This window comes from Streptomyces sp. LUP30 (genome assembly GCF_001746365.1).
Taxonomy (GTDB): domain Bacteria; phylum Actinomycetota; class Actinomycetes; order Streptomycetales; family Streptomycetaceae; genus Streptomyces.
Genome location: NZ_MJAJ01000063.1, coordinates 1 through 50,091, shown reverse-complemented (window position 1 = coordinate 50,091; position 50,091 = coordinate 1). Strand labels below are relative to the sequence as shown.

The following is a 50,091-nucleotide window of genomic DNA, read 5'->3' as shown; positions in this document are numbered from 1 at the left end:
CTGCGGCACGAGGCCGCCGTCGCGGAAGCCGTGGCCGCCGGCGCCCGGCAGCTGCTCGCCCACGTCGAGGTGTCCGTCGGGCGCGCCGAGGAGGAGCGCGTCGCCGCCGACGCCGCGAAGGCGCGCCGCGAGCAGGAGCTGGCCGCCGCGCGCACCGCGGGGCGTGATCTGAAGGCGGAACTCGACAAGTTGACGGATTCGGTTCACCGGGGCGAGGTACTCGGAGCGGAGAAGCGGCTGCGGATCGAGCAGCTGGAGACCAAGGCTCTGGAGGAGCTCGGTGTCGAACCGGCGGGGCTCGTCTCGGAGTACGGTCCGCATCAGCCGGTGCCGCCCTCGCCCCCCGCCGAGGGCGAGGAGCTGCCGGAGGATCCGGAGCACCCGCGCAACCGGCCGAGGGCGTTCGTCCGGGCGGAGCAGGAGAAGCGGCTCAGGGCCGCCGAGCGCGCGTACCAGCAGCTCGGCAAGGTCAACCCGCTCGCCCTGGAGGAGTTCTCCGCGCTGGAGGAGCGTCACCAGTTCCTCAGCGAGCAGCTGGAGGACCTCAAGAAGACCCGCACGGACCTGCTGCAGGTGGTCAGGGAGGTCGACGAGCGCGTCGAGCAGGTCTTCACCGAGGCCTTCCGGGACACCGCGCGCGAGTTCGAGGGCGTGTTCGGCCGGCTCTTCCCGGGCGGGGAGGGACGGTTGATCCTGACCGACCCCGACAACATGCTCACCACGGGCGTCGACGTCGAGGCGCGGCCTCCCGGCAAGAGGGTCAAGCGGCTGAGCCTGCTGTCCGGCGGCGAGCGCTCGCTGACCGCCGTCGCCATGCTGGTGTCGATCTTCAAGGCCCGGCCCAGTCCGTTCTACGTCATGGACGAGGTCGAGGCGGCCCTCGACGACACCAACCTGCAGCGGTTGATCCGGATCATGCAGGAGCTGCAGGAGGCCTCCCAGCTCATCGTGATCACCCACCAGAAGCGCACGATGGAGGTCGCCGACGCGCTGTACGGCGTGTCCATGCAGGGTGACGGCGTGTCGAAGGTGATCAGTCAGCGGTTGCGCTGACGACCGGTCGCTCGGCCTTCGAGCCCACGTCGCGACCTGCGCTGTCTTCAAGAAGTGAACGTATGTGACGTGATCTTGTCTGAGTTCTCACAATTTCCCGCGTTTGAATTTGAAACTTGAAGGCATAAGGTCAGGAACGTTGGATTTACCTTCAGGTACCACCTACCTGGAAGGCTGACCGCGCCGGCAGCGTTGCCGGTGGCCCGAGGAGTTCACGTGACCAGCACAGCGCAGGCATCCAAGTCAGGAGCCGGGACGGCTCACCCCGATCATCTCGGGCATGTCATCTTCATCGCTGCGGCGGCCGCGATGGGCGGCTTCCTCTTCGGCTACGACAGCTCCGTCATCAACGGCGCCGTCGAGGCCATCCGGGACCGCTACGACGTGGGCTCCGCCGCCCTCGCCCAGGTGATCGCCATCGCCCTGATCGGCTGCGCCATCGGCGCCGCGACCGCCGGCCGCATGGCGGACCGCATCGGCCGCATCAGGGTCATGCAGATCGCGGCCGTGCTGTTCACGGTCAGCGCCGTCGGCTCGGCCCTGCCCTTCGCGCTCTGGGACTTCGCCCTGTGGCGGGTCGTCGGCGGCTTCGCCATCGGCATGGCCTCGGTGATCGGCCCCGCCTACATCGCCGAGGTCGCCCCGCCCGCCTACCGCGGCCGGCTCGGCTCCTTCCAGCAGGCCGCGATCGTCATCGGCATCGCGATCTCGCAGCTGGTCAACTGGGGTCTGCTCAACTCCGCCGGCGGCGACCAGCGCGGCAAGCTCATGGGCCTGGAGGCCTGGCAGGTCATGCTCGGCGTGATGGTCGTCCCGGCCGTCCTGTACGGCCTGCTCTCCTTCGCCATCCCCGAGTCCCCGCGTTTCCTGATCTCCGTCGGCAAGCGCGAGCGGGCCCGCGACATCCTGGAAGAGGTCGAGGGCGACAAGATCGACCTGGACGCCCGGGTCGCCGAGATCGAGCACGCGATGAAGAGCGAGCACAAGTCCACCTTCAAGGACCTGCTCGGCGGCTCCTTCTTCTTCAAGCCGATCGTCTGGATCGGCATCGGCCTGTCGGTCTTCCAGCAGTTCGTCGGCATCAACGTCGCCTTCTACTACTCCTCGACGCTGTGGCAGTCGGTCGGCGTCGACCCGACGGACTCGTTCTTCTACTCCTTCACGACGTCGATCATCAACATCATCGGCACCGTGATCGCCATGATCTTCGTGGACCGGGTCGGCCGCAGGCCGCTCGCCCTCATCGGCTCCGTCGGCATGGTCGTCGGCCTCGCGCTGGAGGCCTGGGCGTTCTCCTACGACCTCGTCGACGGCAAGCTCCCGGCCGCCCAGGGCTGGATCGCCCTGATCGCCGCCCACGTGTTCGTCCTCTTCTTCGCCCTGTCCTGGGGCGTCGTCGTCTGGGTCTTCCTCGGCGAGATGTTCCCCAACCGGATCCGTGCCGCCGCCCTCGGCGTGGCCGCCTCCGCCCAGTGGATCGCCAACTGGGCCATCACCGCGAGCTTCCCGTCGCTGGCCGACTGGAACCTCTCCGCGACCTACGTGATCTACACGGTCTTCGCCGCGCTCTCCATCCCGTTCGTCCTCAAGTACGTCAAGGAGACGAAGGGCAAGGCACTGGAGGAGATGGGCTGAGCCCCAAGACCGGGCCGAGCCTCACGACGAGGCCTTCGAGCCCCCTGGACTCGAGGAGCCGGGCCAAGTCCCCGCTGCCCGCTCCTCGACACCCGTAGCGCGTGCTGCCCCGGCTCACTCCCCGAGCCGGGGCAGCACGCGTTCGCAGAACAGCCGCAGACTCCGCCAGCCCTCCTCCACCGGCATCCCGCCCGCCAGCGGATGCAGGACCAGGTTGTCGAGCCCCTGCGCCACGCACTCGTCCGGCGTGAGGATCCGGTACACGCCCTCGTCCCGGAGCTCGTCGACCGTGAGCGCGCCCGACCGCACCGCCGAGCGGATGTCCCCGGACTGCCACGAGGCGTACGTCCGGGCCTCGTGCAGGAAGTGGCCGCCGTACCGTGACCAGGCCCGGTCCGGATCCTCGGCGAGGTGCAGCAGCGGGGTCTCGGCGCCGGGCATCATCGTCCAGCCCTCGGTCCCGTACTCGACCAGCCGCTCCTTGTAGTACGCCTCCAGCTCCGGCAGGTGCGCGCTGGGGAAGAAGGGCAGACCGAGCCGGGCGGCCCGGCGGGCGGCGGCCCGCGAGGAGCCGCCGACCAGCAGCAGGGGGTGCGGCGCGGTCCCCGGGCGCGGGGTGACCCGTACCGTACGGCCGCGGTACTCGAACTCCTCGCCGGTCCAGGCCCGCAGCACGGTCTCCAGCAACTCGTCCTGGAGCCGGCCCCGGCGCTTCCAGTCCACGCCCGCCCGGGCGTACTCCTCGGGCCGGTACCCGATCCCGGCGACCGTCACCAGCCGGCCGCCGCTCAGCAGATCGAGCACCGCGATGTCCTCGGCCAGCCGCAGCGGGTCGTGCAACGGGCCGATGACGGCGGAGACGGTCACCGCCAGCCGCCGGGTCGCCCCGAGCACCGCGCCCGCGAAGGCGAACGGGGACGGCAGCCAGTTGTTCTCGACGCCGTGGTGCTCCTCGGTCTGCAGGGTCGTGACCCCGTGCCCGTCCGCGTACGCGGCCATCTCCAGCGCGGCCCGGTAGCGGACGCCCAGCTCTGCGGGGGTCGCACCGGGCGCGACGAGATTGAAACGGACGACGGTGACGGGCATGGGGACCCCCTTCGGCGACGTGGGGGGACGGTAACTGACGCAACGTCAGATGGCCATGCCCGGGAGCCCGCAGGTCGCCTGCCCGCTCGCGCACCCCCCGCCGGCCGTTCGCCGGCGACGGGTGCGCGAGGATCGTCGCGCACGCCCCTTCGAAGATCCGCTGTCGTCGCCCACACGCCGGACGACCTCACGCCAGGAGACGCCCGGTGACGTATGTGGACCCCGAGACCCGGGCCCGGGCCGCCGCGTACGGTCACCCGTTCGCTTCGGAGGAGGTCATCGCGGCCGGGCACGACCTGGCAGCCCGCGTCTGCCGAGAGCTCCGGCGGGCCGGCCTTCCCGCTCATGTCCCGGGTCCGCAGGAGCCGAGCCGACCCGGCGCGGCGGTGGAGGTCGAGCTCCAGGGCGATCACGCCGGAGGCCTCTACGTCCGATGGGGCGCCCCGGAACTGGGCCTGGCCGGGCTGCGGGCGGCGGCGGAACGGCAGGACCCGGCGGCGCCGGAGTGGAAGCGCTACGGCGAGGTCGTCGTGCTCATGCAGACGGCGCTGATCGGAATCCTGCGGCCGGCCGGCTTCTCCGTCGTGCCGGCCGAGGAGGTCGACGACCTCGCCGAGGGTGATGTGTACGTCCACGCCGACCCGCCCTCGTGAGGCCGGGGCCGCCGATGACGAGGGTGCGGGCCCGGCGGGCGGGACGCGCCCCGGGAGCCGGTGCCGGGTGCGGACGGGGGCGAGGACCGAGGCCGGCGACGGTCGCGCCGGGCGCCGTCACGCCGACCAGGACCCGGGGGCCGGCCGGGAGCGGTGATCGGGGCACGGGTGACCGGGTCGCCGTCCGTCCCGGCGTGGAGGGGTCGCGCATACTGGGTGCGTTATGGAAACCGTCATCCTTGCTGTAGTCATCGCCGTGGTCGTGCTCGCGGTGCTCGGCGGGCTCGTCGTCGGCAGTCGACGGCAGAAGTCGCTGCCCCCGCCGCCCCCCACCGCGCCCGACATCACCGCCCCGCCGACCGAGCCGCACGTCGGCGACGAGGCCGAGACGCCGCGCGACGAACCGCGCCGCACGATCGAGGAGGTGGACCTCCCCGGTGGCGGCGCGACCGGCACCGCCGTCGAGGAGCCGCCCGCCGGTCCCGTCGTCGAGGTCCCCGAGCTCGAGATCCCGGAGCCCACCGAGGGACGGCTCATCCGTCTCCGCGCGCGGCTCTCCCGTTCGCAGAACGCCCTCGGCAAGGGGCTGCTCACGCTGCTCTCGCGCGAGCACCTCGACGAGGACACCTGGGAGGAGATCGAGGACACGCTGCTCACCGCCGACGTCGGCGTGCAGCCCACCCAGGAACTGGTCGAGCGGCTGCGCGAGCGCGTGAAGGTGCTCGGCACCCGCACCCCGGAGGAACTGCGCGCGCTCCTGCGCGACGAGCTCCTCAAGCTGGTCGGCACGGACGTCGACCGCACGGTGAAGACCGAGCCGGCGGACCGCAAGCCGGGCATCGTGATGGTCGTCGGAGTCAACGGCACCGGCAAGACCACCACCACCGGCAAGCTCGCGCGCGTGCTCGTGGCCGACGGGCGCACCGTCGTGCTGGGCGCCGCCGACACCTTCCGCGCCGCCGCCGCCGACCAGCTCCAGACCTGGGGCGAGCGCGTCGGCGCCCACACCGTGCGCGGCCCCGAGGCCGGCGACCCCGCCTCCGTCGCGTTCGACGCGGTGAAGGAGGGCAAGGAGATGGGGGTCGACGTCGTCCTCATCGACACCGCCGGCCGGCTGCACACCAAGACCGGACTCATGGACGAGCTCGGCAAGGTCAAGCGGGTCGTCGAGAAGCACGCCCCGCTGGACGAGGTGCTGCTCGTCCTCGACGCCACCACGGGGCAGAACGGGCTCGTCCAGGCCCGGGTCTTCGCCGAGGTCGTGGCCATCACCGGCATCGTGCTGACGAAGCTGGACGGCACGGCCAAGGGCGGCATCGTGGTCGCGGTCCAGCGCGAGCTGGGCGTCCCGGTCAAGCTGGTGGGACTCGGCGAGGGCGCGGACGACCTGGCGCCGTTCGAGCCGGAGGCGTTCGTCGACGCCCTCATCGGCGACTGAGAAGCCCAGCCGCGAGAAGCGCCCGCCCCCAGGTGCAGTGGGAGCGGGCGCTTCGCTGTGTACGCCGCCGCACTCGTCGCACCCGTGGCGCGCGCACGCACGCGGCGTACCGCTGGTGCGGCCGGCCCCGGCCCCGGCCCCCACTCGGGCTCAGGCGCGTGAGCGGTGGGCCAGGTAGGCCAGGGTGCCCAGCAGCAGTCGCGCCTCCGGGGGGCGGGTGGCCGAGTCCAGCGCGGGCGGGCGCAGCCAGCGTGCCGGGCCGAGACCGCCGCGGTCGGAGGGTGGGGCCGTGATGTGCGTGCCGGGGCCGAGACCGCGCAGGTCGAGGGCGGTCGGGTCGTCCCAGCCCATGCGGTAGAGCAGGCCGGGCAGTTCCGCGGCGGCGCCGGGGGCGACGAAGAACTGGGTGCGCCCCTGCGGGGTGGCGACGACCGGGCCGAGGGGCAGGCCCATGCGCTCCAGGCGGACCAGGGCGCGACGTCCGGCGGCCTCGGCGACGTCGATGACGTCGAACGCGCGCCCGACGGGCAGCATGATCGCGGCGCCAGGGAACTCCGACCAGGTCCTGATCACGTCGTCGAGGGTGGCTCCGCCGGGGACCCGGGGGGCGAAGTCCAGAGGGTGCGCGCCCGGAGCCCGGCAGTCGGGGCGTCCGCACGAGCAGACGCCCGCCGCGGCCCGCGCGCCCGGCACGGCGTCCCAGCCCCACAGTCCCGTGAACTCGGCGACGGCGGTGCACTCGGACGAGCGACCCCGCCTGCGCGCGCCGGAACGGATCTCGCGAATGCCGCCGATCGTGAAGCCCATGCCCCCTCCAACGGGTCCGACTGCCCCCTCCAACGGGTCCCGCGCAGCTATGGTTACGCAGCGGTCCCGCACTGTGACTCTGTGTGTTGTCGCTTCCCGCGGAGCGTCCGTTCCAGGCAGCGCATGGAGGCGTTCTCGGTGGTGTGCTCGACCGTGCGCGCCCCTGAGTGCTTCGCTCCGCTCACTCTCGGCTGTCCTATGTCAAGTGAATCGCGTACGAGGCGCCGAGAGTTCATTCGAAGGGGTGGCGAATGGTGGCGTTTCCGGGATCGCCGTGGCTGGGAGCGTGATCGTAGGACTACTTTGAGTATGCGGGTCATGGAGGCACATGCGCTTGCGGGTATGCCGGAGGCAAGTCGCCTTTCCGTTCGAAGGGTGACAAGTGCCGTACGGCGGGCCGTATTTACCGGCATTCTGATAGGGCTTGGCGCACTCGGTGACAAGTGGTCTCAGGAATGGGGGCGTTCCAGTGAGCGGCAACGGCGGAAGCGGAACCAACGCTGCGGGCGCGGACAAGCGCCCGAACGAGCTGCTCACTTCGTGGTTCGTGCGCAGCGGCTGGTCGAAGGGCGAACTGGCCCGCCAAGTCAACCGTCGAGCCCGGCAGTTGGGCGCCAACCACATCTCCACGGACACCTCCCGGGTGCGCCGCTGGCTGGACGGCGAGAACCCCCGCGAGCCCATCCCCAGGATCCTGTCCGAGCTGTTCTCCGAGCGGTTCGGCTGCGTCGTCTCCGTCGAGGACCTCGGGCTGCGCGCCGCGCGCCAGTCGCCCTCCGCGACCGGCGTCGACCTGCCGTGGACGGCCCCGCAGACGGTGGCCCAGCTCAGCGAGTTCTCGCGCAGCGACCTGATGCTGGCCCGGCGCGGCTTCCTCGGGACGTCGCTCGCCCTGTGCGCGGGGCCGTCCCTCATCGAGCCCATGCAGCGCTGGCTGGTCCCCTCGCCGCCCGCCCAGCTCGCGGAACCGGACTCGATGCCGACCAGCCGGGCCCGCGGCCGGCTCTCCCGGCCCGAACTGGAGCTGCTGGAGTCCACCACCGTGATGTTCCGGCAGTGGGACGCGCAGTGCGGAGGCGGTCTGCGCCGCAAGGCGGTCGTCGGGCAGCTGCACGAGGTGACCGACCTGCTCCAGGAGCCGCAGCCCGAGGCCACCTCGAAGAAGCTGTTCAAGGTCGCCGCCGAACTGGCGGAGCTGGCCGGCTGGATGTCGTACGACGTGGGCCTGCAGCCGACCGCGCAGAAGTACTTCGTCCTCGCCCTGCACGCCGCCAAGGAGGCCGGCGACCGGCCGCTGGGCAGTTACGTGCTGTCCAGCATGAGCCGTCAGATGATCCACCTCGGCCGGCCCGAGGACGCTCTGGAGCTGATCCACCTCGCGCAGTACGGCAGCCGTGACTGCGCCAGTCCGCGCACCCAGTCCATGCTGTATGCGATGGAGGCCCGCGCCTACGCCAACATGGGGCAGCCCGGCCGGTGCAAGCGGGCGGTGCGGATGGCCGAGGACACCTTCGCCGAGGCCGACGAGTGGGACGAGCCCGACCCGGACTGGATCCGATTCTTCTCCGAGGCCGAGCTGTACGGCGAGAACAGCCACTCCTTCCGCGACCTCGCCTATGTCGCCGGCCGCAGCCCCACGTACGCCTCGCTGGCCGAGCCCCTGATGCGCAGGGCCGTCGAGCTGTTCGCGGGCGACTGCGACCACCAGCGGTCCTATGTGCTGAACCTGATCGGCATGGCCACCGTCCATCTGCTGCAGCGTGAGCCCGAGCAGAGCGCCACCCTCGCCACCCAGGCCATGAAGGAGGCGAAGAAGGTGCGCTCCGAACGGGTGAACACGCGTATCCGAAAGACCGTCGACAGCGCTGTACGCGATTTCGGGGAGCTCTCCGAGGTCGTGGACCTCACCGAACGGCTCACCATCGAGCTCCCGGAGACGGCCGAGGCGGTCTGACCCGCCCCGCGCAACCCCGGTACCCCGGCCGCGGCCGGCCCTCCCGAACAGCCCGACTCGGCTCCCCCGTGCCAGGTCATCGGAAGGCCGACCGCGGCCGGTTTCACTTCCTCCGGTGAAGGTTGCGCCACGATAACGATCCACTCGCCGGACATCAGGCAGTTCATCGAGGCGTAACGCAGGAGACGTCTTCGTCACGGCGGCGAAACAACGAGGGGCTTCCACCGAAACGGCACTGCGCGAATCTCATGGCGCATAACCGGCCCACCCCTCACGAACCCGCTCTGGCTTCGCCCGCACGGGGCCGTACTACGACGAGGAGACGCCGATGGCAGCAGCCATCACGCTTGCCGCGGAGGCACCCAAGCTTTCCTCCGCGAACACAGGCTTCATGCTCATCTGTTCCGCCCTGGTGCTGATCATGACCCCGGGCCTCGCCTTCTTCTACGGCGGCATGGTCCGCGTCAAGAGCACGCTGAACATGCTGATGATGAGCTTCATCAGCATAGGGATCGTCACCATCCTGTGGGTGCTGTACGGCTTCTCGCTCGCGTTCGGGACCGACTCGGGCAGCCTCATCGGCTGGAACTCCGACTGGGTCGGCCTCAGCAACATCGGCCTGACGCAGCTGTGGGACGGCTACACCATCCCGATCTTCGTGTTCATGGTCTTCCAGATGATGTTCGCCATCATCACGCCCGCCCTGATCAGCGGCGCGCTCGCCGACCGCGTGAAGTTCTCCGCCTGGGCGCTGTTCGTCGCGCTGTGGGCCACGGTCGTCTACTTCCCGGTCGCGCACTGGGTCTGGGGCGCCGGCGGCTGGGCCTTCGAACTGGGCGTCATCGACTTCGCGGGCGGTACGGCGGTCCACATCAACGCCGGCGCCGCGGCCCTCGGTGTGATCCTCGTCATCGGCAAGCGCGTCGGGTTCAAGAAGGACCCGATGCGCCCGCACAGCCTGCCGCTGGTGATGCTCGGCGCCGGTCTGCTGTGGTTCGGCTGGTTCGGCTTCAACGCCGGCTCGTGGCTCGGCAACGACGACGGCGTCGGCGCGCTGATGTTCGTCAACACGCAGGTCGCCACCGCCGCCGCCATGCTGGCCTGGCTCGCCTACGAGAAGATCCGCCACGGTGCGTTCACCACGCTGGGCGCCGCCTCCGGCGCGGTCGCCGGTCTGGTCGCCATCACCCCCTCGGGCGGTGCGGTCTCCCCGCTCGGCGCGATCGCCGTCGGCGCCATCGCCGGTGTGCTGTGCGCCATGGCCGTCGGCCTGAAGTACAGGTTCGGTTACGACGACTCGCTCGACGTCGTCGGCGTCCACCTCGTCGGCGGTATCGCCGGCTCCCTGCTGATCGGCTTCTTCGCCACCGGCAAGGGCCAGTCCGACGCGACCGGCGTCTTCTACGGCGACCACTCCTTCGACCAGCTGTGGAAGCAGTGCGCCGGCGTCTTCGCGATCCTCGCCTACTCGCTGGTGGTCTCCGCGATCCTCGCCTTCCTCCTCGACAAGACCATCGGCATGCGGGTCTCCGAGGACGACGAGATCGCCGGCATCGACCAGGCGGAGCACGCCGAGACCGCATACGACTTCAGCGGTGCCGGCGGCGGCGCCGCCCGCACGACCGCCCTCCCGACCGCGGTCGCCGACGCGAGCAAGAAGGTGGACGCATGAAGCTCATCACCGCCGTCGTGAAGCCCCACCGGCTCGACGAGATCAAGGAAGCCCTGCAGGCCTTCGGCGTGCACGGCCTGACGGTCACCGAGGCCAGCGGCTACGGTCGTCAGCGGGGCCACACCGAGGTCTACCGTGGTGCCGAGTACACCGTCGACCTGGTGCCCAAGATCCGCATCGAGGTGCTGGCCGAGGACGACGACGCCGAGCAGCTGATCGACGTCATCGTCAAGGCGGCCCGCACCGGCAAGATCGGTGACGGCAAGGTCTGGTCCCTCCCGGTCGAGACGGCCGTACGGGTCCGCACCGGCGAGCGCGGCCCGGACGCGCTCTGACGGCAGAACAGAACAGGAGTCGCTGGGTGACGAGTACGGACTGGCGCAAGGATGCAGAGGACTCGGGACCCAGCGGCTACGCGGCGGCCCGGCTGCGCCTCCTCACCGAGGGGGCGCGGTCCGGGCCGCCGCGCCGTGCGGCCCTCGCCGAACTGACCGACGAATGGCTGGCCGGGCTGTTCGCCGCCGGCGCCGAGGACCTGAAGGGCGTGTCCCTGGTCGCCGTCGGCGGCTACGGCCGCGGCGAGCTGTCCCCGCGCAGCGACCTCGACCTCCTCCTGCTGCACGACGGCGCCGACGGCAAGGCCGTCGCGGCCCTCGCCGACCGCCTCTGGTACCCCGTCTGGGATCTGGGCCTGGCCCTCGACCACTCCGTGCGCACCCCGGCGGAGGCCCGCAGGACCGCCGGGGAGGACCTCAAGGTCCAGCTCGGCCTGCTGGACGCCCGCCACCTCGCCGGCGACCTCGGTCTGACCGCCGGGCTGCGGACGTCGGTCCTCGCCGACTGGCGCAACCAGGCGCCCAAGCGGCTGCCCGAGCTCCAGGAACTCTGCGCCGAGCGCGCCGAACGCCAGGGCGAACTGCAGTACCTGCTGGAACCCGACCTCAAGGAGGCGCGCGGCGGGCTGCGGGACGCCACCGCGCTGCGCGCCGTCGCCGCCTCCTGGCTGGCGGACGCGCCCCGCGAGGGCCTCGACGACGCCCGCCGCCGGCTCCTCGACGTACGGGACGCCCTGCACCTGGCCACGGGCCGCGCGACGGACCGGCTCGCCCTCCAGGAACAGGACCAGGTCGCCGCCGAGCTGGGCCTGCTGGACGCGGACACCCTGCTGCGGCAGGTGTACGAGGCGGCACGGGTCATCTCGTACGCGAGCGACGTCACCTGGCGTGAGGTGGGGCGCGTGCTGCGGTCGCGCGCCGTGCGGCCCCGGCTGCGCGCCATGCTGGGCGGCGGCAAGCCCGCGCCCGAGCGGTCGCCGCTGGCCGAGGGCGTCGTCGAGCAGGACGGCGAAGTGGTGCTCGCCCGTGCCGCCCGCCCCGAACGCGACCCCGTGCTCCCGCTGCGCGCCGCGGCCGCCGCCGCACAGGCCGGTCTCCCGCTCTCCCTGCACGCCGTGCGGCGCCTCGCCGCGACCGTGCGCCCCCTGCCCACGCCCTGGCCCGCCGAGGCCCGTGAGCAGCTGGTCACCCTGCTCGGCTCCGGCCGGCCCACCGTCGAGGTCTGGGAGGCGCTGGAGGCCGAGGGCCTGATCACACAGCTGCTGCCCGACTGGGAGCGGGTGCGCTGCCGGCCGCAGCGCAACGCCGTGCACATCTGGACCGTCGACCGGCACCTCATCGAGACGGCCGTGCGCGCCTCCGAGTTCACCCGCCGCGTCAGCCGCCCCGACCTCCTCCTGGTCGCCGCCCTGCTGCACGACATCGGCAAGGGCTGGCCCGGCGACCACTCCGTCGCGGGCGAGATCATCGCCAAGGACGTCGCCGCCCGCATCGGCTTCGACCGTGCGGACGTGGCGGTGCTGTCCTCCCTCGTCCGGCACCACCTGCTGCTCGTCGAGACGGCCACCCGGCGCGATCTGGAGGACCCCGCCACGGTCCGCTCGGTCGCCGACGCGGTCGGCTCGCAGAGCACCCTGGAGCTGCTGCACGCGCTCACCGAGGCGGACGCGCTCGCCACCGGGCCCGCCGCCTGGTCCTCCTGGCGGGGTTCGCTCGTGGCGGACCTGGTCAAGCGGGTCGCGGCGGTGCTCGCCGGGGCCGAGCCCGAGGAGCCCGACACGGCCGCGCCCACCGCCGAGCAGGAGCGGCTCGCCATCGAGGCGATCGCCACCGGCAGCCCGGTCCTGTCGTTGCACGCCCAGACGGAGCCACCCGCGGAGGACCGGCCCGCCGACGACCCCGAGCCGCTGGGGGTGGAGCTGCTCATCGCGGTGCCCGACCAGGCCGGGGTGCTGCCCGCGGTGGCCGGCGTGCTCGCCGTGCACCGGCTGACCGTCCGCACGGCCGAGCTGCGCGCCCTGGACCTGCCGACCGGGGTCGAGGGCTCGGTCCTGCTGCTGAACTGGCGGGTGGCCGCCGAGTACGGCTCGCTGCCCCAGGCAGCCCGGCTCCGCGCCGACCTCGTACGCGCCCTCGACGGCTCGCTGGACATCGGCGGCCGCCTCGCGGAACGGGACGCCGCCTACCCCCGCCGCCGGGGCGTGGTGGCGCCCCCGTCGCGGGTGACGGTGGCCTCCGCGGCCTCCCGGCACGCCACGGTCATCGAGGTGCGCGCCCAGGACGCGCCGGGCCTGCTGTTCCGGATCGGCCAGGCCCTGGAGGACGCGGGACTGCACGTGCGCAGCATGCACGTCTCGACCCTCGGCGCGAACGCCGTGGACGCCTTCTACGTCACCGGAGCCGACGGCGCGCCCCTGCCCGCGGACGAGGCCGCCTCCGTCACCCGCAAGCTGGAGGAGACGCTGCGGGCGTGATCACGGGCCGCGCGAGTCGTCCCCGTCCGCTGAATACAGCAGGCGGGGACGAATGCCTTGCGCGGCCGGATACCCTGGAAGACGCTCAGACTGCCCCCGACTCCGAGGACCGACGCCGCCGTGTTCGATACTCTCTCCGATCGCCTTTCAGCGACCTTCAAGAACTTGCGCGGCAAGGGGCGCCTGAGCGAAGCGGACATCGACGCCACGGCGCGCGAGATCCGCATCGCGCTCCTCGAGGCCGACGTCGCCCTGCCGGTCGTCCGCACGTTCATCAAGAACGTCAAGGAGCGGGCCCTCGGCTCCGAGGTCTCCAAGGCGCTGAACCCCGCCCAGCAGGTCCTGAAGATCGTCAACGACGAACTCGTGACGATCCTCGGCGGCGAGACCCGCCGGCTGCGCTTCGCCAAGCAGCCGCCCACCGTGATCATGCTCGCGGGCCTGCAGGGCGCCGGTAAGACCACCCTCGCGGGCAAGCTGGGCCGCTGGCTGAAGGAGCAGGGCCACTCGCCGCTGCTCGTCGCCTGCGACCTCCAGCGCCCCAACGCCGTCAACCAGCTCAGCGTCGTCGCCGAGCGCGCCGGTGTGGCCGTCTACGCCCCGCAGCCGGGCAACGGCGTGGGCGACCCGGTGCAGGTCGCCAAGGACTCCATCGAGTTCGCGAAGGCCAAGGTCCACGACATCGTGATCGTGGACACCGCCGGCCGGCTCGGCATCGACGCCGAGCTGATGCGGCAGGCCGCGGACATCCGCGACGCCGTCTCGCCCGACGAGATCCTCTTCGTCGTCGACGCGATGATCGGTCAGGACGCGGTCAACACCGCCGAGGCCTTCCGTGACGGCGTCGGATTCGACGGCGTGGTGCTGTCCAAGCTCGACGGCGACGCCCGCGGCGGCGCCGCCCTGTCGATCGCCTCGGTGACCGGCAAGCCGATCATGTTCGCGTCGAACGGCGAGAAGCTCGACGAGTTCGACGCCTTCCACCCTGACCGGATGGCCTCCCGCATCCTCGACATGGGTGACCTGCTCACCCTGATCGAGCAGGCGGAGAAGACGTTCAGCCAGGAAGAGGCCCAGAAGATGGCCTCCAAGCTGGCGTCCAAGAAGGGCCAGGACTTCACCCTGGACGACTTCCTGGCCCAGATGGAGCAGGTCAGGAAGATGGGCAGCATCTCCAAGCTGCTCGGCATGCTGCCCGGCATGGGCCAGATCAAGGACCAGATCGCCAACCTCGACGAGCGGGACGTCGACCGCACGGCCGCGATCATCAAGTCGATGACCCCGGCCGAGCGCCAGGAACCGACGATCATCAACGGCTCGCGCCGCGCCCGTATCGCCAAGGGCTCCGGCGTCGAGGTCAGCGCCGTGAAGGGCCTGGTCGAGCGGTTCTTCGAGGCCCGCAAGATGATGTCCCGCATGGCCCAGGGCGGCGGCATGCCCGGGATGCCGGGGATGCCGGGCATGGGCGGCGGCGCCGGCCGGACGAAGAAGCAGCCCAAGCAGGCCAAGGGCAAGCAGCGCTCCGGCAACCCGATGAAGCGCAAGCAGCAGGAGCTGGAGGCGGCCCAGCGCCGCGAGGCCCAGGCCCAGGGCGGCAACGCGCTCGGGCTGCCGCAGCAGGGCGCTCAGGACTTCGAGCTGCCGGACGAGTTCAAGAAGTTCATGGGCTGAGTCCCCGACACCGCCGAGGGCGCCCTCCGCAGCCGGAGGGCGCCCTCAGCGCGTGCCGTGCCCCGGGCTCTGTCGTAACGTCCAGATATGAGCAATGCCGCTCCGGCGCGCAAGACTCCGGAACAGCCATGGCGCACCGAGGGCACCCCCGACGACGGATCGCGCCCTCCGGACGGCAGGAGGGCGCGCGGCCGCTGGTGGGGGCTGGCCGTCACCGCGGTGGTCGTCTTCCTGCTGGTGTACATCGGGCTGAACTACCTCGGCGGGGGAGACGAGCCGACGATCTCCTACACGGAGTTCAGCAGACAGGTCGACTCGGGCAACGTCGACAAGATCTACTCCAAGGGCGACGCGATCCAGGGACAGCTCAAGAAGGCCCGCGAGGACCCTGACGGCGGCGGCGAGTACACCACGTTCAAGACCCAGCGCCCGGCCTTCGCGGACGACGATCTCTGGCAGAGCCTGGACCGCCGGCACGTCACGGTGACCGCGCGTCCGGTCGTGCAGCAGCGCAGCCTGCTGTCCAACGTGCTGCTCTCGCTGGCGCCGATCGTGCTGCTCGCGGCCTTGTGGATCTTCTTCGCCCGGCGCTTCGGCGGCGGCCCGGGGGGCGCGGGCGGCATGCTCGGGCGCAAGGCGCCGCCCAGACCGGTGGGGCTGCGGCCCGGCGCCCGGCGCACCACGTTCGCCGACGTGGCCGGCATCGACGAGGTCAAGGGCGAGCTGGACGACGTCGTCGACTTCCTGGAACACCCCGAGCTGTACCGCCGGATGGGCGCGAAGATGCCCCGTGGCGTCCTGCTCGCCGGCTCGCCGGGCACCGGAAAGACCCTGCTGGCGCGTGCGGTGGCGGGCGAGGCCGGCGTGCCGTTCTTCTCCGCCTCGGCGTCGGAGTTCATCGAGATGATCGTCGGCGTCGGCGCGTCCCGGGTCCGCGAGCTGTTCGCCGAGGCTCGCAAGGTGGCGCCGTCGATCATCTTCATCGACGAGATCGACACCATCGGCCGGGCCCGCGGCGGCGGCGCCTCGGTGAGCGGTCACGACGAGCGCGAGCAGACGCTGAACCAGATCCTCACCGAGATGGACGGCTTCACGGGCTCCGAGGGCGTCATCGTCATCGCGGCGACCAACCGCGCCGACATCCTCGACCCGGCGCTGACCCGCCCCGGCCGCTTCGACCGGGTAGTGAGCGTCTCCCCGCCGGACCGCGCCGGACGCGAGGCGATCCTCGGCATCCACACCCGCGAGATCCCGCTCGCCCCCGATGTGGACCTGTCCCGGGTGGCCCGGACCACCCCGGGCATGACGGGAGCGGATCTGGCCAATCTCGCCAACGAGGCCGCGCTGCTCGCCGTGAAGCGCAAACAGGACCAGGTGACGCAGTCCGACCTGTCCGAGGCGCTGGAGAAGGTGCAGCTCGGGGCCGAACGCACACTGATCATGCCCGAGGAGGACCGCCGGCGCACCGCCTTCCACGAGAGCGGCCACGCTCTCCTGGGCATGCTGCAGCCCGGCGCCGACCCGGTCCGCAAGGTCACCATCGTGCCGCGCGGCCGGGCCCTCGGGGTGACCATGTCGACCCCCGAGGTGGAGCGGTACGCGCTCTCCGAGGAGTACCTGCGCGGCCGGATCATCGGCGCCCTCGGCGGCATGGCCGCCGAGCAGGTCGTCTACGGCGTCGTCACGACCGGCGCCGAGAACGACCTGGAGCAGGTCACCAACATCGCGCGCGGGATGGTCGCGCGCTGGGGCATGAGCGAACGGGTGGGCCGCCTCTCCGCCCTCCCCAACGACGCCCAGCAGGCCTACGGTCTCGCCGCCGCCCCGGCGACCCTCGACGCCATCGACCACGAGATGCGGCGCATCGTCGACGACTGCTACGAGGAGGCCTGCCGCAAACTCCGCGATCACCGGGGGCAGTTGGACGCCCTGGCCCTGGCGCTGCTGGAACACGAGACGCTGGAGGAGGCGGACGCGTACCGGATCGCCGGCATCACCCGGCAGACCAGGACCGACGAGGGGCCAGGGACCTGACGGGCGCGGCCCGCGGCGGACGCGTGCACCGGAGCGTCAGCGAGCCGTGTGCACGGCAGCGTCAGGGAGTGCGGGCGATCAGGTACCGGAACACGTTCGGCATCCACACCGTGCCGTCCGAGCGCCGGTAGGGGTGCAGCGCCTCCGTGACCTCCTTGTCGACCTGCGCCTGGTCCGTCGCCGCGACCGCCGCGTCGAACAGGCCCGTGGACAGCAGCCCCTTGAGGGCGCTGTCCAGGTCGGCGTACCCGAAGGGGCAGGCGACCCGGCCCGATCCGTCCGGCCGCAGTCCGGCCCGCCGGGCGGCGTCCTCCAGGTCGTCGCGGAGCGCCGGACGTAACCGGACCGTGCCGCGGTCCTGGTCCGCCAGCTTGGCCGCGACCCGGAGCACCGCCGTGGTGGCGCAGCGCTCGGGCGGTCCCCAGCCCACCAGCACCACGGGCGCGCCGCGCCGGGCGAGCGGCGTCGCGGCCGCCAGCACCTCGGTCAGTTCCTCCGTCTCGCCCGCCACCTGTCCGATCGGCTCGAACGCCGTCACCACGGTGTACGCGGAGGCCGGCCCGGACGGCCGGTCCGTGGGCAGCCGGTCGGTGAGCCGGACGTCCGCACGCGCGCGTGCCTCCCGGTTCTCCCCGAGCAGCCGCTCGCGGGCGAGGGCCAGCCGTGCGGGGGAGGAGGACTCGACGCCGGTGAGCACAGCGCCTCTGGAGGCCGCCATCACCAGGGCGAGCCCGGAGCCGCAGCCGAGGGACAGAAGCCGGGTGCCCGGCCCCACGTCCAGTCGCTCGTGGACGGCCTCGTAGAGCGGAACCAGCATCCGCTCCTGGATCTCGGACCAGTCACGCGCGCGTGCACCCAGATCCGCGCGGGACGTCGGCCCCGCGTGTGGCAGATGCTGTCGCACGAGCACAGGTGTCATGGAAAAGCGCCCCAATCCGCCGGGAGTCTGCCGCTCGACTCGCTCAGGTGGGCCCCCGTGCAGTGCCCTCGCACCGCTCCCGTATGCCAGGTAACTCCCCGTCTGCGGCCGCGTCCAGGGGTTGCGGTGTCCTGGTTGGGGACGGCATGTGCCTGTGGCGAGAATTCACATTCCCGCAACTCGGAGCCGTACCATCGCGCCATGGCCAAGGCACCCGTTCTCACCCCGCGGGCGGACGACTTCCCCCGGTGGTACCAGGATGTGATCAACAAGGCGGAACTGGCCGACAACGGCCCGGTGCGCGGCACGATGGTGATCCGACCGTACGGCTACGGTCTCTGGGAGCGGATGCAGTCGGAGATGGACGCCCGCATCAAGGAGACCGGCGCCCAGAACGCGTACTTCCCCCTGTTGATCCCGCAGTCGTACCTGACGCGCGAGGCGGACCATGTCGAGGGTTTCGCGCCGGAGCTGGCCGTGGTCACGCACGGCGGCGGCAAGGAACTGGAGGAACCGGCGGTGGTGCGGCCCACCTCCGAGACCATCGTCAACGAGTACTTCTCCAAGTGGGTGCAGAGTTACCGCGACCTGCCGCTGCTGATCAACCAGTGGGCCAACGTGGTCCGTTGGGAACTGCGGCCCCGACTCTTCCTGCGTACGTCGGAGTTCCTCTGGCAGGAGGGCCACACCGCGCACGCCACCTGCGAGGAGGCCCGCGACTTCGCCGCCCGCATCCATCGCGAGGTCTACGGCGACTTCCTGGAGAACGTCCTCGCGATCGACTCGGTCGCCGGCCGCAAGACGGTCCGCGAACGCTTCGCGGGCGCCGTCAACACGCTCACCCTGGAAAGCATGATGGGCGACGGCAAGGCCCTGCAGATGGTCACCAGCCATGAGCTGGGCCAGAACTTCGCCAAGGCTTTCGGCACCCGCTACCTGTCGAAGGACGGCACTCAGGAACTGGTCTGGCAGACCTCCTGGGGCTCGACGACCCGCATGATCGGCGCGCTGGTGATGACCCACGGCGACGACGACGGGCTGCGGGTGCCGCCGCGGCTGGCGCAGGTGCAGGCCGTCGTCCTGGCGATCAAGGACGACGAGGCGGTTCTGGCCGAGGTCCACGAGCTGGGCGAGCGGCTGAAGGCGGCGGGCGTCCGCGTCCACGTGGACGACCGCACCGACGTCCCCTTCGGGCGGCGCGCCGTCGACTGGGAGCTCAAGGGCGTGCCCGTCCGGATCGAGATCGGGCCCCGTGACCTGGACGGCGGCACGGCGGTGCTGGTCCGCCGGATCGCCGGGCGCAAGGAAGCGGTGCCGATCGACCGGCTGGTGGGCCTGGTGCCCGACGTCCTGGAGGAGGACCAGGCGCTGCTCCTGAGCCAGTCCCGTGAGCGCCGCGAGTCCCGCACGACGGACGTGTCCACGATCGAGGAGGCGGCCGAGGCGGCCCTCGCCGGGGGCTGGGCGCGCATCCCGTGGGCGGTCCTCGGCGAGGAGGGGGAGGCCGCACTGGCCGAGCGGTCGCTGACCGTACGGTGTCTGGTCGCCGAGGACGGGTCGGTGCCGGACGCCGGGGACGCTCCCGGTAACGTCGCGGTCGTCGCACGCGCTTACTGAAGCAGCGCCTTCCGTGGGCGAGAGCGACCGAAACGCCTCTTGCGCCCCGGCGGGACATCCGCACCCCGGCGCGCGGACCTGGTCTACGCGCCGGGTCGTAGCGAGGACTACGCACCAGCTTGGTATGAGCTGTGAGGCTTCTCCGCAGATCAGCGCACCCGCCCTCGTCCGGACGCATCAGTGCCAACTGACGGGTACGTGCAAATTATTTGGGATGCCCCGGAATAGGAACACAGGGGCACCCCCGCTCGTTGTCATTACGTGAGCACGACACAGACACCACCAGTTCTCGCCGCAGAGCTGGCAGAGGCGTGGGCCGACATTCAGCGGTACCACCCCGAACTGCCGGATCTCGCCGCGCCAGAGTCCCTGATCGGGGAGTCGTCGTCCGCCTGCGGTCACGAGCTCTCCTTCGAGCGACTGCTCCATGAGGCAGTCCATGGCATCGCCGCCGCCCGCGGCGTCCGCGACACCTCCCGTGCCGGCCGCTACCACAACCGCAGATTCCTCGCGATCGCCGAGGAACTGGGGCTGGACCACCCCGAGGAGCCCCACCCCAGCAGCGGGTTCTCCCTGGTGACGCTCAACCCGGAGGCGAAGCGTCGCTACCGGCCCACCATCGAGCGCCTCCAGCGGGCCCTCAAGGCCCACACGGCGGCCACCTCCGCCGACACCGCCCGCACCTTCCGCGGTCCGGCGGCCCGGCACGGCTCCTCGGGCGGAGGCGTCCGGGTCAAGGCCGTCTGCGACTGCGGGCGCAACGTGCGGGTCGTGCCCTCGGTCCTGGCCCAGGCGCCGATCGTGTGCGGGGGCTGCGGCAAACCGTTCCGGATCCCGGAGATCGCCGGGGCGGCGTAACTCCGGACGGTCCTGCACCGGCATCTCGTGGCTGCCGGTCGACGACGGGAAGGCAGGGGTGCGTGCGGCCGGGGCATACGGCACCGGCTCCGGCCGCGCACCCGAAGAGCGTCCGTGACGCCGGGCGCCGATGGGGTGTGCCCCGGCGGCCAGGCCCCCTCGGCCCGAGGCGACCCGCGGGGTGTGGCACAATGGCTAGCTGTACTCGACAGTCGCACAGGACCCCTCTCTCCTCCGGCTGACGCGTCCATCGGGCACTCGGGTACCGCAACCCCACGCGGCAACTTCGCCGTGCCCAATCACGTCAAAACCAGGAGAACCCACTCCAGTGGCAGTCAAGATCAAGCTGAAGCGTCTGGGCAAGATCCGTTCGCCTCACTACCGCATCGTCATCGCCGACTCCCGTACCCGTCGTGACGGCCGTGCGATCGAGGAGATCGGCAAGTACCAGCCGACGTACCACCCCTCGATCATCGAGGTGGACGCCGACCGTGTGGCGTACTGGCTGAGTGTCGGCGCGCAGCCGACCGAGCCCGTGCTCGCCATCCTGAAGAAGACCGGCGACTGGCAGAAGTTCAAGGGCGAGCCCGCCCCGGCGCCGCTGCTCGTCGCCGAGCCGAAGAAGGCTCGCCCGTCGTTCGAGGCCCTCGGCGGCGACGACTCGGGCAAGGGTGAGGCGATCACCCAGAAGAAGAAGGCCGAGAAGAAGGACGAGGCTGCCGCCGAGTCCTCCGAGTCGACCGAGGCCTGAGCAGCATGCTCGAAGAGGCGCTTGAGCACCTCGTGAAGGGCATCGTCGACAACCCCGACGATGTGCAGGTCGCCTCGCGTGACCTGCGCCGCGGGCGCGTGCTCGAGGTCCGGGTCCACCCGGACGACCTCGGCAAGGTGATCGGCCGCAACGGCCGCACCGCACGCGCTCTGCGCACCGTCGTGGGCGCCATCGGCGGCCGGGGCGTCCGCGTCGACCTCGTCGACGTGGATCACGTCCGCTGACGCGTTTCGCAGCACCGGCTCGGGCCGGGGAGGGCCACTGGGCCGTCCCCGGCCCGTAGTCGTTCCGGCACTCGTGACCCCGGGCATGACGTACTCGTGACCAGGCGTGAAGGGTCACGACAGGGCATGACAGGCACGGCAGGCATGACAGGCACGACAGGAGATCTTGAGAAGTGCAGCTCGTAGTCGGACGGATCGGCCGCGCCCACGGCATCAAGGGCGAGGTCACCGTCGAGGTACGCACCGACGAGCCGGAGCTGCGGCTCGCGCCCGGCGCCGTCCTGTCCACGGACCCGGCCTCGACCGGCCCGCTGACCATCGAGACCGGCCGGGTGCACAGCGGCCGTCTCCTCCTGCGCTTCGAGGGAGTGCGCGACCGCAATGCCGCCGAAGCCCTGCGCAACACGCTCCTGATCGCCGAGGTCGATCCCGAGGAGCTGCCCGAGGAGGAGGACGAGTACTACGACCACCAGCTGATGGACCTGGACGTGGTCACCAAGGACGGCGAGGAGATCGGCCGGATCACCGAGATCTCCCACCTCCCCTCCCAGGACCTCTTCATCGTCGAGCGGCCCGACGGCAGCGAGGTGATGATCCCGTTCGTCGAGTCGATCGTCACCGAGATCGACCTGGAGGAGCAGCGGGCGGTCATCGACCCGCCGCCCGGTCTGATCGACGACCGCGCCGAGATCGCCTCCGCCCGCGACTCGGCCGGGGACGAGTCCTGATGCGCCTCGACGTCGTCACGATCTTCCCCGAGTACCTCGACCCGCTGAACGTCTCCCTCGTCGGCAAGGCACGCGCGCGTGGCCGGCTGGACGTGCGCGTGCACGATCTGCGGGAGTGGACCTACGACCGGCACAACACGGTCGACGACACCCCCTACGGCGGCGGTCCGGGCATGGTCATGAAGACCGACCCCTGGGGCGACGCCCTCGACACCGTCCTCGCCGACGGCTACGAGACGGGCGCGCACTCCCCGGCGATCGTCGTGCCGACGCCGAGCGGGCGCCCCTTCACGCAGGAACTGGCCGTCGAACTCTCCGAGCGGCCCTGGCTGATCTTCACGCCCGCCCGCTACGAGGGCATCGACCGGCGCGTCGTCGACGAGTACGCCGCCCGGGTCCCCGTCTACGAGGTCTCCATCGGCGACTACGTGCTGGCCGGCGGGGAGGCCGCCGTGCTGGTCGTCACCGAGGCGGTGGCCCGTCTGCTGCCCGGCGTGCTCGGCAACGCCGAGTCCCACCGGGACGACTCCTTCGCCCCCGGCGCCATGGCCAACCTCCTGGAAGGCCCCGTGTACACGAAGCCGCCCGCGTGGCGAGGCCGGGAGATCCCGGAGGTGCTGCTCAGCGGACACCACGGCAGGATCGCCCGCTGGCGACGCGACGAGGCACTGCGCCGCACGACCGCCAACCGGCCCGACCTGATAGAGCGCTGCGCGCCGAAGGCCTTCGACAAGAAGGACCGCGAGATGCTCTCCATCCTCGGCTGGGCGCCCGACCCCGAGGGTGAGCCCTACGGTCGATTTTGGCGCAGGACCGAGGGCGTGGAAGAATAGGCCGCTGTTGTGCGCCGTCCGGTGTGCGCCCCTGCCGCAGGGGGACACGACGCCCGCCTCGACGGGCACACGGCACTCAATCCTCGAACATCTAGTTCCGTTGATGACCTGTGGCATCAGCGAAGAAAGCAGACGAAATGTCTCACCTGCTCGACTCCGTCGACGCCGCGTCGCTGCGCAGCGACGTCCCGGCCTTCCGCCCGGGTGACACCGTCAACGTCCACGTCCGCGTCATCGAGGGCAACCGCTCCCGTGTGCAGCAGTTCAAGGGCGTCGTCATCCGCCGTCAGGGCGCCGGTGTCCGCGAGACCTTCACGGTCCGCAAGGTCTCCTTCTCCGTCGGCGTGGAGCGCACCTTCCCGGTGCACACCCCGATCGTCGAGAAGATCGAGCTCGTGACCCGCGGCGACGTGCGTCGCGCCAAGCTCTACTACCTCCGTGAGCTCCGCGGCAAGGCCGCGAAGATCAAGGAGAAGCGCGACAACTGAGCGCCTTCCGGAGTTCACAGAGGGGCCGGATAGCATCTGGCCCCGATGGACACCGAAGCTCAGCCGACGGAGCGCGACCGCTCCTCCCGCCCTTCCGCACCCGAGGACGTCTCCCAGGAGACCCCGGGCCCGGAGGGACCGGAGGGGCGGTCGCGTTTCGCGTTCGCGGGGCGGATCTCCGGGTGGCTGCCTGGCGGCCGGGTCAGTCTCACTTTGCTGATCTGCCTGGTGTTTTTGCTGGTCCTCAACGCTTTCGTGGCACAACCGTTCCAGATTCCCAGCGGATCCATGGAAAACGGATTGAGGATCGGCGACCGCGTTCTCGTAAATAAGTTGGCGTACCGTTTCGGTGCCGAGCCGCGGCGCGGCGACGTCGTCGTGTTCGACGGCACCGGCTACTTCGGGAACTCCGACTACGTCAAGCGCGTCGTGGGGGTAGGGGGAGACCGAGTGGTCTGCTGCGACAAGGAGGGGAGGATCCAGGTGAACGGCCGGTCGGTCGACGAGTCGACGTTCCTGTATCCCGGCGACAGCCCGTCCACGGTCGGCTTCGACGTGGTCGTGCCCGACGGCACCCTCTTCGTCCTCGGCGACCATCGCGGCCGCTCCAGCGACTCGCGGGACCACCTCGGCTCACCGGGCGGCGGCATGATCCCCGTCGACGACGTGATCGGCCGCGCCGACTGGATCGTCTGGCCCTTCGCGCACCTGACCCGGCTGTCCCGCCCGAGCGCCTACGCGCGTGTGCCCGGCGCGGAGGGCGCCCATGGGTAACCGCGGCAGACCGCGCGGCGTACCCGCGTCACCGGCGGACAACCTGCTGCCCACGGGCTCGCGGCGGACCGCCGTTCCGAGCGGCGGGCGCTCGCGCGCGGAGCGGCGCAAACTGCAGCGCAAGGTCAAGCGCAAGCGCAGGCGGTCGGCCGTCCGGGAGATTCCCCTGCTGGTCGGCGTCGCCGTTCTGATCGCCCTCGTCCTGAAGACGTTCCTCGTCCAGGCCTTCGTGATCCCGTCCGGCTCCATGGAGCAGACGATCCAGATCGGCGACCGCGTCCTGGTCGACAAGTTCACCCCGTGGTTCGGCTCCAAGCCCGAGCGCGGGGACGTCGTCGTGTTCAAGGACCCGGGCGGCTGGCTCAACGACGAGCAGACCACCGCGAAGAAGAAGGACCCGGTCGTCGTCAAGCAGGTCAAGGAGGGGCTCACCTTCATCGGCCTGCTGCCGTCCGACAACGAGAAGGACCTCATCAAGCGCGTCGTCGGGGTGGGTGGCGACCGGGTGGTGTGCTGCGACACCCAGGGGCGGGTGACCGTCAACGGCGCTCCGCTGGAGGAGGGGCCGTATCTGTATCCCGGCAACGCGCCCTCCAGCACCCCGTTCGACATCACCGTCCCCCCGGGCCGGCTGTGGGTGATGGGCGATCACCGGGCCAATTCGGCCGACTCCCGCTTCCACCAGAACACCGACTACGGCGGCACCGTCTCGGAGGACGAGGTGGTGGGCCGGGCCATGGTCATCGCCTGGCCGCTGGGCCACTGGGTGCGCCTCAAGGAACCGCAAACTTTCTCCTCCGTGACCGGCTCGGCCGCCGGGGCGACCGCGTCCGCCCGGCTGTCGCATAGTGTTGCTCCCGGCGATCCGAACGGATCGATTCGACAACTCCCGAGCCCTGCGGAACTCCCGCTCGTTATGGGAGTGGTGGGCCTGCGTCGTACATGGGGCAGGCAGCGGCACAGAGTGAGGAGTTGGCGTGGGGGATGTGGCGGTTGGCGCACGGTCCGGGCACGACGGCGAGGATCACCGCGGGCACCCCGTGGAAGCCGCCGACCGGGCGCCGGACGACGGCGTGACCTCCGGGAGTGACCCTGCGGCGGGCGGCGACGGCCCGCCGTCGAGCGAGCCGCCCGGGACCGGCGGCGAGGGTTCGGGCGGTCCGGCGCCGAAGGCGAAGAAGCCCCGCTCCTTCTGGAAGGAGCTGCCGATCCTGATCGGCATCGCGCTCGTCCTGGCGCTGTTGATCAAGACGTTCCTGGTGCAGGCCTTCTCCATCCCGTCGGCGTCGATGGAGAACACCCTGAAGATCGGCGACCGGGTCCTCGTGGACAAACTGACCCCGTGGTTCGGCTCCGAGCCCGAGCGTGGCGAGGTCGTCGTCTTCCACGACCCCGACGACTGGCTGGCAGGCGAGAACACGGCCGAACCGAACGCCTTCCAGACCGTCCTCAGCTGGATCGGCCTGATGCCGTCCGCGGAGGAGAAGGACCTGATCAAGCGGGTCATCGGCGTCGGTGGTGACACCGTCTCCTGCAAGGGCACCGGCCCGCTCACGGTCAACGGCAAGGCGCTGAACGAGCCCTACGTCTACCCCGGCAACACCCCGTGCAGCCAGGACGACCAGGGCGGCCAGTTCACCGTGAAGGTCCCCAAGGGCTTCGTCTGGGTCATGGGCGACCACCGGCAGAACTCGCGCGACTCGCGCTACAACCAGTCGGACAAGAACCACGGCATGGTCCCCGTCGACCAGGTCGTCGGACGCGCCATCGTCAAGGCCTGGCCGATCAGTCACTGGGGCACGCTGCCGGTGCCGGACACCTTCGACCAGACCGGCCTGAACGACCAGTCCGCGGCCTCCGCGGCGCTGACGGTCGCTCCGGGAGGCCTCGCCCTGGTGGGCGCCGTGCCGGTCGTCCTGTGGCGTCGCCGGCGGGTCGGGGACGCCGACACCCGCTGACCTCTCCCTCTCCGCCGTGCAAACCCTTTCCCAAGCTTGTGACCGAGGCCGGGGAACTCCGGGGGCGAAGGGCTGACCCGGTTCGGTACCGCCGGGTAGGGTGCGGATCCATGGGTGGCGAGAGCACTACGCGTACGGCCCCGCACAGCGGCGGCGGCACCAGCAGTGGCCCGGTGGGCAGCCGGACCGGACAACGCCTGTCCGGTCTGGCCGTCGCACTGGGCCTCGTGCTGTTCCTCGGCGGTTTCGGCTGGGGAGCCCTGGTCTACCGGCCGTACACCGTGCCCACCAGCTCCATGAGCCCGACGATCGCCGCCGGCGACCGGGTGCTGGCCGAGCGGGTCGACGGCGGTGAGGTGCGGCGCGGGGACGTCGTCGTCTTCACCGATAAGACCTGGGTGAGCAACGCGCCCGTGGTCAAACGGGTGGTCGCGGTCGGCGGCGACACGGTCTCCTGCTGCACCGACGGCAAGCTGACCGTCAACGGCAAGCAGATCGAAGAACCGTATCTCCCCGCGGGCAGCCTGGCCGAGAACAAGAACATCCCGACCGTGAAGGTCCCGGACGGCCGGCTGTTCCTGCTCGGCGACGAGCGGGAGGGCTCCCTGGACTCCACCGCCCACCTCACCGACGCCGCCCAGGGCACGGTCGCGCGCAGCGCCGTCAAGGCCCGCGTCGACGCCGTCGTCTGGCCCATGAACGGCATGCTGAAGCGGCCCACGGGCTTCGAGACGCTCGGCGGCCTCTCCCAGCCGGGCCCGCTGGGCACGATCGGCTGGCTGATCGTCGGCGGAGCGGTGCTGGTCCTCGGCGGCGGGGCCTACGGCCCGATCGCCAAGCGGACGTCGGGCCGCCGGGCCCGGCCGGAGCCCGCCGGTGCCCGCTGAGACGGCGGACGAGCCGACGGGGACGGGCGTCGACTCCCACGGAGGCGGGCTGCGCAAGGTCGCCCGCGTCGTCCTCCTCGACCCCCGGGACCGCATCCTGCTGCTGCACGGCCACGAGCCGGACGACCCCGCCGACGACTGGTGGTTCACGCCCGGCGGCGGCGTGGAGGGCGACGAGACCCGTGAGGAGGCCGCCCTGCGGGAACTCGCCGAGGAGACCGGCATCACCGAGGTCGAGCTGGGCCCGGTGCTGTGGCGGCGGGTGTGCTCGTTCCCCTTCGCGGGCCGGCGCTGGGACCAGGACGAGTGGTACTACCTGGCCCGTACGACGCAGACGGTGATCCGGGCGACGGCCCTGACCGAGCTGGAGCGGCGCAGTGTCGCCGGATCGCGTTGGTGGACGTGTCGGGAACTGACCCAGGCACATGAGACGGTGTATCCGACCAGACTCGCCGAGCTGCTGAGCACGCTGCTCGACGAAGGTCTCCCGGCCGGACCGGTGACCCTAGACACGGAAATCGTCTAGGGGCGCACGGGACTGGCGCACAATGGGGAGATCGCACGGCTGAAGGGGAACATGCCATGAGCGCCGAGGACCTCGAGAAGTACGAGACCGAGATGGAGCTGAAGCTCTACCGGGAGTACCGCGATGTCGTCGGTCTGTTCAAATACGTGATCGAGACCGAGCGGCGTTTCTACCTCACCAATGACTACGAGATGCAGGTGCACTCGGTCCAGGGCGAGGTGTTCTTCGAGGTGTCGATGGCGGACGCCTGGGTGTGGGACATGTACCGGCCGGCCCGGTTCGTGAAGCAGGTGCGGGTGCTCACGTTCAAGGACGTGAACATCGAGGAGCTGAACAAGAGCGATCTGGAGCTCCCGAGCAGCTGAGTCCTGCGCGGTCTCCCCTTGCGTCGCCCATGTGGGTGGCGGAGTTTTCCACAGCCGCCGGATCGTCCACCAAGATCCTTTCCTAGGCGGCGGATGCGTGAGCGTGGGTGCCGGAGGTGGTGCCCACATGAGCACGAACACGGACCTGGCCCGGGGAGCACTCGGCAGGTACGGCGAGGATCTCGCCGCGCGACGGCTCGCCGAGGCCGGGATGACGGTCCTGGAGCGCAACTGGCGCTGCGGCAGGACCGGTGAGATCGACATCGTCGCCCGGGACGGCGACGTTCTGGTCGTCTGCGAGGTGAAGACCCGCAGGGGCGGCGGATTCCAGCACCCGATGGCCGCGGTGACGCCGGAGAAGGCCGAACGGCTGCGCGCTCTCGCCGCGCGATGGATCCAGGCGCACGGGGGAGCCCCACCGGGCGGCGTCCGCATCGACCTCGTCGGCGTGGTCCTGCCCCACCGCGGGGCGCCCGTCGTCGAGCACGCGCGGGGGGTGGCCTGAGATGGGGTTCGCGCGTACGTGCTCGGTGGCGCTGGTCGGCGTCGAGGGGGTCGTCGTCGAGGTCCAGGCCGACCTGGAACCGGGGGTGGCCGCCTTCACGCTGGTGGGACTGCCGGACAAGAGCCTGAGCGAGAGCCGGGACCGGGTGCGGGCGGCGGTGGTGAACTCCGGCGCCGAGTGGCCGCAGAAGAAGCTCACGGTGGGCCTCAGCCCGGCCTCCGTGCCCAAGGGCGGGTCGGGCTTCGATCTCGCCGTCGCCTGCGCCGTGCTCGGCGCGGCCGAACGCATCGACCCCAGGGTGCTCGCCGACATCGTGATGATCGGGGAAGTGGGCCTGGACGGACGGGTCCGCCCGGTGCGGGGCATCCTCCCCGCGGTGCTCGCCGCCGCCGACGCCGGATACGAGCAGGTGGTCGTGCCCGAGTGCGCCGCCGCCGAGGCCTCGCTGGTGCCGGGCGTCTCCGTGCTCGGCGTGCGCAGCCTGCGCCAGCTGATCGCCGTCCTCGCGGACGAGCCGGTGCCCGAGGAGGAGCCGGACGAGGCGGGCCGCCCCGATCCGCTCCTGGCCGGGCTGCGGATGCCCGGCACCGGCGCGGCCACCGGCATGCACAGCATGGGCGCCGCCCAGCAGGACCAGGAGCACGACCTCGCGGACGTGGTCGGACAGCGCTCGGCGCGCACCGCCGTGGAGGTGGCCGCGGCCGGCGGACACCACCTCTTCCTGGAGGGGCCCCCGGGCGCGGGCAAGACCATGCTCGCGGAGCGGCTGCCCGCGGTGCTGCCCCGGTTGAGCAGGCAGGAGTCGCTGGAGGTCACCGCGGTGCACTCGGTGGCCGGGCTGCTGCCGCCGGGCAAGCCCCTCATCGACGTGCCCCCCTATTGCGCGCCGCACCACTCGGCCACGATGCAGTCGCTGGTCGGGGGCGGCCCCGGCGTCGCCCGCCCCGGCGCCGTCTCACTGGCCCACCGCGGGGTGCTCTTCCTCGACGAGACCCCGGAATTCGGCAGCCACGCCCTCGACGCCCTGCGGCAGCCGCTGGAGGCGGGCCATGTGGTGATCGCGCGCAGCGCGGGCGTGGTGCGGTTCCCGGCTCGGTTCCTGATGGTGCTCGCCGCCAACCCGTGCCCGTGCGGCCGTTTCTCGCAGCGCGACTCCCTGTGCGAGTGCCCGCCCTCCGCGATCCGCCGCTACCAGGCACGGCTGTCCGGCCCGCTGCTCGACCGGGTCGACCTGCGCGTCGAGGTCGACCCGGTCAGCCGGGCCGAGCTCGCCCACCGCGGACCCGGCGGCGAGTCCACCCGGACCGTCGCCGACCGGGTCCGGGCCGCCCGCGAGCGCGCCGCGGTCCGGCTGGCGGGCACCCCGTGGCGGACCAACAGCGAAGTGCCCGGCCGTGAGCTGCGCAACCGCTGGCACGCCGCTGCCGGGGCCATGGACGAGGCGGAGCGCAACCTGGAGCGCGGGGTGCTGACCGCGCGAGGCCTCGACCGTGTTCTGCGCGTCGCCTGGACCGTCGCCGACCTCGTCGGTCACGACCGGCCGGACGCGATGGACGTGGCCCTGGCCCTGCAGTTGCGCACAGGGGTGCCGCGCGGAGTCCCGATGGCCCTCGGGGCGCTGACGTGAACGCCGGCGGCGCCCCGGCCGACGACCGGCTCGCCCGGATCTTCCTCGGGCGGGTCGTCGAGCCCGGGGACGAGGTGAGCGGCCAGTGGGTGCGGGAACGCGGCGTGCCGGAGGTGGTGCGCCGGTTGCGCGGTGACGGGGAGCCGCTGCCCGGGGTGACCGCCCGACGCTGGGCCGGGCTGCTGGCTAGGGCCGCGCAGGCCGACCCGGAACGCGATCTCGCCGTCGCGCGGGAAGCCGGGGTCCGCTACGTCTGTCCCGGCGACGCCGAGTGGCCGGGCACGCTGGACGAGCTCGGAGACGCCCGGCCGCTGGGGCTGTGGGTGCGAGGGCGGCCCAGCCTGCGCATGTGGGCGTTGCGGTCGGTCGCCGTGGTCGGCGCCCGCGCCTGCACCGAGTACGGCGCCCACATGGCCGCCACCCTGGCCTGCGGCCTCGCCGAACGAGGGTGGGTGGTCGTGTCCGGCGGGGCCTACGGAGTCGACGGCGCGGCCCACCGGGGCGCCCTCGGCGCGGGCGGCGCCACCGTCGCCGTCCTCGCCTGCGGGGTCGACCGGCCCTACCCGAGCGGCCACACGGAGTTGATCGGCCGGATCGCGGAACAGGGTCTGGTGGTGGGGGAGTTGCCGCCCGGCGACCACCCCACGCCGAGCCGGTTCATCCTGCGCAACCGGGTGATCGCCGCGCTCACCCGGGGCACGGTCGTCGTCGAGGCCGCCCACCGCAGCGGCTCGCTGGTCACCGCGAGGGCGGCGCAACGGCTGGGCAGGCACACCATGGGCGTCCCCGGCCCGGCCACCAGCGGACTGTCCGCCGGGGTCCACGAACTGCTGCGGGGAGAGGCGGTGCTGGTCACCGACGCCGCGGAGGTCGTCGAACTGGTCGGCGACATGGGGGAGCTGGCCCCGGACCGGCGCGGGCCGGAGCTGCCGCGCGATCTGCTGGAGCCGGACGCGCGGCGGGTCCTGGCCGCCCTCCCCGCCCGGCGGCCCGCCGCGCCGCGCGAGATCGCCCGCGAGGCCGGCACCACACCGGACGACGCGATCGCCCGGCTGTACGAACTCAGAGCTCTCGGCTACGTCGAACGACACGGCGACGGCTGGAAGTTGACACGCCAGGCGATGGTCTCCGTTCGAGGGGGTCGGCCCCGATGTTGACCGGAGGTGTTCGGCCGTCCGGGGGAACGCCGAAAGCCTTGATAATTCAGGTAGTTGACCCGCTCGACCGTCACCCGCAGCGACCGCCGTGCCCCTGGAGTGCGCTCAGCGGAACGTATCTGCGTACCGGTCCGGGCACGTTCTTCGCTCACCGCGACACCCCAGTCACGCTACGCTCACGTGAATTCCGGCACAGACCGGACCACTGCACCATGCGGTACCGACCACACGCACTTCACGGCAGAACGGCACAAGGCGACGAATGCCCCAGCACACCTCCGGGTCCGACCGGGCGGCGATCCCCCCAGCCGCCCGTGACGGTGGCAGCGTGCGGCCGCCCGCTCCCTCGACGCTCGATGAGCTGTGGCGGTCGTACAAGGCGACAGGGGACGAGCGGCTGCGCGAGCAGCTGATCCTGCACTACTCGCCACTGGTGAAGTACGTGGCGGGACGGGTGAGCGTCGGTCTGCCGCCCAATGTGGAGCAGGCGGACTTCGTCTCCTCGGGGGTCTTCGGACTGATCGACGCGATCGAGAAGTTCGACGTCGAACGGGAGATCAAGTTCGAGACGTACGCGATCACCCGGATCCGGGGCGCGATGATCGACGAACTGCGGGCGCTGGACTGGATCCCGAGGTCGGTGCGGCAGAAGGCGCGCAACGTGGAGCGGGCCTACGCCACGCTGGAGGCGCGGCTGCGGCGGACGCCCACCGAGTGCGAGGTGGCCGCCGAGCTGGGCATCGCGGTCGAAGAACTGCACGCCGTGTTCAGCCAGTTGTCGCTGGCCAACGTGGTGGCACTGGAGGAACTGCTGCACGTCGGGGGTGAGGACGGCGACGGCCTCAGCTTCATGGACACGCTGGAGGACACCGCCGCCGACAACCCGGTGGAGGTGGCCGAGGACCGGGAGCTGCGGCGGTTTCTGGCCCGGGCGATCAACACGCTGCCCGACCGCGAGAAGACGGTCGTCACGCTGTACTACTACGAAGGGCTGACGCTCGCGGAGATCGGGAACGTGCTGGGGGTGACCGAGAGCAGGGTCAGCCAGATCCACACCAAGTCCGTGCTCCAGCTGCGCGCGAAACTGGCGAGCTTCGGTCGCTGACCCGGACGGACGACACGAACGCGGTCGGCGTCGCTCCCGTCGGGGGCGGCGCGTCCGTAAAGTGGTCGACGTGCCAAGGATTCGAGCGGCCTCCGTGGCCGAGCACCGGTCGATGCAGCGTGCCGCCCTCCTGGACGCGGCGCGCACCCTGCTGTCCGAGGGCGGGACGGACGCGCTGACCTTCCCGGCCCTCGCCGAGCGGACGGGTCTCGCGCGTTCGTCCGTGTACGAGTACTTCCGGTCGCGGGCCGCCGTGGTCGAGGAGTTGTGCGAGGTCGACTTCCCCGTGTGGACGGCGGAGGTCGAGGCGGCGATGGCCGCGGCCGACGGGGCGGAGGCCAAGGTCGAGGCCTATGTGCGCCGGCAGCTCGCGCTGGTCGGGGACCGGCGCCACCGGGCCGTCGTGGCGATCTCGGCGAGCGAGCTGGACGCGGGCGCCCGGGAGAAGATCCGCGCGGCGCACGGCGCGCTCGTGACGATGATCGGCGAGGCGCTGGCCGACCTGGGGCACGCGGAACCCCGCCTGACCGCCATGCTCCTGCAGGGCGTCGTCGACGCGGCGGTGCGGCGCATCGAACTCGGGGCCGCCGAGGAACCCACGGCGATCACGGATGCGGCGGTGGCGATGGCCCTGCGCGGGGTCCGCGGCTGAGGGACCGGACGGGCGGGGCCGACGCACCGCTCACGGCAGGGGCCCGCGGTCCGGGAGCGGCTGGCCCGGCTCACGGCGGGGGCACGCCGAGGACCGGTAGGAGTCGGGCCGGGAGCCTTCGCCTCAGCCAGGGCGGCAGCAGTGACAGCGGGTCCAGGTAGGTCTCGCCTCTGAGCAGTCCCCAGTGCACGCAGCCGCCGTCGCAGTGCGAGCCCGCGGGTTCGACCGTGCCGACGACCTGGCCCGCGACCACCATGTCGCCCTGGCGCACAGACGCCCGTACCGGCTCGTACGTCGTCCGCAGCGGGGGCTCGCCGGTGGCCGAGAGTTCCAGCGCGACGACACCTCTCCCCCCGACCGGTCCGGCGAAGGACACCCTCCCGGCGGCCACCGCCCGTACCGGGGCGCCCGGCGCCGCCGCCAGATCGACCCCGCGGTGGCCGCGGGCGTACGGCGTCGCCGGTGGCTCCCAGCCCCGGACCACCGGCGGGCGCGAGCCCACCGGCCAGACCCGGGCCACCGCCGGGACCGCCGGGACCGCCGGGGCGCCCGGGACCGCCGGGGCGCCCGGGACAGCGCGGGCGGCCGGGTTGACTGTGGCCGGTGACGCCGGTGACGCCGGTGACGCCGGTGACGCCGGTGACGCCGGTGGGCCGGGAGAGGGTACGGGGGCTCGGGGCGGGGGCAGCGGGGCCGCCCAGCCCGTGGACGCCAGGATCATGATCGTCAGCAGCGGCGCGAGGCCGCCGAGGAGTCGTTTCGCGTGCATGCGAGAACCGTTCCGCATTCCGTCCGTCACGGTCCGGACCTGTGGACCGCCCGGCGGTTGTGGACAGCGGCGTCACCCGACGCCGGTTGTGGACAGCGGCGTCACCCGACGCCGGTTGTGGACAGCGGCGTCACCCGACGCCCCCCGGGTCCCGTACACTTCTTCTGGCGATCCGGGTCACCGGGTCGACTTCGCACGCCCCGGTAACGGGGACCGGCTCCGGTCGGTTCTCCGATACCCGCGCCCCTCGGTCCTCAGTGGCTCGGCGCATCGCGGGCGTCAGGCGCGGGAGCCGTCCGGCCCCCGCGGCACAACCGAGAAAAACAAGGAGAACGGCCATGGCCGTCGTCACGATGCGGGAGCTGCTGGAAAGCGGCGTCCACTTCGGTCACCAGACCCGTCGCTGGAACCCGAAGATGAAGCGCTTCATCTTCACCGAGCGCAACGGCATCTACATCATCGACCTGCTCCAGTCGCTGTCGTACATCGACCGCGCCTACGAGTTCGTCAAGGAGACCGTCGCCCACGGCGGCACGGTCATGTTCGTCGGCACGAAGAAGCAGGCGCAGGAGGCCATCGCCGAGCAGGCCACCCGCGTCGGCATGCCTTACGTCAACCAGCGCTGGCTGGGCGGCATGCTCACCAACTTCTCGACCGTCTACAAGCGCCTCCAGCGCCTCAAGGAGCTCGAGCTCATCGACTTCGAGGACGTCGCCGCCTCGGGTCTGACGAAGAAGGAGCTCCTGGTCCTCTCGCGTGAGAAGGCCAAGCTCGAGAAGACCCTCGGTGGTATCCGCGAGATGTCCAAGGTGCCCAGCGCCGTCTGGATCGTGGACACCAAGAAGGAGCACATCGCGGTCGGCGAGGCCCGGAAGCTCAACATCCCGGTCGTCGCCATCCTCGACACCAACTGCGACCCCGACGAGGTCGACTACAAGATCCCGGGCAACGACGACGCGATCCGCTCCGTCACCCTGCTCACCCGCGTGATCGCCGACGCCGTCGCCGAGGGCCTCATCTCCCGTTCCGGCGTCGCCACCGGTGACAAGGGCGAGAAGGCCGCGACCGAGCCGCTGGCCGAGTGGGAGCGCGACCTCCTCGAGGGCGAGAAGAAGGCCGACGCCGAGACCGCGGACGAGGCCGAGAAGCCCGCCGAGGCCGCTGCCGAGGCCCCCGCCGCCGAGGCTCCGGCCGCCGCCGAGGCCGAGGCCGAGGCTCCGGCCGCCGAGGCTCCCGCCGCCGAGGCCGCTCCGGCCGCCGAGGGCGAGCAGGCCTGATTCAGGCCGTGAGCCGTGCGGTCGCCGTCGCGTCCGCACGGCCTCAGGGATGAAGTGACGGCGGGGGGCGCCGAGTGCGCCGCCCGCCGTTCACCCACAGCCCCCAGATCTTCGTAGATCTTCGAGACTTCGAACTCCGAGAGAGATTCACAGATCATGGCGAACTACACCGCCGCTGACGTCAAGAAGCTCCGTGAGCTCACCGGCGCCGGCATGATGGACTGCAAGAAGGCGCTGGACGAGGCCGAGGGCAACGTCGACAAGGCCGTCGAGGCGCTCCGCATCAAGGGCCAGAAGGGCGTCGCCAAGCGCGAGGGCCGCTCCGCCGAGAACGGCGCCGTGGTCTCGATCATCGCCGACGACAACTCCTCCGGCGTCCTCGTCGAGCTGAAGTGCGAGACGGACTTCGTCGCCAAGGGCGACAAGTTCCAGGCCGTCGCCACCGCGATCGCCGAGCACGTCACCAAGACCTCCCCGGCCGACCTCGAGGCGCTGCTCGCGTCCGAGATCGAGGCCGGCAAGACCGTCCAGGCGTTCGTGGACGAGGCCAACGCCAACCTCGGCGAGAAGATCGTGCTGGACCGCTTCGCGCAGTTCACCGACGGCTACGTCAGCGCCTACATGCACCGCACGATGCCCGACCTGCCCCCGCAGATCGGTGTCCTCGTCGAGCTGGACAAGCCGAACGCGGAGATCGCCAAGGGCGTCGCCCAGCACATCGCCGCCTTCGCGCCGAAGTACCTCTCCAAGGACGACGTGCCGGCCGAGGTCGTCGAGTCCGAGCGCCGCGTCGCCGAGGAGACCACCCGCGCCGAGGGCAAGCCCGAGGCCGCCCTGCCGAAGATCGTCGAGGGTCGCCTCAACGGCTTCTTCAAGGACGCCACGCTGCTCGGTCAGCCGTACGCGCTGGACAACAAGAAGTCCGTCCAGAAGGTCCTGGACGAGGCCGGTGTCACCCTGAAGCGCTTCACGCGCATCAAGGTCGGCATCTGAGTCCGTACCGCGATCGACGCGTCGGCCCGATAGGGTCGGGTGCAGTCGTCCGGTACGCCGTCACGCGCACGCGTGGCGGACGACAGCAGATCTGACGAGGAGGCCATTGCCGCGCACGGGTTGCCCACGACACCCCACCGGCAGTGGCCTTCTTCGTATGTGCACCACGTGAAAGAGGCGGGATCTCCCATGACCACCAAGGCCCAGAAGAGCGACGACGGCAAACTGCACGGCCGGTTTCTGCTGAAGCTGTCCGGTGAGGCATTCTCCGGCGGCGGAGGCCTGGGCGTGGACCCCGACGTGGTGCACAAGATCGCCCGGGAGATCGCGGCCGTCGTCCGCGACGGCGCCGAGATCGCGGTCGTCATCGGCGGCGGCAACTTCTTCCGCGGCGCCGAGCTCCAGGTGCGCGGCATGGACCGGGCCCGTTCGGACTACATGGGCATGCTCGGCACGGTCATGAACTGCCTCGCCCTCCAGGACTTCCTGGAGAAGGAGGGCATCGACAGCCGCGTGCAGACCGCGATCACCATGGGGCAGGTCGCCGAGCCGTACATCCCGCTGCGGGCCGTGCGGCACCTGGAGAAGGGCCGCGTGGTCATCTTCGGCGCCGGCATGGGCATGCCCTACTTCTCCACCGACACCACCGCCGCCCAGCGCGCCCTGGAGATCGACGCCGAGGCGCTGCTCATGGGCAAGAACGGTGTGGACGGCGTCTACGACTCCGACCCGAAGACCAACCCGGCGGCCGTCAAGTTCGACGCCCTCGGGTACGGCGAGGTCATCACCCGGGACCTGAAGGTCGCCGACATGACCGCGATCACGCTGTGCCGCGACAACAAGCTGCCGATCCTCGTCTTCGAGCTTCTCGCCGAGGGCAATATCGCCCGCGCGGTCAAGGGTGAGAAGATCGGCACGCTCGTGGGTGAGCAAGGCGGCCGGTCCTGACCGGCGCCATCCCGGTTTTCCACGACAACGTCTGACCGGGGGACGGACCCCGGTCGCAGGATGGACAATGTCCTGCCGGTCGGGAACCGTGCAGGAAGAAGACGCGACGCAGCCGGCCGCCGCCCTCGCAAGGATCCGCAGCCGGGCCTACTCAAGACACGCAGGAGCAAGTGGTGATCGAAGAGACCCTCCTCGAGGCCGAGGAGAAGATGGAGAAGGCCGTCGTGGTCGCCAAGGAGGACTTCGCCGCGATCCGCACCGGCCGTGCGCACCCGGCGATGTTCAACAAGATCGTTGCCGACTACTACGGCGCGCCGACGCCGATCAACCAGCTGGCTTCGTTCTCCGTGCCGGAGCCGCGCATGGCCGTCGTGACCCCGTTCGACAAGACCGCCCTGCGCAACATCGAGCAGGCGATCCGCGACTCCGACCTGGGCGTCAACCCGAGCAACGACGGCAACATCATCCGAGTGGTGTTCCCCGAGCTGACCGAGGAGCGCCGCCGCGACTACATCAAGGTCGCCAAGGGCAAGGCCGAGGACGCCAAGGTGTCCATCCGCGCGGTCCGCCGCAAGGCCAAGGACGCGATCGACAAGCTGATCAAGGACGGAGAGGTCGGCGAGGACGAGGGCCGCCGTGCCGAGAAGGAACTCGACGACACCACCGCGAAGTACGTCGCCCAGGTGGACGAGCTCCTGAAGCACAAGGAAGCGGAGCTGCTCGAGGTCTGATGAACGACTCTTCCTGGGGCTCACCGCCACACGCCGGGTCGCGGGCCGGGTACTGGGGGCCCGCCGACCAGGGGCCTGTCCAGGGGGCCGCCCCGGCGGGTCCCGCGTACGATGCGCCTGAGGCGCAGCAGACTCGCCCCATGCCCATCGTCCCCGACGTACCCGCACACGGCGGAAACCAGGATGACGACCGGGGGGCCGCACGGCTGGGCGGCCCCTTGTTCCACGACGAGAAGTACGGCAACGCGCCCTACGGCGGCGAGCCCCACGGCCTCGCCGCCCACGGCGACGACACCCCGACGGCACAGCCCCCTGCGGCGGCGCCGCAGAATCCGGAGCCCATGCCCGACGCCCCTCACCCGGCGCCCGCGCCGCAGAAGAAGAGCGCGGGCCGAGACCTGGGCGCGGCCATAGGGGTCGGGGTCGGGCTCGGCGCGGTCATCGTCGCGTCGCTGTTCGTCGTCAAGGCCGTGTTCGTCGGTGTGGTGGCCGTCGCCGTCGTCGTCGGCCTGTGGGAGCTGACCAGCAGGCTGCAGGAGCGCAAGGGCATCAAGGCGCCGCTCGTGCCGCTCGCGGTCGGCGGCGCCGCCATGGTGGTCGCCGGATACGTCCGGGGGACCGAGGGCGCCTGGGTCGCCATGGCCCTCACCGCGCTCGCGGTGCTGGTCTGGCGGATGACCGAACCGCCCGAGGGCTACCTCAAGGACGTCACGGCCGGCGTCTTCGCGGCCTTCTACGTCCCGTTCCTGGCCACGTTCGTCGCCCTGATGCTCACCGCCGACGACGGAGCGTTCCGCGTCATGACCTTCCTGGTCCTGACGGTCGTCAGCGACACGGGCGCGTACGCCGTCGGCTGGCGCTTCGGCAGGACCAAGCTCGCCCCGCGCATCAGTCCGGGCAAGACCCGCGAGGGCCTGCTCGGCGCGGTGGCGTTCGCGATGGTCGTCGGTGCGCTGTGCATGCAGTTCCTCATCGACGACGGCGCGTGGTGGCAGGGGCTGGTGCTCGGTTTCGCCGTCGCGGCCAGCGCCACGCTCGGCGACCTCGGCGAGTCCATGATCAAGCGGGACCTGGGCATCAAGGACATGGGAACGCTGCTTCCGGGCCACGGCGGCATCATGGACCGGCTGGACTCGCTGCTGCCCACGGCGCCCGTCGTCTGGCTGCTGCTCGTGCTGTTCGTGGGCTCCGGCTGACCCGCGCGCACACCGGCTCCTGCGGGCCCTCGTCCTGATCGTCGGGACGGGGGCCCGCTGCCGTGGTCGCGGGGCCGGGCCGGTGGGACGATTCTGGTGAAGGCCGCAGGGGGGATCGCCCTGAAAGGGGGCGGGCTGTATGTCCGACTTCCATGAATCGATCGACGTCGACGCCACTCCCGATGACGTATGGGCCTATGTCATCGACCCCTCCCACCTGCCCGAATGGCAGGCGAGCGCGGTCTCGGCGGAGCCACTGGACCCCGGGCCGGCCGGTGTCGGCTCCCGGGTGCGGGTCACGCGGCACGTCGGCAACCGGGAAATGCCGATGACCATGGAGTACACCGAGTACGACCCGCCGCACGCCTGGGCGCTTCAGGGCGTCGACGGGCCTGTGCGCGGCCACTTCCACGGCGAGATCCTCCCGATCGACGAGGGCCGCCGCTCCCGCGTGATCATGGACCTCGACTTCGAGGGCAAGGGCATGGGCAAGCTCCTCGTGCCCCTCGTCGTCCGGCGTCAGGTCCGCAAGGAGTTCCCGGTGAACGAACGTCTGCTGAAGGACCGCCTGGAGCACCGGTCGGCATAGCGCCCGAGGCTCCTTCTCCGGTGGGCGGATGGGCGGACATCCCTCAGCGCGCGGGTCGATCCCGGCCGCTTTCGCCGGCTCATTCGCCGCTCGCGCACTCCTCGCCCCGCGGTGCGCATCGCTCACCCGCCCACGCCGGACAGCCGTTACCGTCGACCGTCAGGGCCGTCGACCCTCACGTGTCGACAAGTCGATTTCGGGCATCGCGAGGGGACCGGTATGACCGTGGGCGGGGAAGAGCGGGACGTCGACTTCGCGCCGATGACGACGCGGGAGCGTGAGGGGCGGGCGCTCAAGGTGCTGCGCACGGCTCGCGCCGCCGCCCGTCTCCTCGAGGACGGACGGAACCCGGACGAGCTCGCGGACCAGGTGCAGGAACTGTGGAGGGCGGTTGCGCGGTTGCTGCCGGAGCTGCCCGACCCCGTCCCCCTGGACGCCGATCACCAGGAGGAATTCATCCGGTGCGCGGAGGACCTGGCGAAACTCCTGCGGGCCTACAACTGGCCTGACGAGGTGCTGAGTCCGGGAACTGGGGACGAGGCGGTGAGGGCGGAGAACGTCGGGGAGAGGGGGACTGCCGCCGGCTTCGACGCCCTGGGCAAACTCACCTTGCCGACGGCCCCCGCGGAGGGGTGGGCGATAGAGCTCGTCAACAGGGCGGCAGAGGGGAACGGGAAACTGGAGCGGGGGGTCAAGGTCGGCAAGTATTTCGTGCACCCCACGCCCTTGCTCATTCTGGACGACTTCACGAAAACAGTGGGGCAGGCGGTGGCCTCGCTGCACGTCAAGAAACTGACCTGCTGCGTGAACGACCTCAGCGAGGTCCTGAAGGACGGCTGTCTCCTCGACTTGCTGGGACACGGCCCGGGCTGCCCGGAGCCACCGAACAGCCGCGTCAGCCCGGACGGCCTCGACAGCAGCCACCTCCTGGACGTCCTCGACAGCAGCCACCTCCTGGACGGCCTCGGCAGCAGCCACCTCTTGGACGGCCACGTCCGCTTGGACGACCGGGACAGTACCGGCAGTCCTGCCGTCCACCCGGATGACCGAGCGGCCGACATCGACGGCCCGGAGGTCTGACTCCCCCGTCGTCGTCTCCCGCCGCAGGGTCTTCTCCCGGCAGTCCGGTCGAACGTCGTCTCGCCGGGCTCGCCGGGCTCGCCGGGCTCGCCGGGCTCGCCGGGCTCGCCGGGCTCGCCGGGGCCGAAGCGGGCGGAACCGCCGCTGCCTGGGCACGGCCGGGCGAGTCCTGGGCCGGGCGAGGTCGACCCCCGCTGGCGGGCGAAGCTGCGGGGTGACCGCCCCCACCCCGCTCCGGCCTGGGGGCCGGATTCGATCTGCGACACTGGAAGGGTTATGCCGAAGCCCGGAGAACTCACTTTCGTCGCCCCCCGCGGAGCCAAGAAGCCGCCGCGGCATCTCGCCGACCTCTCGCCCGCCGAGCGGAAGGAGGTCGTGGCGGAGATCGGGGAGAAGCCGTTCCGTGCCAAGCAGCTCTCGCAGCACTACTTCGCCCGGTACGCGCACGACCCGGCGGAGTGGACCGACATCCCCGCCGGCGCCCGCGAGAAGCTGCGTGAGGCGCTGCTGCCGGATCTGATGTCCGTGGTCCGGCATCTGTCGACGGACCAGGGGACCACCCGCAAGACGCTGTGGCGGCTGTTCGACGGCACGCTCGTGGAGTCGGTGCTCATGCGGTACCCGGACCGGGTGACCATGTGCATCAGCTCGCAGGCGGGGTGCGGGATGAACTGCCCGTTCTGCGCGACCGGACAGGCCGGGCTCGACCGGAACCTGTCCACCGCCGAGATCGTGCACCAGATCGTCGACGGGATGCGGGCGCTGCGCGACGGGGAGGTGCCCGGCGGACCCGCCAGGCTCTCCAACATCGTCTTCATGGGGATGGGCGAGCCGCTCGCCAACTACAAGCGGGTCGTCGGCGCGATCCGCGCGCTGACCGACCCGGCTCCGGACGGGCTCGGACTGTCGCAGCGCGGGATCACCGTGTCGACGGTCGGGCTGGTGCCGGCCATCCACCGGTTCTCCGACGAGGGTTTCAAGTGCCGGCTGGCGATCTCCCTGCACGCTCCGGACGACGAGCTGCGCGACACCCTCGTCCCCGTGAACACGCGGTGGAAGGTGCGCGAGGTGCTGGACGCCGGGTTCGAGTACACCGAGCGGTCGGGCCGCCGGCTGTCCATCGAGTACGCGCTGATCCGGGACATCAACGACCAGGCCTGGCGAGGTGACCGGCTGGGCCGGCTGCTGCGCGGCAAGCCCGTGCACGTCAACCTCATCCCGCTGAACCCGACGCCGGGTTCGAAGTGGACCGCCTCCCGGCCGGAGGACGAGAAGGCCTTCGTCGAGGCGATCGCCGCGCACGGGGTGCCCGTGACCGTCCGGGACACCCGTGGTCAGGAGATCGACGGGGCGTGCGGTCAGCTCGCGGCCACCGAGCGGTAGTCTGAGGACCGTACACATCTTCATATTCCGACAGGGGAGCGCCACAGCGCTGAGAGTGCGGCACCCAGGCCCGCAGACCCTCTGAACCTCGCCCAGGTCATTCTGGGTAGGAAGTTCGGTCATCACTCGAGCTGTTGCGCCCTGCCCGGAGTCCCGTGCGGACCCGGGCGGGGCCGCGTCTCTTCCTGGTCAACCCAGGAGGAAAACCAGTGCAGAACAAGACCTTCGTGGCCGTGGCCGTCGGGCTCGGCCTGGTCGCGGCGCCCGCGTTGTCCGCGTGCGGGTCCACGGACGGCAAGGGGGCGGCGGGGTCCACGGAGTCCAAGACCGTCACCCTCGTCAGCCACGACTCGTGGGCCGTCTCCAAGAGCGTCCTCGCCGACTTCGAGAAGCAGTCCGGGTACAAGGTGAAGGTCCTCAAGGACGGCGACGCCGGGCAGGCCGTCAACAAGGCGATCCTCACCAAGGACAACCCGCAGGGCGACGTCTTCTTCGGCGTCGACAACACCCTGCTGTCCCGCGCCCTCGACAACGGGCTGTTCCAGCCGTACGAGGCCAAGGGGCTGGCGCAGGTCGGCGGCCAGTACCAGCTGGACGCGAAGAAGCACCGCGTCACGCCGGTCGACTTCGGCGACATCTGCGTCAACTACGACAAGGCGTACTTCGCCGCGCACAAGCTGGCCCCGCCCGCCTCCTTCGACGACCTGCTGAAGCCCGCCTACAAGAACCTCCTCGTCACCGAGAACGCCTCCACCTCCTCGCCCGGCCTCGGCTTCCTGCTCGGCACGGCCGCGAAGTACGGCGACGGAGGCTGGGAGGGGTACTGGAAGAAGCTCAAAGCCAACGGCGTGAAGGTGGTCGACGGCTGGGAGCAGGCCTACAACGAGGAGTTCTCCGGCTCCGCCGGCGGCAAGAACGCGAAGGCCGACCGGCCGCTCGTCGTCTCGTACGCCTCCTCGCCGCCCGCCGAGGTGATCTACGGCGACCCGAAGCCGGCCACCGCCCCGACCGGCGTCGCGACCGGCACCTGCTTCCGGCAGATCGAGTTCGCGGGCCTGCTGAGCAACGCCGGCCACAGCGAGGGCGGCAAGGCGCTGATCGACTTCCTGGTCGGCAAGGAGTTCCAGGAGGACATGCCGCTCAACATGTTCGTGTACCCGGTGGTGAAGGGCGCCGCCGTGCCCGCCGAGTTCACCCGGTTCGGGCCTGCCGCCAAGGATCCCGAGACCATGGACCCGGCGAAGATCGCCGACCGTCGCGACCAGTGGGTCAAGTCGTGGACCTCGCTCGTACTGAAGTAGCCCCGCGCAAGGGAGCCAAGGGGAGCGCGGCGGCCAGGCTCGGTCTCCTGGCCGTGCCCGTCGCGTTCTTCGCGGTCTTCTTCGCCTATCCGGTCGCCGCGATCGTCGCCCGGGGACTCCACGTCGACGGGTCGTGGCGCTTCGGGCGGCTGCGGGACGTGCTCGGGCAGTCCGACATCCGGCATGTGCTGTGGTTCACCACCTGGCAGGCGCTCGCCTCCACCGCGCTCACACTGCTGGTCGCGCTCCCGGGCGCGTACGTCCTCGCGCGTCTCGACTTCCCGGGCAGGCAGGCGCTGCGCGCCGTCGTCACCGTTCCGTTCGTGCTGCCGACGGTCGTCGTCGGCACGGCGTTCCTCGCGCTCGTCGGACGCGGCGGGCTGCTCGACGAGCTGTGGGGGGTGCGTCTCGACACCACCGTGTGGGCGATCCTGCTCGCGCACGTCTTCTTCAACTACGCGGTAGTGGTACGGACGGTGGGCGGGTTGTGGGCGCAGCTCGACCCGAGGCAGGAGGAGGCGGCGCGGATGCTGGGCGCGTCCCGGCTGCGGGCCTGGCGCACGGTGACCCTGCCGGCGCTCGGGCCCGCCGTCGCCGCGGCCGCGCTGATGGTCTTCCTCTTCACCTTCACCTCCTTCGGTGTGGTGCAGATCCTCGGCGGGCCCACCTTCTCCACCCTGGAGGTGGAGATCTACCGGCAGACCTCCGAGATCTTCGACCTGTCCACGGCCGCCGTCCTCACGATCGTCCAGTTCGCTGCCGTCGGAGCGATCCTCGCCGTGCACGCCTGGACGGTGCGGCGGCGGGAGACCGCGCTGCGGCTGGTGGACGCGGCCGGAACGGCGCGCCGGCCGCGCGGGACCGGGCAGTGGGCGCTGCTGGCCGGGGTCCTCGCGAGCATCGCCGTGCTGCTGGTCCTGCCGCTCGCGGTGCTGGTGCAGCGCTCGCTGGACGCGCCCGGGCTCGCCTACTACCGGGCGCTGACCGCGGACGACGGGAACGTCTTCCTGGTCCCGCCGATCGACGCGATCGGCAACTCGCTTCAGTACGCGGTCGCCGCGACCGCGATCGCCGTGGTCGTCGGCGGCCTCGCCGCGGCCGCGCTCACCCGCAGGGACGCCGGACGGCTGGTCCGGGGCTTCGACGCGCTGCTGATGCTGCCGCTGGGCGTCTCCGCGGTGACCGTGGGCTTCGGGTTCCTGATCGCCCTCGACGAGCCGCCGCTGGATCTGCGCGCGACGTGGATCCTGGTGCCGCTGGCCCAGGCGCTGGTCGGCGTGCCCTTCGTCGTGCGGACCATGCTGCCGGTGCTGCGGGCGGTGGACCACCGGCTGCGGGAGGCGGCGGCCGTGCTCGGGGCCTCGCCCTGGCGGGTGTGGCGCGAGGTCGACCTGCCGATGGTGCGCCGGGCGCTGCTGGTCGCGGCCGGGTTCGCCTTCGCGGTGTCGCTGGGGGAGTTCGGGGCGACGGTGTTCATCGCACGGCCCGACAACCCGACCCTGCCGGTGGCCGTGGCACGGCTGCTCGGCCGGGCCGGTGAACTCAACTACGGCCAGGCGATGGCCCTTTCGACGATTCTGATGGTGGTGTGCGCGGTGGCCCTGCTGGTGCTGGAGCGGCTGCGGACCGACCGGGCGGGGGAGTTCTGATGCGACTGCTCGAACTGGAGCGGGCCACCGTGCGGTTCGGTGGGCGGGCGGTGCTGGACGCCGTCGATCTGGCGGTCGCCGAGCATGAGGTGGTGTGCGTGCTGGGGCCCAGCGGCAGCGGCAAGTCGACGTTGCTGCGGGCCGTGGCCGGTCTGCAGCCCCTGGACTCGGGGCGGGTCGTGCTGGACGGACGCGACCAGTCGGGGGTGCCCGCGCACCGGCGCGAGCTCGGGCTGATGTTCCAGGACCACCAGCTCTTCCCGCAGCGCGATGTCGGCGGCAACGTGGCCTTCGGACTGCGGATGCACGGCATGCCCCGGGGCCGGCAGGGCGAGCGGGTGGGGGAGTTGCTCGAACTCGTCGGGCTGCCGGGCGCGGCCGGACGGGCCGTGGCCTCGCTCTCCGGCGGTGAGCAGCAGCGGGTGGCGCTGGCCAGGGCCCTCGCGCCGCGCCCCCGGCTGCTGATGCTCGACGAGCCGCTCGGTCAGCTCGACCGGTCGCTGCGGGAGCGGCTGGTGGTCGAACTGCGCGAACTGTTCGGCCGGTTGGGGACCACGGTGCTGGCCGTCACGCACGACCAAGGGGAGGCGTTCGCGTTGGCCGACCGGGTCGTGGTGATGAGGGACGGCCGGATCGCCCAGTCCGGTACGCCGCTCGAGGTCTGGCAGCGGCCGGCGGACGCGTTCGTGGCCCGCTTCCTCGGATTCGACAACGTGGTGGAGGCCACCGTCACGGGCGAGGTCGCGGTCACGCCGTGGGGCAAGACGCCGGTGCCGGCCGGGTCCGGCCAGGGGGCGCGCACCCTGCTGGTCCGGCCTGCGGGCGTGCGCCTGGGGGACGCGGACGACGGGCTGCGCTGCACGGTGGCCGCTCGCGCCTTCCGGGGCACGCATGTCGCCGTGCACCTCCAGCCGGAGGGCGCACCGAGGCTTGAGGCGGCGTGCGCGCTGCGCGACGCGCCGGAGGTCGGGAGCGCGGTGGGGGTGTCCTTCGACCCGGCCGAAATCGTGGTGCTGGACTGAGCGGCCGGCCCCTAGGGTGCTCGGTATGACTGTTCTCTCCCATGACCGGTATTGTGACGAAATCGCCCATCAGGTCGGTGAGTTGAGGACGGTCGTGACCTCCGGGACGGATCTGGCGGCGACCGTGCCGACCTGCCCCGACTGGTCGCTGGAGCAGCTCGTGCGGCACATGGGCGGCGCCCTGCGCTGGGTGGACGCGCTGGTGCGGACGCGCGCGCAGGAGAACATCCCGGACGAGCGGATCCCGCTGCTCGGCGGACCGGACGGCGTGGGCGACGCGGCCGCGCTCGACGACTGGCTCGCGGAGAGCGGTGAACTGGTCGTCGGCGCGTTGCGCGAGGCCGGCCCGGACGCGAAGGTGTGGAGCTGGGCCGGAGTGCCCGCCAGCGGCTTCTGGGCACGCCGGATGACCCATGAGATCACCGTGCACCGCGCCGACGCCGCACTCGCCGCCGGGCTGCCCTACGAGGTCGCGCCGGACGTGGCCGCCGACGCCGTGGACGAGTGGCTGCAGCTCGTGCAGTGGGTGCAGCGCCACGAGCCGCACGCGGCGGCCGGGGAACTGCTCGTCGCGGACCGCGCCATCCGGCTGCACGCCACGGACGCGCCCGCCGAGCCGGGTGCCGGACCAGGCGGGACGGCGGTACCTCCGGCCGAGGCGTGGGGCAGGGTGGTCGAACTCACCGAGCGGGGCGTCGTCTGGCGCCCAGGCCACGAGGAGACGGCGGTCACCCTGCGCGGCCCGCTCACCTCCGTGCTGCTCGCCTTCTACGGCCGGCTGCCGCTGGACGGCCCCGGGCTCGAGGTGCTCGGCGAGCGCGAGGTGCTGGAGTTCTGGCTGGAGAAGGCGAAGTTCGGCTGAGCCCGGACGAGCGGACGGCCCGCCCCCGGATCGGGGGCGGGCCGTCGGTGCTCGCTTCCTGGCGGGCGGCCGTGCGGGTCAGCGGTGGCTGGCCCCGCGGCGGCGCATCCCGAAGAACACCGCGCCGCCGCCGACGACGACGAGGACGGCCGCGATGCCGATGATCAGGCCGGTGTTGGAGTTGGCGCCGGTCTCGGCGAGGTTGGACTCCTGGGCCGCGGGCGACGGGGCGTTGCTCGCGGGGGCCGGGGGAGCGGCGCTGTCGCCCGCCGAGTCGGACGGGGAAGGCGCCGGGGCGGTCGTCCCGGCCGGCGGCGAAGCGGTCTGCGACGTCGACGAGGACGGCGTCGAGGACGGGGCGGTGGACGGCGTCGACGTGTCGTCGGCGGTGCAGGCCTTGGACGGGGTGGTCACGTTCGGGGTGATGTCGGCGTCGACGAACGTCTTCTTGCCCTTGACGGCCAGGACGTGGACCCGGTATTCGGCGTTCGGCTCCCAGGCCTCGGCGAAGGAGACCGTGACGCCCTTCTTCGAGCCGGTGACCGTCTGGGCCGTGCCGACCTGCCTGAGGTCGGCGCCGTTGTTCTCGAGGAAAACGGTGATGACGGCCGGGACGCGCGTGCCGTCCTTGTCGGTGACGGTGATGACGCCCTTCGCGCCGTCACAGGCGGCAGCGGCGGAGAACTCGGTGATGTCGCAGGCCAGTGCGGTGCCGGCGGCGCTGAGCGCAAGGGCGGCGGAGGCGGCGGTGACACCGAGCATGCGCACCGAACGGGCGGCGGTACGGCGGGAAAGGGACACGTTTGTCCTTTACGGGAAGCGCAACTGCGGGGGGTGGAGGGGGAGATGGCGCCCCCGGGTGAGCCGAGTGCGTCACCATCCCCAGCAGGCTCACAGGTCTATAAGCGTTTCATAAGCAGTGTCAATGTGGCGACCCCTCTGAGCGGTTGGTTTTGCCCGCTTATTAACCACCGAGACGTTTCAGGGCCTCCGGCGCCTCCTCGATCCGGTCGACCAGGGTGATGCGGGACTCCATCGACCGCTCCCGGGCGAGAGACCGCAGGAGCGGCCAGGCCGGCAGGCGTTCCGTCCAGTGCGCACGGTCCACCAGCACCATCGGCGTCGGCTCGCCCCGCGACTCGTAGTAGTTGGGCGTCGCGTTGTCGAAGATCTCCTGTACGGTCCCCGCGGCGCCCGGCAGGAACACCACGCCCGCGGTGCAGCGGGCCAACAGGCCGTCCTCGCGGGTGGCGTTGGAGAAGTACTTGGCGATGTGCGCGGCGAACGGGTTCGGCGGCTCGTGGCCGTAGAACCAGGTGGGCACGGCGACCGAGGGCCCGCCGCCGGGCCAGTTCGCGCGGACCTCGAACGCGGCCCGCGCCCAGTCGGTGACCGAGGGCGTGAACTTCGGCGCTTTGGCGAGGATCCGCAGGGCCTCGGTGAGCATCCCGGCGTCGAAGGGCGCGGCGTACGCGCCGAGGTTGGCCGCCTCCATGGCGCCCGGTCCGCCGCCCGTGGCCACCGTCAGTCCGGCGCGGGCCAGTTCACGGCCGAGCCGGGCCGCGCCTGCGTACTCCTCGGTGCCGCGCGCCATCGCGTGACCGCCCATCACGCCCACCACGCGCGCGCCGACGAGGAGTTCGTCCAGGGCGTCCGAGACGGCGTCGTCGTGGATCGAGCGGAGCATCGAGCCGAAGATGTCGCCGTCCGACTTCGTGCGCTGGAACCAGGCGTACGTCCGGGCGTCCGGGGTCGCCTCGTACCCCTCGTCGAGAGACGCGAACAGCTCGTCAGGGGAGTAGACGAAGCCGCGGTACGGGTCGAAGGACAGGCCCGGCACGGGCGGGAAGACCAGGGCGCCGCAGGCGCGGGTTCGGGCGGCGGCCGCCGGGTCCATCGGGCAGCCGAGGAAGACGGCGCCCGAGGAGTCGAGGGAGAGCAGGGCGTCCGTACGGTCCGTCAGGTCGACGGACTGGACGCGGAAGTGGGAGAGCGTGCCGTGAGCGGCGACCACCTCGTCGAACTCGGAGAGGGACTCGATCTCACGGTCGTGGGAACCGTCGAACGGCTGGGCGGGTGTCGTCGGATGCACCCGCCCATGCTAGGCACTGCCGCGCCGGCGATCGGGGCCGTCCCCGGATTCCGGGTCTCCGCCTCCGGCCCCGAGCCCGTCACGCCCTCGGCGCCGGTCGGCTCCGGTCAGCCCTGGACGGCCGACGGGTCCATCCAGACGACCTCCCAGGTGTGGCCGTCGAGGTCGTCGAAGGAACGGCCGTACATGAAGCCGTGGTCCTGGGTGTCGCCGCTCGGCGAACCGCCCAGCGCGAGCGCCCTGTCGACCAGCTCGTCGACCCTCTCGCGGCTCGGCGCGCTCAGTGCGATCAGCACCTCGCTGGTGGTCGCGGAGTCCGCGATCTCCTTCTTGGTGAAGGTCGAGTAGAACGGCTTGGTGAGCAGCATCGCGACGATCGTGTCGCTGATCACCACGGAGGCGGCGTTGTCGTCGCTGAACTGCGGGTTGATCGAGTAGCCGAGCTCCGTGAAGAACTTCTTCGAGGCGTCGAGGTCGTTCACGGGCAGGTTCACGAAGATCATCTGCTGGTAGGCCGAGGTGCTCATCTGGTCTCTCCCGGAGGATCGTCAGCCGCTGTGTGCGTTGTCGGTGGGGTAGACCGGGGCGCCGCCCGGAACTCATCGGCCCGGGGAGATCTTTTCTGGGCCGCTGTTCTCCGCGCGGCTTCCTGCGGTGCGGCGCGGTGCGGCGCGGTGCGGGAGCGCTTCAGCGCATCAGCGGGAGGGCCGCCAGTTCGGCCACGGCCAGGGTGAGCGGGACGAACAGCGCCAGCAGGGCGCCGGCGCGCAGGGCGGCGGCGCTGCGGAGCGTCTTGGCCGGAGCGCCGAGACGCAGGAGGGCGGCCGTGGTGTCGGCGCGGGACTGTCTGGCCTCCACGGCCGCGGTCAGCAGCGTGGCGAGGGTGCAGCCGGCCACGACCAGGGCGCCGAGGGTGGTGAGCGGGCCGAAGGAGGGGTCGGCCGGGTCGTACAGCCGGGCCGTCGTGAACGCGCCGGAGGCCACCGCGCAGACCACGCCCAGCGGACGGCCGATGCGGGAGGCCTCCTGCATCAGTCCGCGGCCCGCGAGGAGACGCAGGGCGCCGGGGCGGGCCGCCTGCAGCAGACGGCCGCACAGGTGGGTGAGGCCGGGGCCGGCGAGCGCGAGGCCCACGGCGGTGAGCGTCCAGCCGAGCAGGACGGCCGCGGGGCCGGCGGGCAGACCCCCGGGGAGGGGGAGCCCGCCGACGTCGGGTCCGCGGTCGGCGTACGCCTCGACGGCAAGCCCGACGGCCAGCAGGGCCGTGCCCCAGGGGAGGGCGGTGGGGTCGGGGGTCGGGATGTCCCGAGCGGGCGGGACGTCCTGGGGCGCGGAGCCGTTGACCGCGCCCGGCGCCGGCTCCCCGGGGGCGCCGTCCGCCGGGGCGGGGAG

47 protein-coding genes, 1 pseudogene and 1 riboswitch are annotated in these 50,091 nt (G+C 71.6%); of the genes and pseudogenes, 40 read left to right on the top strand and 8 right to left on the bottom strand.

The window, feature by feature from the left end:
• Positions 1-1,053, top strand: a 1,053-nt coding sequence (locus BG482_RS35290) for an AAA family ATPase (protein ID WP_176741550.1), incomplete at its 5' end; no start/stop codon positions are given.
• A gap of 216 nt (positions 1,054-1,269) precedes the next feature.
• Positions 1,270-2,688, top strand: coding sequence for a sugar porter family MFS transporter (locus tag BG482_RS35285; protein WP_069773298.1), 1,419 nt, complete (start codon positions 1,270-1,272; stop codon positions 2,686-2,688).
• 114 nt (positions 2,689-2,802) lie between these two features.
• Here BG482_RS35285 and BG482_RS35280 read toward each other — a convergent pair whose 3' ends face one another.
• The gene (locus BG482_RS35280; protein WP_069773297.1) at positions 2,803-3,774 is read right to left on the bottom strand and encodes an LLM class flavin-dependent oxidoreductase; all 972 of its coding nucleotides are present in this window, start codon (positions 3,772-3,774) and stop codon (positions 2,803-2,805) included.
• A gap of 206 nt (positions 3,775-3,980) precedes the next feature.
• On the opposite strand from BG482_RS35280, the gene BG482_RS43050 reads away from it, so the two are divergent.
• Entirely contained in the window at positions 3,981-4,427 is a 447-nt protein-coding gene (locus tag BG482_RS43050; RefSeq protein ID WP_107450862.1) for a hypothetical protein, read from the top strand.
• A 223-nt stretch (positions 4,428-4,650) separates the two neighbouring features.
• Positions 4,651-5,865 carry a signal recognition particle-docking protein FtsY gene (gene ftsY / locus BG482_RS35270; protein WP_069773296.1) on the top strand — a complete coding sequence of 405 codons (1,215 nt, stop codon included), beginning with the start codon at positions 4,651-4,653 and terminating at the stop codon, positions 5,863-5,865.
• A 150-nt stretch (positions 5,866-6,015) separates the two neighbouring features.
• Here the strand turns inward: ftsY and BG482_RS35265 are convergent, their stop codons facing one another.
• Positions 6,016-6,672 carry a bifunctional DNA primase/polymerase gene (locus BG482_RS35265; protein WP_069773295.1) on the bottom strand — a complete coding sequence of 219 codons (657 nt, stop codon included), beginning with the start codon at positions 6,670-6,672 and terminating at the stop codon, positions 6,016-6,018.
• A 469-nt stretch (positions 6,673-7,141) separates the two neighbouring features.
• Here BG482_RS35265 and BG482_RS35260 point away from each other — a divergent pair, with 469 nt between their 5' ends.
• The 6 genes from BG482_RS35260 to ftsH all read left to right on the top strand — a co-directional run bounded on the left by BG482_RS35260 (position 7,142) and on the right by ftsH (position 16,812).
• On the top strand, positions 7,142-8,626 hold the full coding sequence (locus BG482_RS35260) for a hypothetical protein (protein ID WP_069773294.1): 1,485 nt from the start codon (positions 7,142-7,144) through the stop codon (positions 8,624-8,626).
• A gap of 328 nt (positions 8,627-8,954) precedes the next feature.
• Positions 8,955-10,298, top strand: a complete 1,344-nt coding sequence (locus BG482_RS35255; protein ID WP_069773293.1) for an ammonium transporter — start codon at positions 8,955-8,957, stop codon at positions 10,296-10,298.
• Positions 10,295-10,633, top strand: coding sequence for a P-II family nitrogen regulator (locus tag BG482_RS35250; RefSeq protein ID WP_003997576.1), 339 nt, complete (start codon positions 10,295-10,297; stop codon positions 10,631-10,633). The genes BG482_RS35255 and BG482_RS35250 overlap by 4 nt, the downstream gene beginning before the upstream one ends.
• A 26-nt stretch (positions 10,634-10,659) precedes the next feature.
• Positions 10,660-13,107: a [protein-PII] uridylyltransferase gene (locus BG482_RS35245; RefSeq protein ID WP_069773292.1), complete on the top strand. Its 2,448-nt coding sequence runs from the start codon at positions 10,660-10,662 to the stop codon at positions 13,105-13,107.
• A 120-nt stretch (positions 13,108-13,227) separates the two neighbouring features.
• A complete protein-coding gene (ffh, locus tag BG482_RS35240) occupies positions 13,228-14,778 on the top strand; it encodes a signal recognition particle protein (RefSeq protein ID WP_069773291.1) in 1,551 nt (516 codons plus the stop codon).
• Positions 14,779-14,865: 87 nt separating this feature from the next.
• The gene (gene ftsH / locus BG482_RS35235) at positions 14,866-16,812 is read left to right on the top strand and encodes an ATP-dependent zinc metalloprotease FtsH (protein ID WP_069773290.1); all 1,947 of its coding nucleotides are present in this window, start codon (positions 14,866-14,868) and stop codon (positions 16,810-16,812) included.
• Positions 16,813-16,873: 61 nt separating this feature from the next.
• Here ftsH and BG482_RS35230 read toward each other — a convergent pair whose 3' ends face one another.
• A complete protein-coding gene (locus BG482_RS35230) occupies positions 16,874-17,731 on the bottom strand; it encodes a class I SAM-dependent methyltransferase (protein ID WP_079142543.1) in 858 nt (285 codons plus the stop codon).
• A gap of 201 nt (positions 17,732-17,932) precedes the next feature.
• On the opposite strand from BG482_RS35230, the gene proS reads away from it, so the two are divergent.
• The 18 genes from proS to BG482_RS35140 all read left to right on the top strand — a co-directional run bounded on the left by proS (position 17,933) and on the right by BG482_RS35140 (position 32,807).
• Positions 17,933-19,348 carry a proline--tRNA ligase gene (gene proS, locus BG482_RS35225; RefSeq protein ID WP_069773288.1) on the top strand — a complete coding sequence of 472 codons (1,416 nt, stop codon included), beginning with the start codon at positions 17,933-17,935 and terminating at the stop codon, positions 19,346-19,348.
• Between the two features lie 261 nt (positions 19,349-19,609).
• The gene (locus tag BG482_RS35220; protein WP_069773287.1) at positions 19,610-20,206 is read left to right on the top strand and encodes a hypothetical protein; all 597 of its coding nucleotides are present in this window, start codon (positions 19,610-19,612) and stop codon (positions 20,204-20,206) included.
• A 328-nt stretch (positions 20,207-20,534) separates the two neighbouring features.
• A complete protein-coding gene (gene rpsP, locus BG482_RS35215) occupies positions 20,535-20,957 on the top strand; it encodes a 30S ribosomal protein S16 (protein ID WP_069773286.1) in 423 nt (140 codons plus the stop codon).
• 5 nt (positions 20,958-20,962) lie between these two features.
• Positions 20,963-21,202, top strand: coding sequence for an RNA-binding protein (locus tag BG482_RS35210; RefSeq protein WP_005479813.1), 240 nt, complete (start codon positions 20,963-20,965; stop codon positions 21,200-21,202).
• Between the two features lie 173 nt (positions 21,203-21,375).
• Entirely contained in the window at positions 21,376-21,930 is a 555-nt protein-coding gene (rimM, locus tag BG482_RS35205) for a ribosome maturation factor RimM (protein ID WP_069773285.1), read from the top strand.
• Positions 21,930-22,763 carry a tRNA (guanosine(37)-N1)-methyltransferase TrmD gene (gene trmD, locus BG482_RS35200; protein ID WP_069773284.1) on the top strand — a complete coding sequence of 278 codons (834 nt, stop codon included), beginning with the start codon at positions 21,930-21,932 and terminating at the stop codon, positions 22,761-22,763. The genes rimM and trmD overlap by 1 nt, the downstream gene beginning before the upstream one ends.
• A 137-nt stretch (positions 22,764-22,900) precedes the next feature.
• Positions 22,901-23,251, top strand: coding sequence for a 50S ribosomal protein L19 (rplS, locus tag BG482_RS35195; protein ID WP_020128707.1), 351 nt, complete (start codon positions 22,901-22,903; stop codon positions 23,249-23,251).
• 45 nt (positions 23,252-23,296) lie between these two features.
• Positions 23,297-24,025, top strand: coding sequence for a signal peptidase I (gene lepB / locus BG482_RS35190; protein WP_069773283.1), 729 nt, complete (start codon positions 23,297-23,299; stop codon positions 24,023-24,025).
• Positions 24,018-25,115 carry a signal peptidase I gene (lepB, locus tag BG482_RS35185; RefSeq protein WP_069773282.1) on the top strand — a complete coding sequence of 366 codons (1,098 nt, stop codon included), beginning with the start codon at positions 24,018-24,020 and terminating at the stop codon, positions 25,113-25,115. Before lepB (BG482_RS35190) ends, lepB (BG482_RS35185) begins: the two co-directional genes overlap by 8 nt.
• Positions 25,003-25,983 carry a signal peptidase I gene (gene lepB / locus BG482_RS35180; protein WP_079142541.1) on the top strand — a complete coding sequence of 327 codons (981 nt, stop codon included), beginning with the start codon at positions 25,003-25,005 and terminating at the stop codon, positions 25,981-25,983. Before lepB (BG482_RS35185) ends, lepB (BG482_RS35180) begins: the two co-directional genes overlap by 113 nt.
• Before the next feature lie 110 nt (positions 25,984-26,093).
• Positions 26,094-26,870: a signal peptidase I gene (lepB, locus tag BG482_RS35175; RefSeq protein ID WP_069773280.1), complete on the top strand. Its 777-nt coding sequence runs from the start codon at positions 26,094-26,096 to the stop codon at positions 26,868-26,870.
• On the top strand, positions 26,860-27,396 hold the full coding sequence (locus BG482_RS35170) for an NUDIX hydrolase (protein ID WP_069773279.1): 537 nt from the start codon (positions 26,860-26,862) through the stop codon (positions 27,394-27,396). The genes lepB (BG482_RS35175) and BG482_RS35170 overlap by 11 nt, the downstream gene beginning before the upstream one ends.
• A gap of 56 nt (positions 27,397-27,452) precedes the next feature.
• The gene (locus tag BG482_RS35165) at positions 27,453-27,761 is read left to right on the top strand and encodes a DUF2469 domain-containing protein (protein ID WP_055510545.1); all 309 of its coding nucleotides are present in this window, start codon (positions 27,453-27,455) and stop codon (positions 27,759-27,761) included.
• A gap of 127 nt (positions 27,762-27,888) precedes the next feature.
• Complete coding sequence (locus BG482_RS35160) at positions 27,889-28,266, top strand: YraN family protein (protein ID WP_069773278.1); 378 nt, start codon at positions 27,889-27,891, stop codon at positions 28,264-28,266.
• Position 28,267: 1 nt separating this feature from the next.
• Positions 28,268-29,893: a YifB family Mg chelatase-like AAA ATPase gene (locus BG482_RS35155; protein WP_069773277.1), complete on the top strand. Its 1,626-nt coding sequence runs from the start codon at positions 28,268-28,270 to the stop codon at positions 29,891-29,893.
• Positions 29,890-31,050, top strand: coding sequence for a DNA-processing protein DprA (gene dprA, locus BG482_RS35150; protein ID WP_069773276.1), 1,161 nt, complete (start codon positions 29,890-29,892; stop codon positions 31,048-31,050). The genes BG482_RS35155 and dprA overlap by 4 nt, the downstream gene beginning before the upstream one ends.
• 262 nt (positions 31,051-31,312) lie before the next feature.
• Complete coding sequence (gene whiG / locus BG482_RS35145) at positions 31,313-32,155, top strand: RNA polymerase sigma factor WhiG (RefSeq protein ID WP_069773275.1); 843 nt, start codon at positions 31,313-31,315, stop codon at positions 32,153-32,155.
• 94 nt (positions 32,156-32,249) lie between these two features.
• Positions 32,250-32,807, top strand: coding sequence for a TetR/AcrR family transcriptional regulator (locus tag BG482_RS35140; RefSeq protein WP_069773274.1), 558 nt, complete (start codon positions 32,250-32,252; stop codon positions 32,805-32,807).
• Between the two features lie 70 nt (positions 32,808-32,877).
• On the opposite strand, the gene BG482_RS35135 is transcribed toward BG482_RS35140, so the two are convergent.
• Positions 32,878-33,576 (bottom strand): murein hydrolase activator EnvC, encoded by a 699-nt coding sequence (locus BG482_RS35135; RefSeq protein WP_256096579.1) that lies wholly within the window; start codon positions 33,574-33,576, stop codon positions 32,878-32,880.
• A 338-nt stretch (positions 33,577-33,914) separates the two neighbouring features.
• Between BG482_RS35135 and rpsB the strand changes: the two genes are divergently transcribed.
• The 12 genes from rpsB (at position 33,915) to BG482_RS35075 (ending at position 46,607) form a co-directional block, all read left to right on the top strand.
• Positions 33,915-34,853: a 30S ribosomal protein S2 gene (gene rpsB, locus BG482_RS35130; protein WP_069773272.1), complete on the top strand. Its 939-nt coding sequence runs from the start codon at positions 33,915-33,917 to the stop codon at positions 34,851-34,853.
• A gap of 156 nt (positions 34,854-35,009) precedes the next feature.
• The gene (gene tsf / locus BG482_RS35125; protein ID WP_069773271.1) at positions 35,010-35,846 is read left to right on the top strand and encodes a translation elongation factor Ts; all 837 of its coding nucleotides are present in this window, start codon (positions 35,010-35,012) and stop codon (positions 35,844-35,846) included.
• Positions 35,847-36,035: 189 nt separating this feature from the next.
• On the top strand, positions 36,036-36,794 hold the full coding sequence (gene pyrH / locus BG482_RS35120) for a UMP kinase (RefSeq protein WP_069773270.1): 759 nt from the start codon (positions 36,036-36,038) through the stop codon (positions 36,792-36,794).
• Between the two features lie 173 nt (positions 36,795-36,967).
• Positions 36,968-37,525, top strand: a complete 558-nt coding sequence (gene frr, locus BG482_RS35115) for a ribosome recycling factor (protein ID WP_069773301.1) — start codon at positions 36,968-36,970, stop codon at positions 37,523-37,525.
• Positions 37,525-38,721: a phosphatidate cytidylyltransferase gene (locus tag BG482_RS35110; protein ID WP_069773269.1), complete on the top strand. Its 1,197-nt coding sequence runs from the start codon at positions 37,525-37,527 to the stop codon at positions 38,719-38,721. Before frr ends, BG482_RS35110 begins: the two co-directional genes overlap by 1 nt.
• A 139-nt stretch (positions 38,722-38,860) precedes the next feature.
• Positions 38,861-39,310, top strand: coding sequence for an SRPBCC family protein (locus BG482_RS35105; RefSeq protein ID WP_069773268.1), 450 nt, complete (start codon positions 38,861-38,863; stop codon positions 39,308-39,310).
• A gap of 219 nt (positions 39,311-39,529) precedes the next feature.
• Positions 39,530-40,390 carry a hypothetical protein gene (locus BG482_RS44305; protein WP_069773267.1) on the top strand — a complete coding sequence of 287 codons (861 nt, stop codon included), beginning with the start codon at positions 39,530-39,532 and terminating at the stop codon, positions 40,388-40,390.
• 276 nt (positions 40,391-40,666) lie between these two features.
• Positions 40,667-41,773: a 23S rRNA (adenine(2503)-C(2))-methyltransferase RlmN gene (gene rlmN / locus BG482_RS35095; RefSeq protein WP_069773266.1), complete on the top strand. Its 1,107-nt coding sequence runs from the start codon at positions 40,667-40,669 to the stop codon at positions 41,771-41,773.
• A 22-nt stretch (positions 41,774-41,795) separates the two neighbouring features.
• A riboswitch (TPP riboswitch) is annotated at positions 41,796-41,904 on the top strand.
• A 78-nt stretch (positions 41,905-41,982) separates the two neighbouring features.
• Entirely contained in the window at positions 41,983-43,074 is a 1,092-nt protein-coding gene (locus BG482_RS35090) for a thiamine ABC transporter substrate binding subunit (RefSeq protein WP_069773265.1), read from the top strand.
• Positions 43,050-44,723, top strand: a complete 1,674-nt coding sequence (locus tag BG482_RS35085) for an iron ABC transporter permease (protein WP_079142535.1) — start codon at positions 43,050-43,052, stop codon at positions 44,721-44,723. Before BG482_RS35090 ends, BG482_RS35085 begins: the two co-directional genes overlap by 25 nt.
• Positions 44,723-45,745: an ABC transporter ATP-binding protein gene (locus BG482_RS35080; protein ID WP_069773264.1), complete on the top strand. Its 1,023-nt coding sequence runs from the start codon at positions 44,723-44,725 to the stop codon at positions 45,743-45,745. Before BG482_RS35085 ends, BG482_RS35080 begins: the two co-directional genes overlap by 1 nt.
• Before the next feature lie 25 nt (positions 45,746-45,770).
• Positions 45,771-46,607, top strand: coding sequence for a maleylpyruvate isomerase family mycothiol-dependent enzyme (locus tag BG482_RS35075; protein WP_069773263.1), 837 nt, complete (start codon positions 45,771-45,773; stop codon positions 46,605-46,607).
• A gap of 78 nt (positions 46,608-46,685) precedes the next feature.
• Here BG482_RS35075 and BG482_RS35070 read toward each other — a convergent pair whose 3' ends face one another.
• The 4 genes and pseudogenes from BG482_RS35070 to BG482_RS35055 form a co-directional block, all read right to left on the bottom strand.
• Positions 46,686-47,408, bottom strand: a complete 723-nt coding sequence (locus BG482_RS35070; RefSeq protein WP_176741549.1) for an LAETG motif-containing sortase-dependent surface protein — start codon at positions 47,406-47,408, stop codon at positions 46,686-46,688.
• A gap of 163 nt (positions 47,409-47,571) precedes the next feature.
• Positions 47,572-48,699, bottom strand: coding sequence for an LOG family protein (locus BG482_RS35065; protein WP_069773262.1), 1,128 nt, complete (start codon positions 48,697-48,699; stop codon positions 47,572-47,574).
• Positions 48,700-48,806: 107 nt separating this feature from the next.
• Positions 48,807-49,226 carry a VOC family protein gene (locus tag BG482_RS35060; protein ID WP_069773261.1) on the bottom strand — a complete coding sequence of 140 codons (420 nt, stop codon included), beginning with the start codon at positions 49,224-49,226 and terminating at the stop codon, positions 48,807-48,809.
• A 160-nt stretch (positions 49,227-49,386) separates the two neighbouring features.
• A pseudogene (locus BG482_RS35055) lies at positions 49,387-50,091 on the bottom strand (hypothetical protein); the annotation flags it as partial.

Bases quoted from the DNA above. Each gene is read 5' to 3' on its own strand.
- BG482_RS35280 (WP_069773297.1), bottom strand. From the start codon at position 3,774: ATGCCCGTCACCGTCGTCCGTTTCAATCTCGTCGCGCCCGGTGCGACC.
- ftsY (WP_069773296.1), top strand. From the start codon at position 4,651: ATGGAAACCGTCATCCTTGCTGTAGTCATCGCCGTGGTCGTGCTCGCG.
- BG482_RS35265 (WP_069773295.1), bottom strand. From the start codon at position 6,672: ATGGGCTTCACGATCGGCGGCATTCGCGAGATCCGTTCCGGCGCGCGC.
- BG482_RS35255 (WP_069773293.1), top strand. From the start codon at position 8,955: ATGGCAGCAGCCATCACGCTTGCCGCGGAGGCACCCAAGCTTTCCTCC.
- BG482_RS35250 (WP_003997576.1), top strand. From the start codon at position 10,295: ATGAAGCTCATCACCGCCGTCGTGAAGCCCCACCGGCTCGACGAGATC.
- ftsH (WP_069773290.1), top strand. From the start codon at position 14,866: ATGAGCAATGCCGCTCCGGCGCGCAAGACTCCGGAACAGCCATGGCGC.
- BG482_RS35230 (WP_079142543.1), bottom strand. From the start codon at position 17,731: ATGACACCTGTGCTCGTGCGACAGCATCTGCCACACGCGGGGCCGACG.
- proS (WP_069773288.1), top strand. From the start codon at position 17,933: ATGGCCAAGGCACCCGTTCTCACCCCGCGGGCGGACGACTTCCCCCGG.
- BG482_RS35210 (WP_005479813.1), top strand. From the start codon at position 20,963: ATGCTCGAAGAGGCGCTTGAGCACCTCGTGAAGGGCATCGTCGACAAC.
- trmD (WP_069773284.1), top strand. From the start codon at position 21,930: ATGCGCCTCGACGTCGTCACGATCTTCCCCGAGTACCTCGACCCGCTG.
- rplS (WP_020128707.1), top strand. From the start codon at position 22,901: ATGTCTCACCTGCTCGACTCCGTCGACGCCGCGTCGCTGCGCAGCGAC.
- lepB (WP_069773283.1), top strand. From the start codon at position 23,297: ATGGACACCGAAGCTCAGCCGACGGAGCGCGACCGCTCCTCCCGCCCT.
- lepB (WP_069773282.1), top strand. From the start codon at position 24,018: ATGGGTAACCGCGGCAGACCGCGCGGCGTACCCGCGTCACCGGCGGAC.
- lepB (WP_069773280.1), top strand. From the start codon at position 26,094: ATGGGTGGCGAGAGCACTACGCGTACGGCCCCGCACAGCGGCGGCGGC.
- BG482_RS35165 (WP_055510545.1), top strand. From the start codon at position 27,453: ATGAGCGCCGAGGACCTCGAGAAGTACGAGACCGAGATGGAGCTGAAG.
- BG482_RS35160 (WP_069773278.1), top strand. From the start codon at position 27,889: ATGAGCACGAACACGGACCTGGCCCGGGGAGCACTCGGCAGGTACGGC.
- BG482_RS35155 (WP_069773277.1), top strand. From the start codon at position 28,268: ATGGGGTTCGCGCGTACGTGCTCGGTGGCGCTGGTCGGCGTCGAGGGG.
- whiG (WP_069773275.1), top strand. From the start codon at position 31,313: ATGCCCCAGCACACCTCCGGGTCCGACCGGGCGGCGATCCCCCCAGCC.
- BG482_RS35135 (WP_256096579.1), bottom strand. From the start codon at position 33,576: ATGCACGCGAAACGACTCCTCGGCGGCCTCGCGCCGCTGCTGACGATC.
- rpsB (WP_069773272.1), top strand. From the start codon at position 33,915: ATGGCCGTCGTCACGATGCGGGAGCTGCTGGAAAGCGGCGTCCACTTC.
- tsf (WP_069773271.1), top strand. From the start codon at position 35,010: ATGGCGAACTACACCGCCGCTGACGTCAAGAAGCTCCGTGAGCTCACC.
- pyrH (WP_069773270.1), top strand. From the start codon at position 36,036: ATGACCACCAAGGCCCAGAAGAGCGACGACGGCAAACTGCACGGCCGG.
- BG482_RS35110 (WP_069773269.1), top strand. From the start codon at position 37,525: ATGAACGACTCTTCCTGGGGCTCACCGCCACACGCCGGGTCGCGGGCC.
- BG482_RS35105 (WP_069773268.1), top strand. From the start codon at position 38,861: ATGTCCGACTTCCATGAATCGATCGACGTCGACGCCACTCCCGATGAC.
- BG482_RS44305 (WP_069773267.1), top strand. From the start codon at position 39,530: ATGACCGTGGGCGGGGAAGAGCGGGACGTCGACTTCGCGCCGATGACG.
- rlmN (WP_069773266.1), top strand. From the start codon at position 40,667: ATGCCGAAGCCCGGAGAACTCACTTTCGTCGCCCCCCGCGGAGCCAAG.
- BG482_RS35080 (WP_069773264.1), top strand. From the start codon at position 44,723: ATGCGACTGCTCGAACTGGAGCGGGCCACCGTGCGGTTCGGTGGGCGG.
- BG482_RS35075 (WP_069773263.1), top strand. From the start codon at position 45,771: ATGACTGTTCTCTCCCATGACCGGTATTGTGACGAAATCGCCCATCAG.
- BG482_RS35060 (WP_069773261.1), bottom strand. From the start codon at position 49,226: ATGAGCACCTCGGCCTACCAGCAGATGATCTTCGTGAACCTGCCCGTG.